Source organism: Burkholderia sp. MSMB2157WGS, assembly GCF_001532755.1.
Taxonomy (GTDB): domain Bacteria; phylum Pseudomonadota; class Gammaproteobacteria; order Burkholderiales; family Burkholderiaceae; genus Burkholderia.
Window position 1 is genome coordinate 339,099 of the sequence record NZ_LPJG01000053.1, and the last position, 57,121, is coordinate 396,219.

The following is a 57,121-nucleotide window of genomic DNA, read 5'->3' on the forward strand; positions in this document are numbered from 1 at the left end:
CGTCGCGCGGCCCGACGTTCTCGACCTCGAACGAGAATTCGAAGACACCGTCGGAAATGCTTGCCCTTTGAGCGATCCAGTCGAGCGCGCCATAGCGGAATTGGGTGTAGCTCAGGCCGAAGCCGAACGGATAACGCGAGCCGAAATGATAGGCAATCGGCGTGCCGGCGCTTTTCAGCTTGTGGTTGTACACGTAGGGCACCGCGCCCGCGCTTTTCGGAATCGACAACGGCAATCTGCCGCTGAAGTCGGCCGCGCCGGAAATCAGCTTCACGAGCGCGTCGGCGCCGCCCTGGCCCGGCGCGAACGCGACGATATGCGCGGCCACGGCGTCTTCCAGGCCGCCCAGGTTGTACGGACGCCCGCCGGTCTGCACGACGACCGTCCGCGTACCGCTCGCGACGACCGCGTCCAGCAGTGCCTGCTGGACGCCGGGCAAGTCGAGGCTGTCCGTATCCGATCCCTCGCCGACGGTTCCCGACTGAAACAGCCCGGCCAGATCGCCGACGAAGACGATCGCGACATCCGCGGATTCCGCCACCCGCACGGCCTCGGCGATCTGGTCGGTTTCGCGGCTGACGGGTGCCTGCCGGTCTTCGTCGATCGCGCGCGCCATGTCGACATCCCCCGGGAATACCGGCGTTCCCGCGCGGCGCTCGCGAAGAATCTCGCAACCCTTCGCGTAAAGCACCCGCTCGCCTCCGAAACGCTCCCTGAACGCCTGCAACGGCGTCTTCACCGGCGAACGCGCATCCTCGCCGGTCGTGATCAGATGCACCGGGAAGCTGTATCCGGCAAGCAGCGCGAGCGGATCGTCGGCCGTCGGCCCGATGATCGCCACGCGCGACGCACCGTCGGCTCCGATCGGCAACACGGCAGCGTTCTTCAACAGGACGATCGATTCGAGTGCGGCCCGATCCGCCACGGCCGCCGCATCGGCGCCGTTCACGTCGACACCGTCCGGATCCGCGTACGGATGCTCGAACAGCCCCAGACGGAATTTCTCGGTCAGCACGCGCGACACGGCCGCATCGATCACCCGCATCTCGATGTCGCCGCGCTCGATCGCCGCCTTCAGATGCAGCGCGCATTCGTGTCCCGGCAGTTCGACGTCGAGACCCGCATTGAACGCCAGCGCCGCGGCCCCCGCTTCGTCACGCGCGACGCCATGGTGCGTGAACAGCAGGTTGACGCCTGCATAGTCGGCAACGACCAACCCGTCGAATCCCCATTTTCCGCGCAGCGTTCCATCGATCAGCGTCGGATCCGCATGACACGGGATACCGTCGATGTCGTGGTAAGCCGGCATCACGGAGCCCGCATTGGTCAACTTGACCGCCATTTCGAAGGGCAGCAGGAAGACATCGTTGAATTCGCGCGGGCCGACATGGACGGGCGCGTGGTTGCGCCCGCCTTCGCTCGCCGAGTGCCCTGCGAAGTGCTTGAGCGTCGCCAGCAAGTCGCGGCGCTCGCCCTGCAGGCCGTCGACGTAACGACAGGCCAGCACGCCGACCAGATACGGATCCTCGCCGAGCGTCTCTTCGGTGCGCCCCCAGCGTGGATCGCGCGATACGTCGAGCACCGGTGCGAGCCCCTGATGGCAGCCGATCGATCGCGCCTGCCGGCCGATTTCCCGTGCCACGGCTTCGACCAGCTCCGGGTTCCACGTCGCGGCGTAGTTGAGCGGCGCTGGAAACAGGGTTGCGCCTTCGATCATCAGGCCGACGAGACACTCCTCGTGAGACATGACGGGAATACCCAGGCGCGTGTCCTCGATCATCCTGCGCTGCAGCGCGTTCAATGCGCGCACCCCTTCGCGGGCCTCGACCGAGTGCGTACCCAGCGGGCGCGTGATCTGTCCGAGGCCATGCTTCAGAAGTTCGTCGACGGTAATCCCCGTCTGGCGCTGAGCGAAGTCGGCCAGCCTCCATGCATGGTTGCCGTCCGACGACAACCTCAGCCAACCGGCATGCAACTGTGCGATTTTTTCATCCAGGTTCATGCGGGCGAGCAGATCGGCCACGCGCGCGGGAATGGGCGCGTCGGGGTTGCGGTACAGCGCCGGTTGTTCTTCGATATCGATTGACATAAGGAATCCCAAATAAATGGCTGGATGGACGAATGGGTCAGCTACCCGTTTCAGTGCCCGACGCGAGCGGCGACATACACCGCGCCCGTCCGGTCGAATTCGATCCCGGGGCGATCGACGCGCATCGGCGAAGCCGACCGGGTATGCCGTGCGATCAAGCCGATCGCAGCGCGTAATCCTGTTGCCGTGCCGCGGCGAGGCGCGGCAATGCCATGCCGTCGGCATCGAAGACATGGCAGGCATCGGGCGAAACATGAAGCGCGACGGCCCGGCCGCGCCCGATGCCGACATCGCCGGCGAGCTTCGCGATCACGCCGGCGTCACGGCCCTCGCCAACGGTCGCGTGCAGATACGTAAACTCGCCGAAACGCTCGACCAGCCCGGTCGTCGCGTTGACGGCCTGACTGCGCGCGTCGCCTGCGGCAATGACGAAGTGCTCGGGCCGAACGCCCAGCGTGACGTCGGCGCCCACCTGCACGCCGCGTGCGTCGACCGCGGCCTGAATCAGCGCTCCCCCACGCAGGCTGAGCGAAAGCCCGCCTGAATCCGCCGCGACGATACGCCCCGGCAGGAAATTCATCCGCGGCGAGCCGATGAAACCCGCAACGAACCGGCTTCTCGGGCGGTGGTAAAGATCCAGCGGCGCTCCGACCTGGGCCACGCTGCCGTGGCGTTCCATGTCGGCGCCGGCGTGCAGCAGCACGATCTTGTCCGCGAGCGCCATCGCTTCGGTCTGGTCGTGCGTGACGTAAATCGCGCTCGCCCGGTCGAACTCGCGGTGCAGGCGCGCAATCTCCGTTCGCGTCTGCACCCGCAGCGCGGCGTCGAGATTCGACAGCGGCTCGTCGAACAGGAATACGCCCGGCTCTCGCACGATTGCCCGTCCGATCGCGACGCGCTGGCGTTGCCCGCCCGACAGCGCCGCCGGCCGCCGCTCGAGGAACTTCTCCAGTTGCAGCGACGCCGCGGCCTGTCTGACCTTGCGGTCGATCGTCGCGGCGTCGATCTTCGCCTGCCGCAAGCCGAAAGCCATGTTTTCGTAGACGGTCATGTGCGGATACAGCGCATAGTTCTGGAACACCATTGCCACGCGCCGCTTCGACGGATGCAAATCGTTGACGAGCGCACCGTCGATTCGCAGTTCGCCGGCCGTGATGGTTTCCAGACCGGCGATCATCCGCAGCAGCGTCGATTTTCCGCATCCGGATGGACCTAGGAACACGCAAAACTCGTTGGCGCCGATCTCGAGATCGACATCTCGAATGATCGGGGGATTCCCGGGGTACGCCTTCTGGACATGCTTGAGACTGATGCTGGCCATGATTCGCTTGACTGAATGAGTAAGTGGATCCCGGCGTCCCGCGATGCGTGCCGGGCTGCGGTCGAGCGGTCGCTATCCCTTCAGCGATCCGGCCATCATTCCCTTGATGATCCGTTCCTGCCCGAACGCGTAGGCGACGATCAACGGAAGCGAGGTGAGCGTGACGACGGACAGCATCGCGGGAATGTTCGATGCGTACTGCCCCTGGAAATCCCACAGCGCGAGCGGCAGCGTGCGGTGTTCCGGCGTGGAGGTCAGCACGTACGCAAAGATGAACTCGTTCCAGAGGGCGATCGCGTTGTAGATGGCCACCGTCGCCAGGCCGGGCATCGACAGCGGAAAGTAGATCCGCCAGAAAATCTTGAGCGGCCCGCATCCATCGAGACAGGCGGCCTCCTCGAGTTCGCGCGGGATCTGCTTCATGAACTCGGTGAGAATGAAAATCGAGATCGGCAGGCTGAACGCGACGTACGGGCCGACGAGCGCCAGCGACGTGTCGTACAGGCCGATGTTGCGGATCATCAGATAGATCGGCACCAGCGTCGCGTGAAGCGGCACGATCATCGATGCGACGACGAGTCCGAACAACGTCTTGTTGAAGCGGAACTGCATGCGAGCGAACGCGTAGGCGGCCATCGCGCTGAGCAGCACGACGACGATCACCGACAGGCCGACCACGAACAGACTGTTGCGCAGATACATGAAGAACGCGCCATGCAGCACGTCCAGATAGTTCGACAGGTCGAGCCGGGACGGCAGCGCCCACACCGAAGCCGAATAGGTTTCTTCCTGCGACTTGAGACTGGTGACGACCACGAACAGGAACGGCAGCGTGGTCACCGCGAGCCAGATGAGCGCCAGCAGGAAGATCGCGGGATGCCGTCGGCTGGCCGCCTGCCGGGCTGAACGAGCGAACATGGTCAGACCTTCTGTGAGTAGCGCTGCGTGGCGCGCAACGCGGCCGCCGCGACCAGCGCCACGATGATGAACATCGCCGAAGCGATCGTGCTGCCGTAGCCGAGCTGGAATGAACTGAACACGCGACGGTACATGTAGGTGGCCATCAGCTCGGACGAATTCTCCGGCCCGCCGCCGGTCATCACGAAAATCAGATCGAAGTAGCGCAGCGACCCCAGTACCGCGAGGAGTGCGGCGGTCCGTACCGTGCCTTGCAGATGCGGCAGCTTGATGCGCCAGAAGATGGTCGATTCCGACGCGCCGTCGAGCCGCGCGGCCTCGCCCAGTTCCGCCGGAAAGGACGACAGCCCGGCGAGAAACAGGATCATGTAGAAAGGGATGTTCTGCCAGCAGATCACCGCGATCGTCGCAGCGAGCGAGAAGCGCGGATCGCCGAGCCAGTCCTGCGCCAGCGCGTGCAGGCCGAGCGCGTGCAACCCGGCGTTCAGCGGACCGAAGTTCGGATCGTAGACGTTCTTGAACAGCACGCCGATCGCGACGCTGGACATCAGCAGCGGCAGGAAATACAGGATCTTCAGCAGCCGCGAGCCTTTGCCGGCCTTGTCGAGCAGCACCGCGAGCAGCAGCGCGACGGGCAACTGGATCACCACGGAGAACACGGCGAGCAGCAAATTGTTGCCGAGCGCCTTCCAGAACACGTCGTCCTGAGCCAGATGCAGCCAGTTGGCGACACCGACGAAACGCGCGTCGCTACCGAGCCCGTTCCAGTCGACCAGCGACAACCGGAAACTGTCGACCAATGGATAGAGCAGGAAAACGGCCAACAGCAGGACCGACGGCGCCAGCAACAGCGCCGCGGTCAACCGGTGCGGCGACATGCGGTGCGCTTTCGCGCGCGTCGCGATCATCGCTGTATCCACCATGACCTCCTTCACGATCGGTTCCACGCCAGCCGGCCTATCGGCCCGCCTCCGCCTTTGCCGCGTCTTCCATCTGTTGGGCCGCTGCCTCGGGCGTCACCGAAAGCCCCAGCAGCGCCTGCGAAATCTCCTTGTGCCGCTCGCCGAGACGCGGCGACAGTTCCTGGTCGTACCAGAGCTGGACGTTCGGCGCCTGCGCGACCAGTTCCTGCACGCGCTTGAGCATGGGATCCGCGATGGTCAGGTTCTTCACCGGCGGGAGTCGGGCATCGGCCAGTTTCGCGCGGACCGATTCGTCATCCGTCATCGTCCTGATCAGACGGAACGCCGCGTCGCGGTCGGAACACTGCGTCGATACGCTCAGGTAACTGTCGCCGAGCGTCCCCACGACATCGCGAACATCGCCTTTGCCGCCAGGCATGCCCGGAAACGGAAAGAAGTCGAGCTTCTTGAAGAACGCGGGATTTTCCTTCTGAATGGTCGACGCTTCCCAGCTTCCCATCAGCTCCATCGCGGCCCGGCCGGCGTACAGGAGGCGGCGGGACGCCCCGATGTCGTAGTCGAGCCCGTTGTAGCCGGGCGCGAATGCGCCAGCCTTGACGAGTTGCTGAAGATATTTGCCGGCGCCGATGAAGACGGGGTCGGCAAAACTGCCGCCCTTGTCGCGCTCGACGGCGCGACGAAAAACCTCCGGGCCGCCGAGCCGGTCGACCAGATACATGTAGTACATCGACCCCGGCCACTTGTTCTTGTTGGCCAGCGCGAACGGCGCGACCCCGTGAGACGTCAGCACCTTCACGACGTTCATCAGGTCGTCCCACGTCGCGGGCGGCGCGAGGTTGTATTGCCGGAACAGATCCTTGTTGTAAAAGATCATGGCAGCCGCCGTGTTCTCCGCCGGAACACCATAAATCCTGCCGTTATAGGTGACGGCCTTCCAGGACGCAGGCAGGAAGCGATCGCGATAGGCCGGATCCTTCTGCAGATAGGGCGTGAGGTCCACGACCTGACCTGCCTTGACGTACTCTCTCAGCGGCCCGCCACCCCACGTGTCGAACACGCAGGGCGGCTGCCCGGCGCCGAACGCCACTTTCAGCTTCGCCTTGTACGAATCGTTGAGCACGTGGGAATCCTCGACCTTGTATCCGGGGTTCTGTTTCTCGAACCGGTCGGCGGCGGCGCGTACGGTCCTGGGCCCATTGCCCTCCGTCTGGTGATCCCATTCGACGATGACTTTCGTCGACTGCGCATGACCGACGCCGGCCCAGAGCGCCGAGGCTGCCAACAGAGCCGTCGCGGCGCGCGAGAACCTTCGAACCTTGATCGAAAGCATCCACGTCTCCATCGTTGTAGGTCTCGTCAACGGATAGTTAGCGTTAACGTTATCTGATGTTAGGTTTGATTCGTCGCCATCGCTATCCGGGTATACCCATCGTCGAATTCGGTATCCCGCCGCGCCCGTCGAGCCGAACGAAAATGACTCGATCGCCAGGCAGAGAGCGGCTCCGGTCGAATCCGGCGAATCGGTTCAACTCCGGATCCGCATGTGACCTGTTAGAATGAACAGTAAAAACCGGACGTTATCGCTATCATCCATTGCGGAATGCGTGTGGCCGGATGACCACCCTCCACCGCACCACCTCGCCCATGAGCAAACAGAATCCCACTCTCGCCCATGTCGCGCGTATCGCGGGCGTGTCGCAGATGACCGCCTCGCGGGCGCTCAACGACCGCCCGGGCGTTTCGCAGGAAACGCGCGAGGAAATATTGAGAGTCGCGGCGAACATCGGGTATGTCGTCAACCGCAGCGCGCAGAAGCTGTCCGGCGGACGCAACGGCATCATCGGTATCGTGACGCCCACGCTCGACAACGAATTCGTCGGCGAACTGATTATCGGTGTGGGGCGCGCGGCGCGGGTAGCGGGGTACGAGACGTTCGTGTACACGGTATTCGACGAAGACCGTCACTCGCATCAGTCCGTGCTGGGGTTGATGAAGCAGTTCACCGACGGCGTCGTCGCCATCCTGCCGCGCGATTCGATCTACTTCGACGCGCTTGCCGCCGCGAACGTCCCGGTCGTCGTCATCGACCAGCGCGGCGCGCTCGCGGGGTTTCCGTCCATCTCCGTCGACAACTATGGCGGCGCATTGCGCGCAGTCGAACATCTGGCGCAACTCGGGCATACGCGCATCGCGTTCATCGGCGGCGACGAGTCCATCGAAGGCGTGCGCGACCGGCGGCGCGGCTATCTCGATGCGATCGCCCGACTGCGTTTGGCCGACGATCCCGGCTTGATCGCGCAGGGCGATCTGTCGCAGATGAAGGCATTCGACGCGGCATCGCAATTGCTTGCACTGCCGGAACGCCCGACCGCGATCTTCGCTGCGAACGACCTGAGCGCGTTCGGCGTCATCGCGGCGGCAAGGGAAATGGGCCTGAAAGTCCCTCACGACGTCTCCGTCATCGGCTTCGACGACATTCCGATGGCCTCGCAGGTTCATCCGCCGCTCACGACGATACGCCAACCGTTCGCGCCGATGGGACGCGCCGCGGTCAATACGTTGATGGCACAGATCGACAGCAACGAATCGGTGGCCCCTCGAATCGTGCTGCCGGCCGAACTCGTCGTTCGACAATCGACCGGCCCCGCGCACGGCGCGGTCGCGACGAAAGCATCGCCCTCGCGCAATCGGTCGGCGAACTGATCGACGGACGCGACGCCCGCCCCCCGGCCACGCGCCATTCAACGCCCTGCAACGCTGCCCGTTCGCTCGCCGTGCGGCACAACGGCAGCGTACGCCGCACCCGGCTCGTCACCCACACCGAGACGCCCCGACCGCGTTCGTGCCACGCACCGTTTCACTTCCCTCATCGGCGCTCAAAATTACGATTGCAAATGCCTCTCATTTGCATTAAATTGCCGCGCAAATGTACTGTTTGGAACACCGATGTCGGCGCGAGGCCGCCCGCCGTGCCCGAACGCGAAACACACCAAAAAGGGAGGAGTATGAGCAGGAGGAACTGGGCGGCCGCACCGATGGCCATCGTCGTCGGCACTGCCGGCATGGGCGCCGCCGACGCGCAGGAAGCGGCGCTGCCGACCATCGAGGTATCCGCGCAACGCGCGACGACGCCGTTTCGCACACGCGAATCGACGAGCGCGACGCGTAGCGAGGCGGACGTGATGGAGATTCCGTTCGCGGTCAGCAGCGTCGACACGAAGCTGATCCAGACCGTGGCCGCCACGCGCGGCGACGATCTTTACGACTGGGTCGCGGGCGTCTCGCGCCAGAACAACTTCGGCGGCCTGTGGGACAACTACGCGGTGCGCGGCTTCGCCGGCGACGGCAACACGTCCGGCACCGACTATCTGGTCAACGGCTTCTCGTGGAATCGCGGGATGAGCGTGCCGCGCGACACCGTCAACCTCGAGCGCATGGAAGTGCTCAAAGGGCCGGCGTCCGCGCTGTATGGCCGCGGCGATCCGGGCGGGATCATCAGCTACACGACGAAGCAGCCGCAGTTCGCACGCGCGAACACCATCGGCGTGTCGGCCGGCAGCTACGGCGCATTGCGCCAGACGCTCGATTCGACCGGCCCCGTCACGAAATCGCTGGCGTACCGCTTCGTCGCGATGAACGAGAACAACGGCAGCTTTCGCGACACGGTGTCGAGCAAACGCTACCTGTTCTCGCCGTCGTTCACCTGGGACATCGGCGCCGACACGACGCTCCACTACGAGTTCGAGAGCGCGCGTCAGCGCGCGCCGCTCGATCGCGGCGTGCTCGCGGTGAACGGGCAACTCGGCGCGATCCCCGCGTCGCGCTTCCTCGGCGAGCCGCGCGACGGCGACTACGACGTGCGCAACACGGGCCATCAGTTCACGCTCGAACATCGCATCGGTTCCAGCTGGTCGGTCAATGCCGGCGTCGCGCAACGCACGACCGATCTGTCCGGGCGCTCGTCCGAGGCGTTCGCATTGCAACCGGACGGCCGCACGCTGTGGCGCCGCTACCGGCAAGTCGCGTTTCACTCGAACGACCTGCAAGGCCGCCTCGAAACCACCGGCTCGTTCCGCACGGGCGGCATCGGCCATACGCTCGTGATGGGCGTCGATGCGTACCGCTTCAACTACGACCAGTTCGTCACGCGCTCCACGCCGACCGCCGCCGCGCCGTATGCGATCGACATCTTCGATCCGGTCTACGGCCAGCCCGCGCCGACGCCACGCACCGCGACCAACCTGCTCGAACGCGATGACGGTCAAGGCGTCTACGCGCAGGACACGCTCGCGTTCGGGCCGCACTGGAAGGTTCTGGCCGGGCTGCGCTGGGATCGCTTCCACCAGTCGATCGACAACCGCCTGAAGAGCGTGACGACGAGCCAGTTGCAAACCTCGCTGAGCCCGCGTCTCGGCGTCGTGTATGAAATGAGCCCGGCGTTGTCGCTGTATGCGAACACCGCGTATTCGTTCCGGCCGAACAACGGTGCCGACATCAACGGCCGCGCGTTCGATCCCGAAAAGGGCCACGGCTACGAAGCCGGCGCGAAATGGGCGGGCACGCGCTGGCTCACGACCGTCTCGGCGTTCTACGTCACCAAGCGCAACGTGCTCACCGCCGATCCGGCCAATGCCGGCTTCTCGCGCGCGGCCGGCGAAGTGCGCAGCCGCGGCGTCGAATTCGAATGGAGCGGCGACCTCGGTCACGGCTTGCGCGGCATCGCCAACTTCGCGTACGTCGACGCCGAGGTCACGCGCGATACCGTGCTGGCGCCCGGCTCGCGCCTCGTCGACGTACCGCGGTTGAGCGGCAGCGCGCTGCTCATGTACGAGACGACCCTGCCGTTCGCGGACAAGGCCGGCGCCGGTGCCGGCGTGATCTACGTCGGACGCCGCGCGGGCAACACGGCCAACACGCAGGACGGCTTCGAGCTGCCGGCCTATGCGACCGTGCAACTCAACGGCTATCTTCAGGTCAACAAGCACCTGCGTGCGTCGGTCGTGCTGAACAACCTGTTCAATCGCACGACCTACGTCAGCTCGTACAACAGCCTGTGGGTCACGCCGGGCGCGCCGCGCAGCCTGTTCGCGTCGCTCGCCTACTCGTTCTGAGTCGACCGGGGCGGCTGACCGGGATCTCGCGTCAGCCGCCGACCGCGAACCGCGCGCCCAGCGCGAGCAGCAGCGCCGGCGGCATCACGCACGCCCCGACCGCGAGGAACGTACGGAAACCGACCTGCAGCCCTTCGCGCCGCATCGCCGCCAGCCACAGAATCGTCGCGAGCGAACCGGTGACCGACAGGTTCGGGCCGAGATCCACGCCGATCAGGATCGCATCGACCACCGTTCGCGGGCTGTGCGCAGCCTGGATCGTCGAGCTCGCGATCAGCCCGGCCGGCAGGTTGTTGACCCCGTTCGACACCAGCGCGACCGCGACGCCCGCCGCCGCCGCGGCGACGTGCTCGCCGCTTTGCATCAGCGCGTGCAGCAGCCCCGCCAGTACGCGCACCGCGCCGGTCCGGTCGAGCGCCTCGACGACGACGAACAACCCCGCGACGAGCGGCAGCACGCTCCACGAAATCCCGCGAACGATCGGCACGCATGCCGCACGATCCCGCATCGCCACGCACGCGACCGTGACGACACCCGCCAGCGCGGTCGGCAATCCAAGCGGACGATCCAGGACCGACACCGCCATCAGCGCGACGGCCGTTGCCGCAATGCCCGCCAGCGTGATGCGCCCGCCGCGCGTCAGCGGCTGCACCGGCAGCCCCGACTCGCAACCGCCGGAAAGCGCACGTCGCTGCACGATCCGCAGCATGACGAACGTGCACGCGATCGATGCGACGGACGGCGCCGCGAAGTGCGCGAGCCATGGGCCGAGCGACGGCATGTGCGCGCCATACAGCACCAGGTTCGCCGGATTCGAAATCGGCAGCACGAAACTCGCGGCATTCGCGACGAGCGCGCAGCTGTACAGCAGCGGCATCGGGTCGGCCTTCGCGCGGCGCGCGGCGGCAAGGACCGCGGGCGTCAGCACGACGGCGGTTGCGTCGTTCGACAGGAACGCCGTGGTGACGACGCCGACCCCGTAGATCAGCGCGAACAATCGCCGCGACGAACCCTGCGCGAGATTGACGACGTGCGTCGCGACCCAGTCGAACAGCCCCTCGCGACGGGCCGCCTCGGACAGCAGCATCATGCCCGTCAGAAAGAGGTACACGTCGCCGCCCTTCGCGACGGCGTCCAGCGCCTGCGCGACGGGCAAGAGGTTCAACACGACCAGCAGCAGCGCGCCGCTCACGGCCCAGATGGCCTCGGGCCAGCCGAACGGACGCGTGATGACGCCCGCGGTGGCGAGCGCGGAAATCAGCCAGGCAAGCGAAACAGGATTCATGGGCAAGTCGACGGAGGCACGAGGATCGAAACGGCTTTCAAGACGACGTCGCCGACGAGTCGGCGGGTTTGCCGCACACGCCGCTCAGCGAGCGCGCATGACCGAGCCGCAGCGCGAGCGAGCCCGTCGACACGGCGCCCGGCACGACGAACGCGGCCGGATAGCCGACGTGCTGCGCGAGCACGCCGCCCGGCAGCGGGCCGAGCGCCGCGCCGAGTGCCCCGAGCATGACGAGTCGAGTGGAGAACGACGGACGCTTCATCGGAACGGGCCGGCAGTCGAGGACGACAGAATAGCGTATCGCCTGTCATGCGCAGCCGCCACGTGCGACGCATCGCACCGACGGCCCGCCGGGCCGGATCGGCAACGCCTCACCGTGGAAAGCCGCGCGAAAGCCCCGGGCGCTAGACTGCCTTCGGTCCTGCGTCCCGCCCGAAACTTCCCCGTCGAGCCCCCATGCGCGCCCTTTCCGTTCGAACCTTGTCCGCCGTCCTGTTCGCCGTCGGCACACTCGTCGGCACGGCCGCCGCCAGCCATGCATGCGAAGTGCCGCCCCCCGTGCGGACGATCGACCCGCCCGGCTACTACGACGACCCCACGGGCTATGCGCGCGACGTGAAGCCGATGCGCGACTTCGTCGCGAAGCTGAACGCGGCGGCGGATCGCGGCGACTGGTCGTGCGCGTTGACGCTACTCGACGGTTGGGCGCAATCGGATGCGTTGATGGGCCCGATCTCCGGCTATCAGGGCGACTACGAGCGTTCGTGGGCCGGCACCGATTTCGCGATGGTGATCCTGCGCATGCCGCATGGGTTGCGCGAAGCGAATCGCGCGGCATTCAACGCGATCGACCCGTGGCTCGAACGCATCGCGATCGCGACCCGCAATGCCGAGGCGATCAACCATCTGCACAACAACCTCGTGTATTGGGCCGGGCTCGACCTGATCGCGATCGGCACCGTGACCGACAATGCAAGCCTGATCGATTCCGGCTTGCTGCGGGTGCGCGAAGGCATTCGCGACATCCGCCCGGACGGTTCGCTCGAGCGCGAGGTCAAGCGCGGCGACCGCGCGCTTCACTATCACACGTTCGCGCTGCTGCCGCTCGTGTTCGCGGCCGAACTCGTCCAGCAGCGCAACATCGATCTCTACCGCGAAAACGACGGTGCGATCGGCCGCCTCGCGAACCTCGTGATCGACGCGGTGGAAGATCCCGCGAGTTTCAGGAAGATCACGCCGATCAAGCAGGACCTGTTCCCGTGGACGTTCCGCGACGAACTGAGCTGGGTCGAGCCGTACTACGCACGCTTTCACGACCGACGCCTGCCGGCGATCATCGCGCCGCGCCGCCCGTTCGGCGAATGGAGGCTCGGCGGCGACGTGACGGCGGCATGGGGCGCGCCGCTGCCATGATGCGCGGCGCGGCGAGTCGCGGCGCGGCAACCCGGGTCGGCGGCGCGCATCGCGAACGCGAGCGCTTCGGCGAGCGCCTCGCAACGCTCGCGCAGCAGCGCGCGCAGTGCCCCCGCGATCACCTGCCGGTCGCGCCGATCATCCAGGCCAAACACGGACCCGGCCTCCGGCATCGCGAACGGCCCGGGCGCCGGCACGGAAACGTCCGACAAGCGCTTCGCGTTTCGCTCCATGGTCGTCCTCTTGGTCGACGCGCGGCCGACACGGCTTCGTCACCGCCGGTTCGACCGCGACACCACGTCGATCCACACCGCCAGCACGAGCACCGCGCCCTTGACGATCATCTGCCAGTACGTGTCGACGTCCAGCATCGACATCCCGTTGTCGAGGCTCGCCATCACGAGCGCGCCGATCAGCGCGCCGTAGACCGTGCCCGACCCGCCGCGCATCGACGTGCCGCCGATGAAGCACGCGGCGATCGCGTCGAGTTCGCCCATCGAGCCGGCGGACGGCGACCCGGCCGCGAGCCGCGCCGTGTTGACGAGGCCGGCAAACGCGCACATCAGCCCCATCAGCGCGAAGATCGCGAGCTTCACGCGATCGGTGTCGACGCCCGACAGCCGCGTCGCCTCCAGGTTCGAGCCCACCGCATAGATCCGCCGGCCGAACACGGTCTGCGTCGCGATCCACGAGAACACGCCGAGCAGCACGAGCAGCAGCAGCACGGGCACCGGAATACCGCCGTAACGATCGAGCGTCGCGACGAACGCGAACAGCACCGCGCCGGCGCCGACGATCTTCGCGACGTCCTGCCACAACGGGGCGACCGCGAGCCGGTAGCGCCGCCGCGTGCCGCGCTGCCGCACCACCAGCAGCGTCGCGACCGCGAACAGCAGGACCGCGAGGCCGTCCCCGGCCAGACGCGGCAGATAGCCCTGCCCGATGAACACGAAGCCGTCCGACACGGGCGCGATCGTCGAGCCGCCCGTCACGCCGAGCAGGATGCCGCGAAACGCGAGCATCCCGCCGAGCCCGACGATGAACGACGGCACGCGCCGATAGGTCGACCACCAGCCGTTGAAGAGCCCGATCAGCACGCCGAGCGCGAGCACGGCCGGAACCGTCGCCGCGACCGGCCAGTGGCGGTTGACGTCGAGGATCGCGGCGACGCCGCCGAGCAGCCCGAGCAGCGAGCCGACCGACAGGTCGATCTCGCCCGCGATGATGACGAACACCATGCCGCACGCGAGCATGCCGGTGATCGACATCTGCCGCAGCAGGTTCGACACGTTGCGCGGCGTGACGAACGCGCCGTCCGTCAACACCGAGAAGAACGCCCAGATCGCGACGACCGCGAACAGCAGCGCGAGCACCTTGTAGCGCGTAAAAACGTGGCGCAACGGCAACCGCGGCGCGCGGCCGTCCGGACGCCGCGCGTCCGCATCCGGCGTCGCCGGGGTCGAGGAAGAAAGTTCGGAATTCATGTCGCACTCGCTGCGGTGGGTTCGGCGGGCAGCCGCGCGGGCTTCAGCGCGGCGCCGAGAATCTGTTCCTGCGTGAGGCCCTGGTTGACGAAATCGCCGCGCAGCTCGCCTTCGCCGATCACCAGCACGCGATCGGCGAGGCCGAGCACCTCCGGCAGTTCCGACGACACGACGATCAGCGCGACGCCGCGCTTGGCCAGCGCGAAGACGAGCCGGTAGATCTCGGCCTTCGCGCCCACGTCGACACCGCGCGTCGGCTCGTCGAGGATCAGCACCTGCGGCTCGGTCAGCAGCATCTTCGCGAGCACCGCCTTCTGCTGATTGCCGCCCGACAGGCTCGCGATCGACAGGAACGGATGCGCGGCGCGCACCGACAGCCGCTGCATCTCGGTGCGGATCGCGTCGAGCTCGGCGGCCGCGTCGATCCGCCCGCGCGCCGCGAAGCGCTGCAGCACCGCCAGTGTGATGTTGTGGCCGACGCCGAGCTGCGGCACGATGCCGTGGCGCTTGCGGTCCTCCGGCACCATCGCGATGCCGGCGCGGATCGCGTCGGCCGGCGAGCGGATCGACAGCGGCCGGCCGTTCATCGTCACGCTCGCCGTGCACGCGCCCGGATACGCGCCGAAGATCGCCTGCATCAACTCGGTGCGGCCCGCGCCGACCAGCCCGGCCACGCCGACGATCTCGCCGCGCCGCACGCTGAACGACACGTCGTCGACGCGCTTGCGGCGCGCGTTCGTCACGTCGCGGCACGTCACGTGGCGCACGTCGAGCACGACGTCGCCGATCTCGTGCGGCTCGCGCGGATACAGGTCGCGGATCTCACGGCCGACCATCATCGCGATGATCCGGTCGGTGGTCAGCGCATTCATCGGCTCGGTCGCGACATGGCGGCCATCGCGGATCACGGTGACCGTGTCGCATACGGCCGCCACCTCGTCGAGCTTGTGCGAGATGTAGACGCAGGCGACGCCGCGGCGCTTCAGGTCGCGCACGATGTCGAGCAGGATGCGCGTCTCCGACGCGCTCAACGACGACGACGGTTCGTCGAGGATGAGCAGCTTCGCGTGCTTGTTCAGCGCCTTCGCGATCTCGATCAACTGCTGGTGGCCGCCGCCGTAGTTCATCACCGGCTGCGCGACGTTGATCGTGTCGATCCGCAATTCGTGCAGCAGCTCCTCGGCGCGCCGCACCATCGCCGCGAAGTTCATGCGCCCGCCCGGCAGCGTGATCTCGTTGCCGAGGAAGATGTTCTCGGCCACCGACAGCTCGGGCACGAGCATCAGCTCCTGGTGGATGATCGCGATGCCCGCGCGTTCGGTGTCGCGCACGCCGGACGCCACGAGCGGCGCGCCTTCCCAGCGGATTTCGCCGTCCCACGTGCCGTGCGGGTACACGCCCGACAGCACCTTCATCAGCGTCGACTTGCCCGCGCCGTTCTCGCCGCACAGCCCGACGCATTCGCCGGGCCGCACGGTCAGGTCGATGCCGTCGAGCGCCTTCACGCCGTCGAAGGCCTTGACGATGCCGCGCATCGTCAGCAAGGGTTCCGTCATTCGTTCATGCCTCGCAGTAAGCGCGGCCGCCGTCGCGGCGACCGCGCGTCGTACGCTTACTGGCTCGCCAGCTGGGCCTGGGTATAGAAGCCGTCCTTCACGACGACGTCGACGTTGCGCTTGGTCAACAGCGTCGGCTGCAGCAGCACCGTATCGACCTTCTTCTTGCCGTTGTCGTATTGCGCGTTGAACGCGGGCTTCGTGCCCTTCGCGAGATCGACCGCGAGCTTCGCGGCTTCGCTCGCGATCAGCTTCAGCGGCTTGTACACGGTCATCGTCTGCGTGCCGGCGATCACGCGCTTGACCGCGGCCAGATCCGCATCCTGCCCGGACACCGGCACCTTGCCGGCCAGATGCTGCGCGGCGAGCGCCTGGATCGCGCCGCCGGCCGTGCCGTCGTTCGACGCGACGATCGCGTCGATCTTGTTGTTGTTCGCGGTCAGTGCGTCCTCGACGATCCGCAGCGCGGTCGACGCGCTCCATTCGGGCACCCACTGCTGGCCGACGACCTTGATGTCGCCGCGGTCGATCGCGGGCTTGAGCACCTTCAGTTGCCCTTCGCGCAGCATCTTCGCGTTGTTGTCGGTCGGCGCGCCGCCCAGCAGGAAATAATTGCCCTTCGGCTTCGCGTCGAACACGCCCTGCGCCTGCAGCTCGCCGACCTTCTCGTTGTCGAACGAGATATAGGCGTCGACGTCCGCGTCGAGGATCAGGCGATCGTACGACACGACCTTGATGCCGGCCTTGCGCGCTTCGGCGACGACGTTGCCGAGCGTCTTCGAGTTGAACGGCACGATCACGATCACGTCGACGCCGCGCGAGATCAGGTTCTCGATCTGCGAAATCTGCCGCTCCTCGCTCGCATCGGCCGACTGCACCGACACCTTCGCGCCGAGCTTCGTCGCGGCCGCGACGAAATAGTCGCGATCGCGCGACCAGCGCTCGACGCGCAGGTCGTCGATACAGAAGCCGATCTCGGGCTTGTCCTTGCTCGCGTGGGCGAGCGGCGTGCCCAGCGCGAGGATCGCCAGCGCGGCGGCGCCGGCAAGCGAACTCAATACGGTACGACGCGTCACGGATTTCATGTCTCCACTCCTTGTTATGGAACCACCTCACGAACCGCGGGCGGCCGCCGGATTGCACCGCCCGCATCGAATCACGGCGACGTGCGTCAAGCGCCCGTCGCAAACACCGGTTCGAGCGCACGATACAGCGCGCGAAACGTCGGCCGCCGCACGTCGCGATACCACGCGTGCCGCGCGGAGTCGGGCTCGCGCACCGCGACGACCGGCGGTTGTGGACACACGTCGGCGAGCGCCGCATCGGGTTCGAGCGCGAGATGTGCGAGACGCGCGGCGCCGAGCGCCGGCCCCACTTCACCGCCCGCGCGCAGCGTCAGCGCACGGCCGCTCAGGTCCGCGAGCATCTGCGTCCAGTACGCGCTGCGCGAGCCGCCGCCGATCACGGTGATGTTGTCGGGCGCGAGCCCGGCCGCGTGCAGCGCGTCGATGCCGTCGAGCAGCGCGAAGCCGACGCCTTCGAGCGTCGCGTTCGCGAGATCCGCGCGCCGCGTGTCCGGCGTGAGCCCGTAGAACACACCCTTCGCGTTCACGTCGTTGTGCGGCGTGCGCTCGCCGCTCAGGTACGGCAGGAACCACGGGCGGCTCGCGCGTGCGTTCGTTTCCGCATCGTCGAGCAGCGCCGCGACGCCGTCGTAACCGGCCAGTTGCGCGGTGAAGTCGACGCAGCCGGCCGCGTTCAGCATCACGGACATCAGGTGCCACGTATCCGGCAGCGCATGGCAGAAGCTGTGCACCGCCGATTCGGGATTCGCGCGGAACCCGTCCGACACCGCGAAATACACGCCCGACGTGCCGAGCGACAGCAGCGCGTCGCCGGGCCGCACGATCCCGACGCCCACCGCGCCGGCCGCGTTGTCGCCGCCGCCGGCCACCACCGGGATCTCGCGCAGGCCGAGCGCTCGCGCGACGGCCGGCAGCAGCGTGCCGGTGATGCGATTGCCCTCGAAGACGGCCGGCATCTGTGCACGCGACAGCCCGCAGGCCGCGAGCAACGTGTCGTCGTAGTCGCGCTTCGCGACGTCGAGCCACAGCGTGCCGGCGGCGTCCGACGGATCGGTCGCGAACGCGCCGGTCAGCCGGTAGCGCAGATAATCCTTCGGCAGCAGCACGTAGGCGATGCGCGCGAACACGTCGGGCTCGTGACGGCGCACCCACAGCAGCTTGGGCGCCGTGAAGCCCGGCATCGCGATATTGCCGGCCACCGTGCGCAGCGCGGGCGCGAGCCGTTCGAGTTCCTCGCACTCGGCATCCGCGCGGCCGTCGTTCCACAAGATCGCGGGGCGCAGCACGTCGCCGTGGGCATCGAGCAGCGTCGCGCCGTGCATCTGTCCGGTCAGGCCGAGCGCATCGATGTCGTGCGGGTCGATGCCGGCCGTGCGCGCGTCCGACACGAGTGCGGCGAGCGCGCCGCATGCGGCGTCCCACCAGTCGCGCGGCGCCTGCTCGGACCAGCGCAGCTGCGGCCGGCTCACCGCGAGCGGGCGGCCCGCGCTTGCGCGCACCGCGCCGTCGCGGTCGAGCAGCACCGCCTTCACGCCCGACGTGCCGAGATCGAGTCCGATGTACATGGCGTCAGCGCAGCCCGTAGATCGCCTGGTTCACGATGTTCTCGAGCCGCTCCTGCGCGCCGCTTGCATGCCGCGGGTTGACGCCCCGCGCGAGCGCGTCGGCCGCCAGCGACTCCAGCGTATAGCCGCCCGACAGGATCTTGCGGCCGAACTCGCTGTCCCACTGCGCGTAGCGCTGCCGGCGCAGTGCGTCGAGCCGGTCGTTCTCGACCAGCACCGCCGCGCGTTCGAGCGCGAGCGCGAGCACGTCGATCGCACCGACGTGACCGTAGAACAGGTCTTCCGGATCGATGCTCTGGCGCCGCACCTTCGCGTCGAAGTTCATCCCGCCGGTCGTGAAGCCGCCGTGGCGCAGGATCTCGTAGAACGCGAGCGTCAGTTCCTCGACGCTGTTCGGGAACTGGTCGGTGTCCCAGCCGTTCTGCGGATCGCCGCGGTTCGCGTCGACGCTGCCGAACACGCCGAGCGCGAATGCGTTCGCGATCTCGTGATGGAACGAATGGCCCGCGAGCGTCGCGTGATTGGCTTCGATGTTCACGCGGATCTCGTTCTGCAGTCCGTACTGCACGAGGAAGCCGTGCACCGTCGCCACGTCGTAGTCGTACTGATGCTTGGTCGGCTCCTGCGGCTTCGGCTCGATCAGCAGCGCACCCTTGAAGCCGATCCGGTGCTTGTGCTCGACGACCATCGACAGGAAGCGGGCGAACTGGTCGCGCTCGCGCTTCAGGTCGGTATTGAGCAGCGTCTCGTAGCCTTCCCGGCCGCCCCACAGCACGTAGCTCTCGCCGCCGAGCCGATGGGTCGCGTCGAGCGCATGGCGCACCTGGGTCGCGGCCCACGCGAACACGTCGGGGTTCGGGTTCGTCGCGGCGCCGGCCGCGAAGCGCGGGTGCGAAAACAGGTTCGCGGTCCCCCATAACAGCCGCACGCCGGTTGCCTGCTGACGCTCGGCGAGATAGTCGACCATCCGCGCGAAATTGGCCGCGTATTCGCGCAGGCTGTCGCCTTCCGGCGCGACGTCGGTGTCATGAAACGTATAGAACGGCGTGCCGAGCTTCGTGAAGAACTCGAATGCGGCGTCGGCCTTCATCCGCGCGCGTTCGAGCGCGTCGCCGGGCTGCTGCCACGGCCGCTGAAACGCGCCCTGCCCGAAGATGTCGTGGCCCGGCCACACGAACGTGTGCCAGTAGCAGACCGCGATCCGCAGATGCTCGGCGAGCGTCTTGCCGAGCACGCGTCGCTCGGGGTCGTAATGGCGATAGGCGAGCGGGTTGTCCGACTGCGGGCCTTCGTAGCGAATCGCGGGAATGTGTTCGAAATACGACATGGCGTCTCCGTGCAGGTTCTTGTTGCAGCGCAACGCACGTCGGGATGACGCACGCGGCCGAATTCGTTGGCTGGATCGTGCCCGCGCGCCTGCCGGCCGGCAATTGCGAAATTGCGCAGCACGCTTGATGTTTCTTGCCAGCCGCGTTCGCGCGGCGCAGGTTCCGTCCTACAATCGCCGTACACCGCGCGCCGCCTCCATGAGCGCGCCCCGGAGACAACGGCGCCCGACGCGCTCACCCGACACCGAGATGACACGCGCCCCATCCGCCCAGACACCGCACCGCATCGCGCTGCTGTTCAACGCGAACAAGGTCTACGACCGCGAGATCATCAGCGGCATCGGCCAATATCTGCACACGACACGCGTCGTATGGGATCTCTTCCTCGAAGACGATTTCCGCTGCCGGCTCACCGGGATCGAGCGTTTCGACGGCGACGGCATCATCGCGGACTTCGACGACCCCGCCGTCGCCGACGCGCTCGCCGGTTCGCCGCTGCCGATCGTCGCGATCGGATCGTCGTACGAGGATCCGGCGCAATACCCGGAAGGCGTCCCATATATTGCGACGGACAACCCGAAGCTCGTGTCGCTCGCCTATACGCACCTGATCGGGGCGGGACTCGCGCATTTCGCGATGTACAGCCTGCCGGTCGCGCAGGAGAACCGCTGGGCGCAGCAGCGCGAACTGGCGTTCGACCGGCTCGCGCGCGCGGACGGGCTCGACGCGCCGATCTACCGCGGGCTGTCGACGAGCGCGTCGGGCTGGAATCACGCGATCGAACAACTGATCGACTGGCTGCATGCGCTGCCGAAGCCGGTCGGCGTGATCGCGGTGACCGATGCGCGCGCGCGGCACCTGCTGCAGGCGTGCCTGATCGCCGGCATCGCGGTGCCGGAACAGGTCGCGATCATCGGTATCGACAACGATCCGCTCACGCGCACGCTGACGCGCATTCCGTTGTCGTCGGTGATCCAGGGCACCGAGGAAATGGGCCGCACCGCCGCGCACCTGCTGCACCGGATGCTGCGCGGCGCGCGCTTTCCTGGGCAGCGGATTCTCGTGCCGCCGGTCGGCATCAACGTGCTCGAATCGACGCGCCACCAGCCGCTCGCGAGCCCGCACGTGATGCGTGCGCGGCATTTCATCCGCCAGTACGCGTGCCAGGGGATCAAGACCGAACAGGTCGCCGACTATGTCGGCGTATCGCGCTCGCTGCTCGAGGAGCACTTCCGGCGCGAACTGCAGCGCACCGTGCACCAGGAGATCCTGCGCCACAAGCTCGAAGCCGCGCAGGCGCTGCTCGCCGGCCGGCAGGCGTCGAGCGCCGAAGTCGCGATCCGTTGCGGGTTCACGTCGCTTCAGTACATGTACGCGGTGTTCAGGCGCGAACTCGGCTGCACGCCGCGCGAATATCAGGAACGCGCGGCCGCCACGAACTGACGCCCGCCGCCCATCCGACATCCACTCATGCACATCGATACCGATTCCTCATACCTGACGCCCGGCGTGGCCCGCGTGCATGCCGAGCCGTGGGGCGCGTTGCCCGACGGCGAGCCCGTGCGGCGCTATACGCTGCGCAACGCGCACGGGATGCGCGTCGTCGTCAGCGACCTCGGCGCGACCGTCGTGTCGTGGCTCGCGCCCGACCGCACGGGGCGCTTTGCCGATATCGTGCTCGCGCACGACACGCCGGCCGAGTACCTCGAATCCGGCGTCTATCTCGGCGCGACGATCGGCCGATGGGCGAACCGGATCGCCGGCGCGCGCTTCACGCTCGACGGCGTCGACTACCTGCTCGACCGCAACGAGAACGGCAACCTGCTGCACGGCGGCGCGAACGGATTTCATCGTGCACGGTGGGACGTGCTCGACGATAACGGCGGGCTGACGCTGCGGCTCGATTCGCCGGAAGGCGACGCGGGATTCCCGGGCAACGTGAGCGTGCGGGTTCGTTACACACTCGACGACGACGGCACGCTGACGATCGACTATACGGGCTGGACCGATGCGCCGACGCCGCTGAACCTGACGAATCACAGCTACTTCAACCTGAACGGGCGCGCGGGCAGCGACGTGCGCGGCCATCTGCTGCACATCGACGCCGACGCGTTCCTCGAAGTGGACGATGCGCTGATCCCGATCGGGACGGCCGACGTGACGGGCACGGCGTTCGATTTCCGGCAAAGCGCGCCGCTCGGCGCGCGCCTCGACTGGCCGCATGCGCAACTGGCGCGCGCACGCGGCTTCGATCACTGCTTCGTCGTGGGCAACGGAGCACGCGAGGTCCGGCCGGTCGCACGCGTCTACGATCCGGAGAGCGGCCGCGAGTTGACCGTGTCGACCGATCAGCGCGGCCTGCAGCTCTATACGGGCAACTATCTCGACGACGTGCGCGTGAGCGGCGGCACGCGGTGCGCCCGACACGCGGCACTGTGCGTCGAGGCGGGCGGCTTTCCGGATCAGGTCAACATGGACGGCTTGCGCGACGAAGCGATCGTGCGTCCGGGCGACGTCTATCGGCAAACCACCCGGTATCGGGTGGGGGTTCAGGCATAGGTCGCGCACGGGACGCGCGAGCCGCGTCGTCGCGCGTCAGGCGGCGTCGACGTCGCGCCGGGCGACTGCCGCGCCGGCGACGGCGATCGGCGCGCCGGGTTTCACGCTCGCCGGCAGCGCGCTGCCGGCGTCCGACCGCCGACGCTCAATTCCACGCATGCCGCGCCGGGCGCGCGCCGTTCAGGTAGTAGTTGCCGACGAGGTGATATTTCCAGCGCACCGGATCGTGCAGCGTATGCGTGCGCGCGTTGCGCCAATGCCGGTCGAGGTTGTGCTCGGCGAGCGTCGACTGCGTACCGGCCAGCTCGAACAGCTTCTCGCCCGCGAGCAGCGCGACCTCGGTCGTCAGCACCTTCGCTTCGCCGACCGCGACGGACGCCCGCGCGACATCGTCTTCGGTCACGTCTCCCTTTGCCGCGATCTCGTCGAGCGTGCGCGCCGCGCGTTCGAGCAACGCGTCGGCCGCATGCAGCTGGATATGCAGGCCACCGATTTCGCGAATCGTCAACGGATCGTCCACCGCCCGCTCGACGCCGCTGTCGACCCACGGCCGCGTGCGGGTCCGCACGAACGCGAGCGTATCGTCGATGGCCGCCTTCGCGATACCCGCGTCGATCGCCGCCTGGATGATCTGCGACAGCGGACCGTTGAGCGTCGGCACGTCCGACACGCGCTGCGCGGGCAGCACGTGCGATGCCGGGATGCGCACCGCGTCGAGCACGACCGTGCCGCTCGCGGTCGTGCGCTGCCCGAATCCCGACCAGTCGTCGATCACGGTCAGCCCCGGCGTCGGTTGCGGCACGTACGCAAGCCATGCCTGGCGCGCGTCGTCGAGCCCGAGCACCGGCACGTAATGCGCGAACAGCGCGCCGGTCGAATAGAACTTCGTACCGTCGACGACGTAGTCGTCGCCGTCGCGGCGCACGCGCGTCTTCAGGTCGAGCACGTGCTTCGTGCCCTTCTCCGAAAACCCGTTGCCGAACCGCTTGCCGCTCAGCACTTCGGCGAAGAAATGACGCTTCTGCGCGTCGGTGCCGACGAGCGCGATCACGTCGACCAGCCCGAAATGGTTCTGCGGAAGCTGCCCGAGCGACGCATCGGCCGCGGCGACGATCTTGATCACCTCGGTGAGCGTCACATGCGATACGCCCGCGCCGCCGTATGCCTTCGGCACCGTGATCGCCCACAGCCCCGACTGCGAAAACCATTCGATTTCCTCGCGCGGCAGGCGGCGCTCGCGATCGCGCTCGGCGGCCCCTTGCGCGAGGCGTTGTGCCAGCGCGTGCGCGACCGCAAGCGCTTGCGCATCGTCGGCGATCACGTTCGCCGCCTGCGCCGGCGCGTCGGCCGGCCGCTCCTGAATCGTCGCGCTCGTGTCTGACATCGGTCTCTCCTGTCGAATGGCGAAAGCATTCAATCTAGCAGCGCCACGTGCACCGGAAAACCGAGCGATTCTCGAAACGATATTCCTTTGGAGAACAAACGACGTCGAGCCCGACGCAGGCGAACCGATGTTTCGGCGTCGCAACGGACGCGAGAACGTCGATGCGCCATCACCCGGTCGCGGTCGCAGCCCCGGTAATACGCAGCGACGATAACGATCCGAGAATCCGTTATTGGAACGCTCGCGTCGCGCTTCCTATACTGGGCTCCCGGCGCACACGGCCCGTCTTTCGAGGAATACCGCATGACTTCGTCGCACGCAGCCTCCGACCTTTCCACCGGTACCGACTACGATGCGCTCGCGAGCCGGTTCCGGCCGATCTTCGCGCGCATCGCCGCCGGCACCGCCGAGCGCGAACGCCGCCGCGAACTGCCGCACGAGGCGATCGGCTGGCTGAAATCGGCCGGCTTCGGCGCGATACGGCTGCCGGCGAGCGCCGGCGGTGCCGGCGCGTCGCTGCCGCAGTTGTTCCGGCTGCTGACGGAGCTGGCCGCCGCCGATTCCAATTTGCCGCAGGCATTGCGCGGGCACTTCGCGTTCGTCGAGGACTGGCTGAACGCGCCGGACGGCCCGCAACGCACGACCTGGCTCGACCGCTTCGCGAGCGGCCAGCTCGTCGGCAACGCATGGTCGGAAGCCGGCGACGTCCCGCTCGGCCAGACCGTCACGAAGGTGTCGGAGCGGCACGGCCGGCTCGTGCTGAACGGCCGCAAGTTCTACAGCACCGGCAGCCTGTTCGCCGACTGGATCGACGTGTTCGCGCAACGCGCGCACGACGGCAGCGACGTGATCGTCGCCGTGTCGACCGCGCAGCCGGGCGTGATCCGCGAGGACGACTGGGACGGCTTCGGCCAGACCACCACCGGCAGCGGCACGACGCGTTTCGAGGATGCGGCGGTCGACGCGGAGAACGTGATCGATTTCGCACGCCGCTTCAAGTACCAGACCGCGTTCTACCAGCTGTTTCACGTCGCGACGCTGGCCGGCATCGGCCGCGCGATCGTGCGCGACGCGGGCGAGCTCGTGCGCAACCGCACGCGCGTGTACAGCCACGGCAATGCGCAGCGCGCAGGCGACGATGCCCAGCTGCAACAGGTGATCGGCGAGATCGCGTCATGGGCGTACGCGGCCGACGCGCTCGCGCTGCGTGCCGCGCAACCGCTTCAGCAGGCGTACGAAGCGCGCTTCGGCGGCGACGAAGCGGCCGAGCAGGCCGCGAACGTCGCGGCCGAAATCGAATCCGCGCAGAGCCAGCTCGTCGTGTCCGAACTCGTGCTGCGCGCGGCGACGCGCCTGTTCGACGCGCTCGGCGCATCCGCGACCCGCAGCACGACCGCGCTCGATCGCCACTGGCGCAACGCGCGCACGGTGTCGTCGCACAATCCGCTCGTCTACAAGGCGCGCATCGTCGGCGACTGGATCATCAACGGCCGCACGCCGCCGTTCGTCTGGCGTGTGGGCAGCGGTGCGAGCGCCCATGCGGACGCCGGCGCGCGAGCGGAAGCGGAAACGGGAGCGGCTCAATGAGCAAGACGATCCGCTTCAACGCGTTCGAGATGAACTGCGTGGGCCACCAGTCGCCCGGCCTGTGGGCGCATCCGCGCGACCGCTCGTGGCAATACAAGGATCTCGACTACTGGACCGACCTGGCCCGCGTGCTCGAGCGCGGGATCTTCGACGCGATCTTCATCGCGGACGTGATCGGCTACTACGACGTGTACAAGGGCAGCAACTATCACGCGCTGCACCAGGCCGCGCAGATCCCCGTCAACGATCCGCTGCAACTGGCCGCGCCGATCGCGATGGCGACCGAGCATCTCGGCATCGGCATCACCGCGTCGACGACGTTCGAGCACCCGTACACGTTCGCGCGCCGGCTGTCGACCGCCGACCATCACACGAAGGGCCGGCTCGCATGGAACATCGTCACGTCGTACCTGGAGAGCGGCGCGAAGAACGTCGGCGATCGCGGGTTGCGCACGCACGACGACCGCTATGCGGTCGCGGCCGAGTACGTCGAGGTGCTGTACAAGCTGTTCGAAGGCAGCTGGGAGGACGGCGCGGTGGTGCGCGATCGTGCCGGCCGCGTGTTCACGCATCCCGAGAAAGTGCACGAGATCGGCCACAAGGGCCGCTTCTTCGACGTGCCCGGCTATCACCTGTGCGAGCCGTCGCCGCAGCGCACGCCGGTGCTGTTCCAGGCCGGCGCGTCGGGCCCCGGTAAGGCGTTCGCCGCGCAGCACGCCGAATGCGTGTTCGTCGCCGCGCCCACCCGCGATCAGCTCGCGCGCTACGTGGCCGACGTGCGCGCGCAGGCCGCCGCCGCCGGACGCGACCCGGCGAAGGTGCTGATCTACAACCTCGTCACGGTGATCGTCGACGAGACCGACGAGCGGGCGCAGGCCAAGTTCGACGAGTATCGGCGCTACGTGTCGTATGACGGCTCGCTGGTGTTCATGTCGGGCTGGACCGGCATCGACTTCGGCCAGTACGCGCCGACCGATCCCGTCAGGCGCGTCGAAACGAATGCGATCGTGTCGGCGGTCGAGCACCTGTCGGGCGGCGACACCGCGTGGACGATCGAGGCGTTGGCCGCCTGGGGCGGCATCGGCGGGATGGGCCCGGTGTTCGTCGGGTCGGCGGCGACCGTCGCGGACATCCTGCAGGAATGGGTGGCCGCGACCGACGTCGACGGCTTCAATCTCGCGTATGCGGTCGCGCATGAAACCTTCGAGGATGTCGTACGCCACCTCGTGCCCGAACTTCAGCGCCGCGGCGTGTATCCGACCGCGTATGCGCCGGGCACGCTGCGCGAAAAACTCTTCGGCGGCTCGGCGCGACTGCCCGACGCGCATCCGGCCGCGCGGTATCGCGATATCGAACAGGTCAAGCGCGAAGCCGAGCGGGAAACGGTCGACGCGTAACGGCAAGATGTCGATGCCGGTCCGTCCGCATCACGCGGCGACCGGCTCCAGCACAAACGGCTTCGTGCAGTCCGACGAAGCCGTTCGTGTTTGGCGGGGAACGCGAGCGTCCCCGCTGGCGCCTACGCGACGCTTTCGTCGTCGATGTCGTGCGCCGTCGGTTCGTACCGCACGATCAGCAGAAACGCGATCGGCGTGACCGCACTGACCGCGACGACCCAGAACATGTCGGTGCCGAGCCGGGCCTGGAGAATCGGCAGCACGAACAGCGCGAGCGCCTGACCGATGCCGCACAGCGACCGCCCGAAGCCGACGCCGGTGCCGCGAATCGCGGCCGGATACGACAGCGTCGGATAGATCATCATCTGCGCGCCCGGCCCGAATCCTTCCGCGAACAGCCACGTGCCGAGCATCAGCAGCACGACGCCCACCGCCAGCGCGCCGTGCGGATGCCCTGCGAGCGCCAGCGCGACGAGCGCGACCGTTTGCAACGCGAACCCCGCGATCGCGACATGACGCGACGGATAGCGATACGCGAGACGCATGCCGAGCAAGCCGCCGGTGAACGCGAACAGCACGTTCAACGCCAGCGATGCGGCGATCGTCTCGAACACGCCCGCCCCCAGAAATTGCGACAGGATCGACGGCAGGAAGAACGCGATCGCGGTGTATTCGAACGGGATGCACAGGTTCATCACGCTGGCGACGATCGTGCGCCCCAGATACGGCCGCTGAAACAGCACGCGAAGCCGCACGGGCGGCGGGCTCGGCTCGCGTCGCGCGTCGTTTGCTTCGTGCGCGTGAATGCCGTACGACTCGCGCAGGATGCGCGCGGCATTGGCCAGATCGCCCTGATTCGCGGCCCACAGCGGCGATTCGTTCATGAAGCGGTTTCGGAACAGGATGATGACGAGCGCCGGCACCGCGCCGAAGATCAGCGACGCGCGCCACAGCCATCCCGCATGCTCGGCCGGCAGCAGGAAATACAGGCCGAAAATCAGCAGGAAGCACACCGACGACGCGACGTACCACATCGGGCACCATGCGGCGAGCCGGGACGCCTTGTTGCCGCGGCCGTTGAACTTCGAGAATTCCGCGAGGAACGCCATCGCGACGGGCAGGTCGATGCCGACGCCGAGCCCCATCACGAAACGCGCGGCGATCAGCACCCAGACGTTCGGCGCGAGCCCGGCCGCGATCGCCGCGACCACGAAGAACAGCATGTCGGCCATGAATACCTGATAGCGGCCGATCCGGTCGGTCAGCCAGCCGCCGATCAGGCTGCCGAAGATCGTGCCGATCATGATCGCCGACCCGACCAGCCCGGTCAGCGCGGGCGTCAGCCCGAATTCGCGCGCCACGTCGTCGATGCCGTACGACAGCGTCGTCAGGTCGTACGCGTCGAGAAACACGCCGCCGAGCGCCAGCAGCACGATCATCCGCGCATGGCTGACCGAACTGTCCACGGTGTTGATGAGGCGCGCGACGTCGCTGGCCGAGCGGATGGGGGAAGAAACCGGCGTGACGGGGCTCAGATCGATCGAACTCATCGGATTCCTTAGTTTGATGCCGAGTGCACGGCAAGGTCGTCGTGAAGCCGGGAACCGGGAAGGTGCCTGCGCGACCCGCGCGGCGTCGAGCGAATGTGGCCGTGCGATCGCCGGGTTCCGGCAGCGGAAATTCTGTTCCTCCGCTCCGGCAATCCCAAGCGATATAAAGCGATAAATTAATCGGCGTGCGTCATAAAGTTGCGCGAAGCGCGCTTATCAGCAACGTGCATGTTCAATCGCGGATTTCTTCGTTAACGGATCGCCTGCGCTTCGTTACATTAGGGTCTGTTTACATATGGAACGCACATGCGAATGCCCGAAATCGCTCGTAGGGCAAGGAGTGAGGAGCGCCGTTTGGCCGCGCCAAACAAGCGACGAACGACGCCGCCATACGGGCGATTTCGGGCATTCCCGTGACATGATCTTTAATTTGGGGTTGCCACGAGAACGGCCGCTCGCCGTGTTGCGCTCCTTGCGAATACGTCAGTATTCGCGGCGTCGCGCGCCTCGCGAGCGGCCGTTCTCGTGGCAACGCATGCGCGTTCCATATGTAAACAGACCCTAGCCCTCTTCCCAGCCTGTTCGCGGCGCATTGCCGCTCTTCCGGAGAATCCCCGATGAAGCCGTTCTGGTCCCGCGTGTGGCAATCCGCGGCCCTCGTCGTTGCCGCGCTTGCCGGCCTCGCGTCGATGCACGCGCACGCGGCGACGCCCGCCGAAATCCGCGTCGACTATGCGTATTACTCGCCCGAGAGTCTCGTGGTTCGCCACTTCGGCTGGCTCGACGACGAATTCAAGGCCGACGGCACGGCGATTCGCTGGGTGCTGAGCCTCGGCAGCAATCGCGCGCTCGAATACCTGAACAGCGGCGCGGTCGATTTCGGCTCGGCCGCGGGGCTGGCGTCGGTGCTCGCACGAGCGAACGGCAACCCGATCCACACCGTCTACGTGTTCTCGCGCCCCGAATGGACGGCGCTCGTGGTGCGCAAGGATTCGCCGATCCGCTCGCTCGCCGATCTGAAGGGCAAGAAGATCGCCGCGACGCGCGGCACCGATCCGTTCCTGTTCACGCTGCGCGCGCTGCACACGGTCGGCCTGACGCGCGACGACGTCGAGATCGTCAACCTGCAGCATCCCGACGGCCGCACCGCGCTCGCGAACGGACAGGTCGACGCATGGGCCGGGCTCGATCCGCACATGGCCGCCGCCCAGCTCGACGACGGCGCGCGCCTGCTGTACCGCAATGTCGCGTTCAACACGTACGGGTTCCTGAATGTTCGCGATGCGTTCGCCAGCCAGTATCCGCAGGCGGTGACGCGCGTGCTGAAGGTCTACGACCGCGCGCGCCAGTGGATCGTCGCGCATCCGGCCGAGACCGCACAGATCGTCGCCGACCAATCGAAGGTGTCGCTGCCGGTCGCGAAACTGCAACTCCAGCGCAACGACTTCGGCGGCCCGGTGCCGGGCGACACGCAGCGCGCGGCGCTGAAGGCCGCGGCGCCGGTGCTGACGGCCGAGCAGTTGACCAAGCCGGGCGTCGATCCCGCGAAGATCGTCGATGCGCTGATCGATCCGTCGTTCGCGCGCCCGATCGTCGCCGCGTCGCATTGAGCGTGCCTCCGATGACGGACACCGCCGCGCGCGGCGATGCGCTCGCGTCGCACCCACCCGCTTCGCCGCCCCGCACGGGCCGCCGCGACCCGCTGCGCGCATGGCGTATCGCGGGCCTCGCGCTGCCGTTCGTCGCGCTCGTGCTGCTGGAGTTCGTGGTGCGGCGCGGCTGGCTGCCGGATCATCTCGTGCCGGCGCCGAGCGAGATTCTCGATACGCTCGCGCGGATGGGCGCCACGCGGCTCGCCCGTCACGTCGGTGCGAGCACGCTGCGCGTCGCGGCCGGGTTTGCGGCCGGCGCCGGGCTCGCGCTCGTCGTCGGCGCGGCGATGGGCCTGAGCCGCCGGATCGATGCGCTGTTCGAACCGACGTTCCAGGCGCTGCGAGCGATTCCGTCGCTCGCATGGGTGCCGGTGCTGCTGCTGTGGCTCGGCATCGACGAGGCGCCGAAGATCACGCTGATCGCGATCGGCGCGTTCTTTCCGGTTCACCTTGCGGTGGTCGCCGGTATGCGCGACGTGGACCGCAAGCTCGTCGAGCTCGGCGCGGTGTACCGGCTCGGCCCGCTCGCGCTGTTCCGTCGGATCCTGCTGCCGGCCGCGCTGCCGCAGATCGTCACCGGCCTGCGGACCGGCCTCAGTCTCGCGTGGATGTTCATGGTCGCCGCGGAGCTGATCGCGGCCACGCGCGGCCTCGGCTTCCTGTTGAGCGACGGCCGCGAAACGGGGCGCCCCGATCTCGTGTTCGGCGCGATCCTGCTGCTCGCGCTGCTCGGCAAGCTGACCGACGGCGCGATGCGCCGCATCGAGTCGCGCTGGCTCGGCTGGCGCGATGCGTTCGGCGGTGCGGCGCGCGAGGGCGGGCAATGAGTGCCTACCCTTCCGTGCGCCCGACCGCCGGCGTCGCCACGCCGCTGCTCGACCTGCGGATCGCCCGCAAGCTGTACGGCGATCGCACGATCCTGGCCGACGTCGCGTTGCAGGTCGCGCGCGGCGAGATCGTCTGCGTGGTCGGCCCGAGCGGTTGCGGCAAGAGCACGCTGTTGCGGATCGTCGCGGGCCTGGACCGGGATTTCCGCGGCAGCGTGACGCTCGACGGCAGCGCGCTGGCCGGGCCGTCCGCGCGCGTCGGCGTGATCTTTCAGGAGCCGCGGCTGCTGCCGTGGCTGTCGATCGCGGACAACGTCGGCTTCGCGTCCGGTGCACGGGGCGGACGCGACCCGAGCGTCGCGCGATTGCTCGACGAAGTCGGCCTGGCCGGCGTCGCGCGGCAACTGCCGGCGACGTTGTCGGGCGGGATGGCGCAGCGCGCCGCGATCGCGCGCGGGCTGTTCGGCGAGCCGGATCTGCTGCTGCTCGACGAACCGTTCAGCGCGGTCGACGCGATCACCCGGATGCGCTTGCAGACGCTGCTGCTCGATGTCGTCCAGCGGCACCGGATGGCCGCGATCGTCGTCACGCACGATCTCGACGAAGCGCTGTATCTCGGCGATCGCGTGCTGATGCTCGCGCCGAACCCGGGCCGCATCGACGACGAAATCCACGTCGACGTCGCACGGCCGCGCGACAGGCGCGATCCGTCGCTGGCCGCGCAGCGCGCGCGGCTGCTCGATGCGTTCCAGCGCTTTCACGATCGCGCGGCGGGCGACACGGCCGGCATGCCGGTCGCGCCGGCCTGACGTCGCCGGCCCGCGCGACACCCGGCTTCACGGCGAAGACGCCGACCGGACGAACGCGGCCAGATCGCGATTGAACCGCTCGGCTTCCTCGATGAACGGCGCGTGCCCCGATTCCGCGTACACCTTGCTGACCACGTGCGGGTTCAGCTCGGCCGCGCGGGCCAGCGTCGCGTGCGTATCGACCAGCGCGTCGCGGCCGCCGTAGACGAAGAGCAGCGGCACGTGCGCGTTGCCGAGCCCCGCGGCGGCGAACACCGACATCGTCGGGATGGCCTTTTGCATGTCCCACGACGCCATCGCGGCGTTGGCGAGCAAGCGCTCGAACGTGGCGGCGTTCGGCCGACGGTTGAAGCACAGACCGACGAACGTGCGCTCGCCGTCGAGATGCGTTTTCAGATCCGCCGCATTCATGTCTCGGTACACGTCGGGATGATCGACGATCTGACCCGGTGTGAGCTCGACCACGCCGTCGACGTACACCGCGCCCGCGATCGCGCGATCGCCGTATTTGGCGAGGTAGTTCGAGATCACCACGCCGCCGAGCGACCAGCCGACCACGACCGGCTTGCGCGCATGCGCGCCTTCGATGACCGCGGCGAGATCGTCGCCCCAGCGGGTGCCGTCGCGATACGGCTGCGCGCCGGACGGCTTGTCCGACAGCCCGTGGCCGCGCAGATCGTACGTGATGATCCGGAATCGGCGCAGTTCGGGGCTGTCGACCTGCGCGTCCCAGTTCAGGCGGCTGCCGAGCAGGCCGTGAATCAGGATGACCGGTACGCCGTCGGGGTCGCCGCTTTCCTGAACGGCCAGCTTCACGCCGTCCGTCGACGTGACGGTATAGCTCAGCGGCGCGGCAGCCGCGTCGTGCGCCAACGCGAACGGCGTCAGCCACCCGATCGCGACAAGCAACCAGCGGATCAGCACTCGGGTATTCACGATTGTTCCTCCAGGCATGAACGGACGCCCAGTCTCAACCCTCACACTGATGTGAGAGTCAAGCGAATCGTGTTAGCCTGCCTCTCATGAAAAATCCGTCTGCTCCGCCCCCGCTGACCATCGGCAAACTCGCGCAGCTCACCGGCGCGAGCGTGCGCTCGATCCGGCACTACGACGCGCACGGCCTGCTCGCGTCGGTGCGCGCGGCCAACGGCTATCGCCTGTTCCCCGAAAAAGCGGTGACGCAGGTCAAACAGATTCAGCGCATGATCGCGACCGGTTTCACCCTCGACGACATCCGCGGCTTTCCGGACTGCATGCTGCTGATCGACGGCGCGCGTTCGTGCGATCAGATCGGCGACGTCCAGCGCGAACGCCTCGAAGCGATCGACCGCCAGATCGCCGATCTCGAAAAGCGACGCGCGCGGCTCGTCAAGATGTTGCGGGAGGGCGCGGTGCCGCCGCTCGATTGATCGATGCGCGGCGGGTTCGTCGACGGCCCGCCTTTTCCGCCACGGATACCGGTCCGCCCGCGCGCTTCGGGCACAATACGCACGCTCACCTTTTTGTCCGTGGTCACACACATGCGCGTCATCGTCGTCGGAACGAGCGGATCCGGGAAATCCACCTTCGCCAGCGCGCTGGCCGCCGCCGCGGCCTGCCCCTGCATCGAACTCGACCGGCTCTACTGGGGCCCCGGCTGGACCGCCGTGCCGCCCGCGCAGTTCGAGCGGGAGGTGCGGGCGGCGACGGCCGGCGACCGATGGGTCGCCGACGGCAACTACAGCGCGGTGCGCGACGTGCTGTGGTCGCGCGCCACGCACGTCGTCTGGCTCAACTTCGGGCGATGGACGGTGTTTTCCCGCGTGCTCCGGCGCACGATCGGCCGCGGGCTCATGCGCACCGAGCTGTTTCACGGCAACCGGGAATCGCTGCGGATGGCGTTCTGCTCGCGAGACTCGGTGCTGCTGTGGTCGTACACGACATTCGCGAAAAACCGCGTCAAGTTCGCCGGCTTGCGCGACGACCCGAAATACGCGCATCTGCAATGGACGGAGATCACCCAGCCGTCGCGTACCCGCGCGGCCATCGAGACCCTCGCCCGCGTCGGCCGTTGCGATTGAGCGCGGCACGAACCGCGTCGCGTCAATCGTCGAAGGTGCCCCGATATTCCGGCGCGGCATCCGCGCGCGTGTTCAGTTCGAACATCACGCCGCCCGGCGCGCGGCAAAAGAAGCGCGAGCCGCGCCCGTTGTTGAAGACGCCGGTCTCCATCGCGACGCCCTCCTCCTTGAAGCGCGCGAACAGCGCCTGGACGGCATCGAGGCTCGGCAGTTCGAAGCCGACGTGGAAATTTGTCGGCCACGCGGGCACACCGTCGCCGGCGTGATCGATCACGACGTCGAAGCCCGGGCGTTTGAGGATCCACGATTTGTCCCAGCTTCCCGCGATCGTGAAGCCGAGATATCGCTCGAAGAAGCGGGCCGTCGCCAGCGTGTCGGCGGAAGGGAAGCTCAGGTGGTTGAGTTTCATCGTGGGTGTCGTTTCGGTCATGGTCGCGCTCTCTGATGCGGTGACGGGCGCAGGCCCCATGCCGTGCCGCCCGAGGACTTCAGAATACGAGCGCGGGCTCGCATCCCACAACTCGCATTGGACGCTCCGCCGCACGGGCGCGAAACCCTTGCGGCGCCGAGCGCGGCGGGATGACGACGATCACGGCGGAAGGCGCCACTCGCATTTGCGACGGGTACCGTCGATGCGGAATACCCGAGCGGCCGGCGACGCGAAACGACGACGGCCCGGGATTCGCGAACGAACCCCGGGCCGCCGATTGGCCGTGGGTACCGGGCTTCGCATGCGTTGCCCGGCACCCACGCATCGCTCAACGCTACGCAAGCTGCATCAGAACTGATAACCCGCGCCGACCACCGCGCCGAAGTCCGACCGCGCGTTGCCCGTCACCGATGCCTTGACGACCCAGCGGTTGTTCTCCGTCACGTACGAGTAGCCGGCTGCGAAGCCCTGCTGGCCGTGATAGTTCGACGTCGCCGCCGACACCATCGAGCGCCCCGCGCCGGTCGGCTGCGGCAAGCCGGCCACCGCCATCGCCGACGCGACGCCGCCGTACATGTCCTTCTTCAGGTCGTTGAACGAGTTGTACACCTGCCCGATGCGCTGGTCGGTATACCCCTTCGCCTGCGTCGACGCCGTCGCGAGGTTGTCGTTCAGCTGCTGCACGTTCACCGCGTCGGTCGGCGCCGTGCCGGCCGCGACGTTCGTGATCTGGCGCTCGCTGCCCTTCGCGCCGACCGAGAACGAGTTGTCGCGATCGGCGACGGAGCCCTGGCCGACCGCCACCGCGTTCTTGCCGGTCGCGGTCGCCGTCGACCCGATCGCCCCCGCATCGGCGCGCGCGATCCATGTCGTGTTCGCATCGGTCGCGGCCGCCCGGATCTTGTCGTTGGCCGCCACGTTCTTCAGCGCGTTGTTGAACTGACCCATGTTGACCGCGTCGTTGTCGTTCACGCCCGCCGCGACACCGGTCAGCACGCGGTCGCCCGCCGTACCGGAGAAGTTCACGCTCGCGCCGCCCGAATCCTTGCCGACCGTGATCGCGCCGTTCGGGTCCTGCTGCTGCACGAGGCCGGCCTTGCCGTTCGCGATGTTGGTCACGCTGCCTTGCAGGTTCGAAATGTCGGTGGTGTTCTTCGCCACCTGCTGGTTGGTTGCGTAGAGCTGCGAACCGTTCACCGCGTCGGTGCTGGTCGCGCCGAGCGTGCCGGCCTGCACGTTGGTGATGCGCGTGCCGCCCGCACCGCCGAGCGTGATCGTGCTCTTGGACCCATCGTCGTACTGCACCGCGAGCGCGCCGAGCTGGTTCAGGCTCGACTGCACGTCCTTCAACTGCTTCACGTTCACCGCGTCGGTATCGCTGGTGCCCGCCGCGACGTTCTTCAGCACGACCGCCGACGTTGCGTCGCCGCCGACGAGCGACACCGAATTCAGCCGGTTGCCGCTCGCGTCGACGTCGTACTTGACGACGTTCTTCACGGCTTCGCCGGCCTGGTTCGACACCTGCGTGATCTGCTGTTCGAGCGCGGTCTTCACGCCCGACAACTGGCCGCCGTTCACCGCATCCGTGCTGCCCGCGGCGAGGTTGCCGTCGGCCACGTTCGTCAGCTTCGTCGGCGCACCGCCGCGCGCGGCGTTGAACGCGCCGAGCGTCGGGTCGAATTGCAGCGCGTCCTGCTGCAGCCCGGCAATCGCGGCGGTGTTGCCCGCGATGTTCGTTTCGGCATTGCCGATGCGCGTTTCGTGATTCGCGAGCGTCGTCGTGTTGCTGCCGACGCGGCCGTCGAGGTTCGTCAATGCGTCGCCGACGTTGTCGAACGCGCTGCCGCCGATCTTGTAGTTCGGTGCGCCGATCGAGCCGTCCGGGTTCGCGGTCGCGCCGCCGCCGAGCGCGGCCGCGGCGCCGTCGGTCGCGCGGCGCAGTTGCGCGCCGTTCACCGCATCGGTGCTGCCTGCCGCCACGTTGCCTTCCGCGACGTTGGTCACACGCACCGGGCTGCCGCCGTTGCCCGCGCCGAGCGATACCTGCCGCTTGCTCGGATCGTCGTATTTGACCGCGAGCGCATCGAGCTGGCTCGTCCCGTCGTGAATCGCCGCGTTCAGCTGATCGACGTTGACCGCGTCCGTTCCGCTCTTGCCGGCCGCGACGTTGCTGATGAGCTGCGGGCCGTGGCCGCCGTGGCTCGCATCGTACGCGCCGAGGGCCGGGTTCCATTGCAGCGCGTCCTGCTGAAGCGCCGCGATATTGCCGGTATTCGTCGTCACCTGGTTGCCGACGGTCGCGATCGACTGGTTGAGCGTGTCGGTCACCTTGCCGAGCTGGCCCACGTTCACCGCATCGCCTGCCGCCACGCCGTCCGCGACGTTGTGCAGGCCGACCGGCGCCGCGGCGCCCTGGCCGCCGAGCGTGACGCCGCCGTGCGCATCGTCGTCGTACTGCACCGCGTTCTTCGTCGCGGTGCCGATCTGGCTGGTAATCGACGTGCTCAGGTTGCCGAGCGTCGTGCTGAGGTTGTTCGTCACGCTCGTGCTGAGCGATGCGAGGCCGCCCGTCAACTGGCCGACGTTGACGGCGTCGTGGACGTCCTTGCCGTCCGCGACGTTGTGCAGCGTCGTGCCGTTCGGGCCGGCGAACGTCACCGAGTCGAAGCCGCTCGCGCCGTCGTACTTGACGTTGCGCGTATCGGCCGCTTGCAGGTTGACGATGTTCGACGCCGCGGTGCTCAGCGACCCGTTGATGCCGGTCACGCTGTTCTGCAGGTTCGCGATGTTCGAAGCCGCCGTCGAAACGGACGTCTGCAGCGGCGCGAGGCTGCCCTTCAACTGGCCGACGTTGACGGCGTCGGTATCGGCGACGCCGGCGGCCACGCCGCCGATCGTCGTGCCGGTGGCGCCGTCGAGCGCGATCGCCGCATGCGAGTCGTCGGTGTATTTCACGACGTTTTGCGTCGCGGTGACGATGCTCGTGCTGAGGCTGTTGCCGACGCTGGTCACGCGCTGGTCGACGTTCGAGATCGAGGTCGACAGCGCATTGCCGACCGATGTCACGCGTGCGTCGACGTTGCCGATGGCCGTGCTCAGCGTGCCGTTGACGTTCTTCAACTGCTGGACGTTGACGGCGTCCGTATCGGCCGCGCCCGCCGCGACGTTCTTGAGCTGGCGCTCGCTGCCGAGCGCGCCGAACGAGACCGCGCCGCCGACCGGCGCGGCCGTGCCGCCGAACACGGGCGTGCCGCCGTTGTTCGCGCCGACACTGCCCGAGCCGATCGCGACCTGGTTGTTGTCGTTCGTCTGCGCGCCTGCACCGATCGCCACGGACTGCGTGCCGGCCGCACGCGTCTGCGTGGCCGCATCGTACGATGCGCCGGCCGATACGCCGTCGCTCGACGTCGGGTTCGCACCGCCGATCGCGACCGAGCGGTCGCCGCTGGCGAGCGCCGAATGGCCGAGCGCGATCGAGCTCGTGCCGTGCGCATCCGCGACGTTGCCGAGCGCCATCGAGAAATCGCCGACCGCCGCCGACTGGCGGCCGATCGCCAGCGCCGTGTTGCCCTGCGCGACCGCCACCGTGCCGATCGCGGTGGACGAGTTCGCCAGCGCCTGCGAGCCGACCCCGATCGCGATCGCGCCGCCGCTGCTGCTGCCGCCCTTGCTGCTCGCATTCGACTGGTCGCCGATCGCGATACCGCTGGCGCCTGCTTTCGCATTGGTGCCCTGCGTCACGTTCGTGGTACTGACTGCGACGTAGTTGCCGTTCTTCGTTGCCACGCACAGCGGGTTGGTGCCGTCGATGCACTGGCCGTTCAGCGCGTTGTCCGGGTTGCCGCGGTCGACGAAATTGTCCGCGTGCGCGGCGCCGGCGATCAGCACACCCGCACCCGTGAACATCGCGGCGGCGAGCGCCGAAATCTGCTTCCTCTTCATGGTCTTCTGCTCCGTTGTGTAGCGTCTGGTTTGAATACGGACTACTTACTTTTATTGACAGCTTCGACTTCGATTGCGACTTCGGTTCGGAAGCGGATTCCGACGCCGGGCAAGCCGTGTCGACACGACACGCATCGAGCACCCGTTTCGACCGGGCGTCCGAAAGCCCGGGGCATGCCGTCGGCCTGACGTCCCGCTCCGTTAATTCGACAATTGCATTAGGAATACGTATTGATTCTCATGGACGAGTCTTTCCCCGGCCGAATCCGGAGATTCAACCCGTCGCCATGTACTTCCCCGATTTGTCGCCGCGCCGATCGCGACCCACACTGCTTCTTTTATTTCATCCCGGCAACCCGGGTTTCACTCCGCGCAGCGAGCATGTGCCTGGACAGTCATCAATTGATGCGCCGGCCCCGGATCAGGCAACGTCCGTCACCGCTTGCGGCGCTTTCGCTGCCCTGCCACCCGTTACTCAAAGTTCGGACGAATTATGAGACACGGAATTAAATTATTAAAGGCGACATTCTTTATAGATTGTAAAATTCCAAATATTCAATGGCTTACGTAAAATCAACCCATTCCGCAAACGATTTCGCGCCAGCACCTTCATTCAAGATCTTTTGCCGAGCGGATAAATACTTTGCCAAAGCGGATTCCAATAATTCTTTTCCCTAAAACGCGATCCGAAAACCAGCCGGCCGCACGGCTTCTCACTCGATATACGCGTAAACCACGAGCAATGATGCACGCCGACGTTTCACGCTCCTGTCGCAAACCGCCATTTTCGATAATCACGAAGATGGAATGGTGAGAATGGATCCATCATGTCTGGCCGGATTCCCAATATGCTCCTACAATTCCGCTCGCATCGATTCCGGCAGTCGCGATCGTCGTCCACGCGAGCACGGCGAACCGTCGCGTCCTGCCGATTCGGCGATCAAGACGACGAACGCCGCACGATGCGTCGAGCGGTTGCCGGCCGCGCGGTTCCGCGTCGTCCGGAATCGATGCGAGCGTGCGATGCGCCGGGATGCATCGCCACGCAGCGGCGTCCCACGTTTCCCGCTCACCGGGCAGGCCACCCGCGGAAAACGCAGCCAACCGCCTTTTCACAACAGGTGCACGATGCCTTCATCGATCTCCGCATTGCGCGACGCGCATATCCTGATCGTCGACGATCAACCCGACCAGCTCCGTTTGCTGACCGACATGCTGCGCAGCACGGGATGCCGGATCAGCGTCGCATTCGACGGCGCGCAAGCGTGCCAGCGCGCGCAGGCGCTGATGCCCGACCTGATCCTGATGGACGTGCGCATGCCGCGCATGGACGGCTTCACCGCGTGCCGCCTGCTGGCCGCCGATCCGCTGACGGGCGCGATCCCGATCATCTTCCTGACCGTGGCCGGCGCGTTGCACGAACGGCTCGAGGGGCTGGAGATCGGCGGCGTCGACTATGTGGTGAAGCCGTTCGAGCCGGCGGAGGTGATCGCGCGGATTCGCGTGCAGCTCTCGCGAGCGAAACGCGAACGGTCCGCCGGGACGGAGCCGGCGGAAAGCCCGTTCGCGGGCGGCAACGACGACGACATCATCGTGCGCGCGGCCATCCGCCACCTGTCGCGCACGCTGAACGATCCGCCGACGGTGGAGGAACTGGCGCGTGCGGTCGGCACGCACGAAAAGCGCTTGTCGCGCGCGTTTCGCGACAATCTCGGCCGGACGGTGTTCGAATATCTGCGCTACGAGCGGCTGCGGATCGCGCAGGATCTGCTGGACTCCACGTCGCTCAGCATCGCCAGTATCGCGAAGGAAATCGGCTTTTCCACGCCGGCCAATTTCGCCACCGCCTTCCGCGAACGTTTCGGCATCACGCCGACCGAATGGCGACGCCAGGGCCATGCCGGCGCGCGCACCGCGAGCCGGGAACCGCAACGCCGCGCGTAGGCCGGATGCGACGCGCTCGCGCTCACCAGTTGTATTTCGCGCTCGCCAGCACGGTCCGCTCGTTGCCGAACACGCACACGGCGTACGACTGACAGCCGCTGACGTAGCGCCGGTCGAACAGGTTCGCGACGTTCACCGCGAAACGCCAGCGCGGCAGCTCGTAATGGATCGCGAGGTCGTAAAGCGTCGCGCTCGGCACCGTCAGCGAATTGTCCGGCGCGCCGGCCGATGCGCTCTGGTAGCGCACGCCGCCGCCGATGCCGAAGCCCGCCAGCGCGCCCGTGCGCCAGGTCCAGTCGGCCCACATCGACGCCATCTGCCGCGGCAGCGGGACGGACACCGGCCAGTGGTTCAGCGACGCGTCGTTCGCCTGCACGTTCTTGACGTCCTGATAGAGATACGACGCGACGATCGACAGCTCGCGCGTCACCTGGCCGACCGCGCTCAGCTCGATGCCTTGCGAGCGCACCTTGCCGGTCTGCACCGACGTCGTCGCGGTCGGGTCGAGCGCGACCGGCGTCGGCGTCACGACGTTGGTCTGGTCGATCCGATACACGGCCGCATTCAGCATCAGGTTCCGGCCGGCCGGCTGCCAGCGCAGCCCGGCCTCCGTCTGCGTGCCGCGGGTCGGCTTCGGCAGGCCGCCGCCGTACATCCGCACGCCGATGACCGGATCGAACGACGTCGAATAGCTGACGTACGGCGACAACCCGGCGTCGCCGCGATAGGTGAGCCCGACCCGCCCGGAGAACGCACTGACGTCCTGCTGCGCATGCGTGCCGGCGGCCCGGTCGTCGAACCGCGCATTCACGACGTCCTCGCGGCCGCCGAGCGTCAGCGTCCAGCGACGCCAACGGATCTGGTCCTGCGCATACACGCCGACCGCGTTCATCGCGGTGTACTGATCGACGTGGCCGAGCGACGTCGGGCCGGAGAAGATCGCGGCCGTCACGGGCCGATAGACGGGGTGATACAGGTCGAGCGACGGGGCGAGCGCAAGCAGCACGCTGTTGGTCGTCGTCTGCCGGTCGAACTGCAGGCCGAACAGCAGCGTATGTTCGAGCGGCCCCGTGTCGACGCGCGCCTGCGCACGATTGTCGATGTCGAGCCGGCTGTAGTTGAGCTGGAACAGCCCCGCGAAACGCATCATGTTCGTCGTGCTGCGCGGCGCGAAGCCGTTGCCGAACACCGTCGCATCGTCGAGCGACAGGTGCGACCAGCGCACGTCCTGATGCAGCGTCCAGATCGCGTTCACGCGGTGTTCCAGCGCGTAGCCGAGCGACCATTGCTTCTTGCGGTAGTCGTTGAACGACGGGTCGCCCATGTAGATGTCCTGCGACAGGCGGCCGTTCGGGTTCGGCAGCACCGTGCCCGACGCGGGCAGGAAGTTCGACGAGATGTCGCCGCTGTCCTGCAGGTACGTCGCGGCAAACGTCAGCGACGTGTCGGCGTTCGGCCGCCACCGGAACGACGGCGCGAGCGCGACGCGCCGGTCGCCGTTCGGGCCGGTCACCGCGTTGCCGTCGCGCGCGACGCCGACGAAGCGGTACGCAGCCTTGCCGTCAGGGTCGAGGCTGTCGCCGACATCGAGCATGGCCTGCTTGCGCGCATCGTTGCCGAGCTGCACGCCAGCTTCGCGCACGCGCGCACCGTCGGCGCGCTTCGTCTGCGCGTCGACGATCGCGCCCGGCTCGCCCGCACCGTACAGCACCGACGTCGGCCCGCGCAGCACCGCGATCGAATCGATCGTGTACGGATCGACGCGCCAGTTCGCGATCACGGCCGTGTTCGGCGCCGGCAGGCCGTCGACGTACAGCGTCGGCGTGAAGCCGCGCAGCGCCGCATACCAGTCGGTGCGGCTGTCGGAGCCGAACGTCGCGAAGCCGGGCACGTAGCGCAACGCCTGGTTCAGGTCGGCCGCGCCGGTCATCTCGATCTGTTGCGCGGTGACGATGTCGATCGTTTGCGGAATCTCGATGATCGGCGTGTCGGTCTTGGTGCCGGTGGCGGTGCGCCGCCCGACGAGCCCGACGGCCGAAGCATCGGCCGGCCCTCGCACGTCGATGGCCGGCAGCACGGCCGCCGCCCCCGGCGCCGATGCCTGCGCGTGCGCACCGCCCGCGGCGGCCGCGCACCACGCTGCGCCTGCCGCGATCGCCATCGCGCGCCGCCCCGTCCCTGTCTCCGTCCACATCGTCTCGATACTCCGTCGTGCTGGGTTGGCCCGTTCGGCCGGATCGACGAACCGTGTATTGCCCGGTCCGTCCGGTGGTGTCGTGATTGCCGTGCCCGGCGAACGCAGTGAAGCGGGGATCGGTGCGCACCGACCGATTGCGCCGTTCGCGAGCGCAGCGATCATACCGGCCGAACGTGGCGCGGTCTTTAAAAAAAGAATTGGACCGACGGCGGCGGCACGCATCTTGCGCGTCGCCCGAACCGCATCAGGGACCCGGCGCAGCCGGGCATCGACGTGACACGCACATCCGGCAGGATTCACATCGGCATTTCAGGCTGGCGCTACCCGGGCTGGCGGGGGACGTTCTACCCTGCCGACCTGAAGCAGGCCGGCGAGCTGCGGTATGCAGCGGGCCAGATGCAGACGATCGAGATCAACGGCACGCACTACAGCCTGCAAGCGCCGGACAGCTGGCGGCGCTGGTATGCCGAAACGCCGCCGGGGTTCGTGTTCAGCGTCAAGGGTTCGCGCTACCTCACGCACATCCTGCGTTTTCGCGACGAGACCGCCACGGTCGCGTGCGCGAATTTTTTCGCCCAGGGGCTGTTCGCGCTGAAGGAGAAGCTCGGGCCGCTGCTGTGGCAATTCCCGCCGTCGCTGCGTTTCGACCCGGCGCACATGGAGCGCTTCCTGAGCCTGCTGCCGCACGATACGGAAGCCGCGCTCGCCCTCGCCCGCCGGCACGATTCGCACGTCCGGGCGCCATATCTGGAGATCGACCGCAAGCGAGCGTTGCGTCACGCGGTGGAAGTGCGGCACGACAGCTTCGTGGATCCGGCGTTCGTGAAACTGCTGCGCCGCCACAAGGTCGCGCTCGTCGTGTCGGATTCGACCGAGGCGTGGCCTCAGTTCGAGGATCTGAGCGCGCGGTTCGTGTACATGCGGCTGCACGGCACCGAAACGAAGTATTCGGGCGAATACGCCGACGCGGCGCTCGAGCGATGGGCACGCCGGATCGACACGTGGAGCCGGGGCGCGCAGCCCGACGATGCGCGTCTTGCCGCACCGGCGCTGCACCCGCCACGCGCGGCGACGCGCGACGTGTACTGCTATTTCGACAACGACACGAAAACGCAAGCGCCGTTCGACGCCAGGCGGCTGATGGCGCGGCTCGGGCTGCACGCGCATGACACGGCGGCCGAATGAAGCGGCCGGCAAACTGCACGCCGAACATGCCGCCGGAAACCGCGAGGCCGGGCGCGAAAGATGCTCCGGTGCTGCCGGATCGCACGTCCTCGTCGCGCGCACCGCGCGCCCGGTAAATTTTTCACGACCGGCAACCGGCGCCATGGGCCAACACTGCAAGGAGAAAAAGCGATGACCCTGCTCATCTACCTGGTCGGATGGATCATTTTCATCGGCGGCGTCGTCTGGGGTTTGATGACGCTGCACGTCGCCCAGCACATCATCGAGATCGTGGCCGTCATCCTGTTCGGCATCGCGGTCATCACCGGCGCGACGCGCGCCCGGAATCGCGACCGCTCGTAGCAGGGCGCCGGCGCGTGCCCGCCCCGCACGGTCGGACGGCATCGTCCGGATTCCTCACGTACGTCGCTGGCCGTTTCGTACGCACGGCGGGACGCCGGGAAGGCAGGCGCCTCCGCGCCTCACCAGATAGTAGGCAACGCATGCGTCCTTTGCGTCGGCGGCAGCGGTTGCGCTACGCTCGATTCGGCCTCACGTAGAGGCCGAAATTTAAGCGCTTAAACTTTTGATGCCGGCGATCCCGCACCCGACGGGATCCCTCACCTGGAGGATGACGATGAACAGACGATCGATGCTGAGCTGGAGCGTTTCGACCGCGGCACTTGCCTGTCTCGACCTGGCCGGCCCGCTGCCGGCCTTCGCACAGGCCGTCACGCGTGCCGCAGGCAGCGCCCCGTTCGCGATGGGCGCCGACGTGTCGACGCTACCGGAACTCGAGGCGCACGGCGCGCAGTACTTCGACCGCGGGCACCCGCGCGACTGCCTGAAGATCCTGCACGCGCACGGCGTCGATTCGATCCGCATCAAGGTATGGAACGATCCGGGCAATCCGGACTTCTTCCCCGCGAACCAGAGCGCCCCGGCCGGCTACAACAACGCGGCTCATGTCGTTGCGCTCGCCAGGCGCGCGGCCGCGCTCGGAATGCGCATCCTGATCGATTTCCACTACAGCGACTGGTGGGCCGACCCCGGCAAGCAATACCCGCCGCATGCGTGGGCCGGCAAGAATCTCGCCGAGACGTGCGCGCTGCTGTCGGCTTATACGACCGACGTGCTGCGCCAGTTGCAGCGCGCCGGCGTGCGGCCCGAGTGGGTGCAGATCGGCAACGAGATCACGGGCGGCATGCTGTGGCCGCTCGGCCGCTACGACCAGTGGGACAACCTCGCTCAATTGCTGAAGGCGGGCCGCGATGCGGTGAAGGCCGTCGACCCGCGCATCAAGGTGATGCTGCACATCGACAGCGGCGGCGACAACGCGAAAAGCCGCTGGTGGTTCGACAGCGCGACGCAACGCGGTGTCGCATTCGACGTGATCGGCCTGTCGTATTACCCGCAGTGGCAAGGCGCGCTCGACGACCTGCGCAACAACGCGAACGATCTCGCGGTGCGCTACGACAAGGAACTGATCGTCGTCGAGACCGCGTATCCGTGGACCACCAGCGACGGCGACTCCGAGCCGAACGCGATGACGAACACGGGCTCGACCGCGTTCCCGCCGTCGCCGGCCGGGCAGGCGCAATTCCTCGCGGCGGTCGTCGATATCGTGAAGGGGGTGCCGGGCCGTCGCGGCGCCGGCGTGTTCTGGTGGGAGCCGGAGTGGATTCCGACGCCGGGCGTCGGCTGGAAGGTCGGCGCGGGCGATCAGTGGGACAACAACACGCTGTTCGACTTCCACGGCCACGCGCTGTCGTCGCTCGACGCATATCGCCAGCGCTGACGCGGCACGGCCGCCGGCATCACCGCACCGGCGTATCGCGCGTCAGTGCGGTGCATCGACACGGCGGCGCGCAGGCGCCGCCGTGTCGCTTGTGCCGCTCGTGCCGCTTGCGCCACCGGCCCGGCCGCGCTCGCCGCGCGCATCCCGGGCGAGCAGCGCGAACGCGACGAGCGCGAGCCCGCAACAGCCCGCGAACGTCGCGCGATAGCCGAACAGGTCGACGCACGCGCCCGACAGCACGCCCGACGCAATCGAGCCGACGCGCGCGGTGCTGAAGAACATCGCGGTGGCGGTGCCGGGGCGCGTGGGCATCAGGTCGCATACGCGCGTCATCCCGAGGCACGACGTGATCGCGACCACGCATGCGCTCAGCAACTGCAGCGGCAGGATCGCATCGACCCGCGACACCGCCGCGAGCCCGACGAAATACGCCGCATGCACGAGCGCACACGCCGTCAGCCAGCGCGCCTTGTCGAGCCGCGTCGACCGGATGCCGAGCCACAGCATCATCGGAATCTCGAGCAATGCGGCCAGGCCGAGCGCCGCCGATACGTTCGTCGGCGTGCCGCCGAGTCCGCGCACGATGTAGAGCGGCAGCACGATCATCGTCGCGTTCGCCGCGAGCCCCATCAGCGTGAGCGCGACGAGAGTCCGCAGCACGCGCGCGCGCGGCGCGACGACGGCCGCCGTCGCGTCGTCCGGCGCTGCCGCGGTGCGATCGACTGCGCGCGCATGCGTCGCCGCGGGCCGCCGCACGGGCTCCGGAATCCGCGCGACGATCGCCGCGCATGCGACGAAGCCGGCGGAAGCGGCGAGAAAGAGTCCGGCGAAACCCGTCTGCGCGAGGATCAGCGCGCCGAGCGCAGGACCGAATACCCATGCGATCGATAGCATCGTGCGCAGCGCGGCCGACGCGAGTTCGCGCTGCGCGTCGTCGGCGACGGGCAGCACCGCGCGCGCGAACGAGAAGATCTGCGACAGCGACACGGCGCCCGCGCCGAGCAGGATCGTGCCGGCGGCGATCACCGGTCCGTGCGCCCGCAACATGCACAGCAGCGCGAAGCCCAGCGCGGCCGCCGCGAGCGACACGACGAGCAGCGGCCGGTGCCGGTCGCGGCGATCCGACCAACGCCCGGCCCACGTGCTCGCGACGACCCCGCTCGCCGCGATCAGCGTCATGAACACGCCCGCGAGCAGCGGCGACATCCCCGCCGCTTCCACGCCGAACAGCGACAGGTACGGCGCGGTGAACGACATCGCGACGCCGAGCAGCAGCGCCGCCGCGGACAGCGGCACGAAATGCGCGATCCCCGCCAGGCGCGCGAAATGCAACCGCAGCGACCGCAACGACTGCATCGCGTCAGTCCGGCTCGACCCACGCGGCAACGTCCACCGCGCCAAGTTCCCGACCGCCGAGGACGAAGCGCGCACCGTCCGGCACGGGCAGCGTGCACGGCGCGTCGCCGTAGTTGAACGCGAACGTTACGCGCCCGCGTCGACGCAACCGCACGCCGTCCGGCAGCGCGCGCATCGAAAGGCCGGCATCGCGTGCGCAGCGGGCAACGATCGCGCGCAACAGCGTCCGGTCGAAACAGGCCGTCGCCATCGTGACGCCACCGCGCCGCACGAGCACCGGCACACCGTCGTCGCATGCGGCGAGCACGTCGATGCCGGCCGTCGATTCCATGTCGATGTGATCGCGCCATTTCAGCGCATGGCCGTCGACACCGTCGAGCGACACCCGCGGCGCGAGCGACGGCCGCAGCGATTCGACCTGGCCGATCCGCACCGGCAGCACGTCGCGCAGCCTGCCCGGTGCGAGACCCGGCGCGATCGCGAACTCCGCGGTGCGCGAGCCCGTGCGCGGCCCGAACAGCCAGTGCGCGCGTCCGCTCGCGGCCTGCTCGACGATGCGCTCCGTCACGACCGGCAGCGTCGGCGCGACGACGAACGCATAACGCGACACGTCGGCATCGGCCGCAACGATGTCGACGTCGAGACCCAGCTCGCGCAACGCGCGATACCAGTCGAACGCGTGCTGCTGATAGTCGAAATCGGCGCCGTGCGGCTGGATCCGGATCATCCAGTCGGCCTCGTAGTCGAACAGCAGCGCGACGCGCGCCGTCTCGCGCTCGCCGACGACGAGCGCAGGATCCAGTGCGGCGATCTCGCGTGCGACGCGCGCCACTTCATGACCGCCCGGCGACAACCGGTCGTCCGGTGCGTTGAGCCCCGAGTGCAGTTGCTCCTGCGCGTGCGGATACTGCCGCCAGCGGAAATACGACACGAGTTCCGCGCCGTGCGCGAACGCTTCCCACGTCCACATCCGCACCGCGCCCGCGTGCGGCACCGGGTTGTACGGCCCCCAGTTGACGGGCCCCGCCTGTTGCTCCATCACCCACATCCGGCCGTTGCCGACGCCGCGATACAGGTCGTGCGAGAACGCCGACACGTCCGGATGCCCGGTGCGGGCCCAGCGTCGCTTGTCGGCTTCGTCGAGCGGCAACACTTCGGTACGCGGCACCGGATAGCTGTCCCACGCGGCGACGTCGAGCCCGCCTCGCGCGAACGCGTAGTGGTCGAACTCGGCGAAAAAGCCCATGAAGTTGTGCAATACGTCGCGGCCCGGCGCGTGCGGACGGATCGCGTCGACCTGCGCGGCATGGAACCGCGCGACCGCGTCCGACTGATAGCGCCGGAAGTCGAGCAGATGCGCGGGATTCGCGTCGGTCGGCGTATGGCGCGGCAGTTCGATCTCGTCGAAGCCGCGATACTCCATGCTCCAGAACACGTTGCCCCACGCGCGGTTCAGCGCGCCGATATCGCCGTAACGCGCGGCGAGCCACGCGCGAAAGCCTTCGAGCGCCGCCCGCGTATAGCTGGGCAGCGTGTTGTGGCAGCCGAGTTCGTTGTCGGTCTGCCACGCGATCACCGCCGGATGTGCGCCGTAGCGCCGCGCCATCGCGTCGGCGATGCGCACGCAGTGCTCGCGATACACGGGGCTCGCGATGTCGTAATGGCGACGCGAGCCGAACTGCCACACCGCGCCGTCCGCGCCCACCGGCAGAATCTCCGGGTGGCGATCGATGAGCCACTTCGGCGGCGCGGCGGTCGGCGTGCCGAGCACGATCTTCAGCTGCCGGCGCGCGAGCGTGTCGATCGCGTCGTCGAGCCACGCCCAGTCGTAGCGGCCCGGCTCCGGCTCCATCCGGCTCCACGCGAATTCGGCGATCCGCACGCGGGTCAGGCCCAGTTCGGCCATGCGCCGCGCATCGCGATCCCATTGTTCGCGCGGCCAGTGTTCGGGGTAGTAACAAACGCCGAGATGCATCGTGGATTCCTTGCTGAAGAAAGAGGATGGGACGGATCAGCCCTTGGTCGCGCCGAACGTGAGCCCCGCGACGAAGTGCTTCTGCATCGCGAAGAACATCGCGACCGACGGCAGCGCGGCGAGCACCGAGCCGGCCGACACGATGTTCCAGGCCGTCGTCCACTGCCCTTTGAGCGCGGCGACGCCGACGGTGATCGGCGCCGCGTCGTCGCCTTGCGTGAGGCACAGCGCCCAGAAGTAGTCGTTCCACACGAACGTGAACACGAGGATCGCGAGCGCCGCGAGCGCGGGCCGCACGAGCGGCAACACGACGCGCCAGTAGATCGCCCACTCGGACGCGCCTTCGACGCGCGCGGCCTCGATCAGCTCGAACGGCAGCTCGCGGATGAAGTTGCGCAGGAACAGCGTGCAGAAGCCGGTCTGAAACGCCGTATGGAACAGCACGAGCGCCCACACGGTGTTGTAGAGCCCGACGCCGAGCATGATCTGGCGCACCGGAATCATCAGAATCTGGATCGGCACGAAGTTGCCGGCGACGAACAGCCCGAGCAGCACGAGATTGCCGCGGAAGCGGTAGTTCGCGAGCGCGTGTCCGGCGAGCGACGCGAGCAGGATCGACGCGGCGACCGACGGCACCGTGATCAGGATGCTGTTCGCGAAGTAATGCAGCATCGGCGTCTGCGTGAGCGCGGCGCCGTAGTTGTCGACCAGCGCGAACTGCTTCGGCCAGTCCCAGTAACGACCGGCCGCGATCTCGTCGGTCGAGCGGATCGACGTGACGAGCACCGCGAGCAGCGGCACGAGCCACAGCACGAGCGCGCACGGCAGCGACAGCCGGTACAGCAGACGGGCGGGACGTCCCCAGCGGGACACGGGCATCGGATACATGTTGGTCATCCTTACGACTCGACGCGCACCAGCTTGCGAAGCTGCCACACGATATAGACGAGCATGATCGCGAACAGCACGACCGCAATCGCGGCCGAATAGCCTTCGCGGTAATACTTGATCGCCTGATCGACCATGAAATACGCGAGCACGGTCGAGCTGTCGAACGGGCCGCCGCCCGTCATCACCGAGATCAGGTCGAAGCTGCGCAGCGCGCCGATCACGGTCAGCACGACCGCCATGAACGTCGCGGGCCGCAATTGCGGCAGGATCACGTGCCACAGCAGCGTGAAGCCGCGCGCGCCTTCCATCCGCGCCGCTTCGACGATCTCGCCGTTGATGCCGGTCAGCCCGGTCAGGTAGAGAATCATGCAGAACGGAATCTGCGGCCACAGCGCCGCGGCGATCACGCCGTAGGTCGCATAGCGCGGATCGCCGAGCACCGGGATCCCGTGCCCGACGATCAGCTTCAGCAGCCCGAACGTCGGATCGTAGAACCACGAGAACACGAGCCCGACCACGACGCCCGGCAGCACGAACGGCGCGAAGAACAGCGACTTCACGAGCCGGATGCCGAACACGTTCTGGTTCAGGTACAGCGCGAGCGCGAGGCCGAGCGGCGGCGCGGCGAGAAACAGCACGAGCCACAGCACGTTGTTCTTCAGCGCGACGTAGAACGTGTCGGACTGCAGCAGCTCGCGATAGTTGTCGAGCCCGGCGAACGTCATCGGCGTCATCCCGTCCCAGTGATGGAAGCTCAGCCAGATGCTGCTGACGATCGGGTACAGCACGAACACGGTGAAGAGCGCGAAACCCGGCAGCACGAACCACCGGGCCGCACGGTTGCGCCGCCGCGCGAGCGACGCGCGCGCATGCCGCCGCGGGCCGGCATCGCGGCGCGCGGCGCTTTCTGACAGGCTGGTTGACATGAGGTGACCTTCGACGAAACGAACTTAAAGGTGGCGACGAAGCGCCGGACCGGCCGCGCCGGCCCGGCCGCGCGGCGCATTACTTGCGGTAGATGCGCTTGCGGGTCTGCTCGAGGCGCTGCAGGATCGCATCGAGCTGCGTCGGATCGGACAGGAACTGCTGCATCGCCTTCATCCCCTCGTCGGCCATTTCCTTCGTCATGTCGCGGTCGTAGAACTGCGCGATTCCGCCCGGCGTCGTCGCGAGCGTGCGGAAGCCGATCTTCGAGATCGGATCCTGCGGCTCCGGCGCCTTGTTGTTCGACGGCAGTTGCCCCATCCCCTTCGCGAACTCGCCGCTCACCGCCGGTTGCCCCATGAACGCGAGGAAGCGGCGCGCATCGGCCTTGTTGTGCGCCTTCGCGGGGACGATCAGCACGTTGACCGGGCCGTCCTCCGCCAGCGGCACCGATGCGTCGATCGCCGGGAAGCGGAAGAAGCCGATCGGGTTGCGCGTCGCGCTCAGCAGTCCTGCCGAATACCAGGTGCCCATCAGCGTCATCGCGGCCTGGCCGTTGACGATCAGCGGGCTCAGCGAATCGACGTCGTAGGACAGCGCGTTGTCGATGAAATACTTGTCGTCGATCAGCTTCTTCCATGCCGCGTACACCGCGCGCACGCGCGGGTCGGTATAGGCGACGTCGCCGGCCATCAGCTTCTGGTGGAACGCATAGCCGTTGATCCGCAGGTCGAGGTAGTCGAACCACGCGGCGAGCGTCCACGCATCGCGCGCAGCCACCGCGATCGGCGCGATGCCGGCCGCCTTCAGCTTGCGGCATGCGTCGAGAAACTGCGGCCAGTCGGCCGGCTCGCCGTGAATCCCCGCCTTCTCGAACAGATCCTTGCGGTAGAACAACCCGTACGCGTCATAGCCGAGCGGCAAACTGTAGAGCTTGCCGCCGTAGGTCGACGACTGCTTGACGGACGCATACGTGTCGTTCCAGCCGTTCTTCTGCCAATCCGCGCTCAGGTCCTCGATCAGCCCGCGCTTCGCGAAATACGCGAGCCGTTCGCCGTTGTTCCAGCTCAGCACGTCGGGCGGATCGGTCGCGAGCCACCCGGACATCTGCACCTTGTACGCCTCCTCGCCGACGTAGCTGACCTTCAGGTCGATATCCGGATTCGCCTTGTGGAACTGGTCGAACGCTGCCTGCCACGTCGCGCGCTGGTTGCCGCGCGCGGCGACGTTCACTTTCAGCGTGCCCGCGTCGGCCATGCCCGCGGCGCACGCCGCGGCAGTCGTCAGGGCAAGCAGCAGTCGGCTCGCACGAAGTCTCATCGTTGTCTCCTGGTATTGGTGTGTCGAATGCCGCGTCGCACGCGGCGGCTCGGCATTGCGCCGTTACGCGAACGCCGCTTCGGCGTGAAGGGCCGGCAATGCGATGCCGGCTTCGTCGAAAAGGTGACAGCTCGACGGCGGCATGCGGAACGCATGGCGCTCGCCGCGCCGCAACGCGGCCTGCCCGGGCAGTTTCGCGAGTAGCGGCACGCCGTCGGGCTGGTCGAGATGCACGTACGCGGCTTCGCCGAGTTGCTCGACGAGCGCGACGTCGCGGACGATCGACGGCCAGCCGGCCTCGCCGGACGCCGCGACCGTCAGGTGCTCGGGACGGATCCCGAGTGTCACGCGCGCGCCGCGGCCGACGTGGCGCGGCAGCGGGCGATCGCGCAGCGTCAGCGTTTCGCCGGAGCCTTCCAGCGTCAGCCGACAGCCGTGCGCATCGCCCGCGTCGACGATCGCCGGCAGAAAGTTCATCCGCGGCGAGCCGATGAAGCCCGCGACGAAGCGGTTGGCCGGCCGGTGATACAGCTCGAGCGGTGCACCGGCCTGCGCGATGCTGCCGAAGCGCGCGACGTCGTCGCCCGCGTGCAGCAGCACGATCCGGTCGGCCAGCGTCATCGCCTCGATCTGGTCGTGCGTGACGTAGACCGAACTCGATTGCGTGAAGCGCGCGTGCAACCGCGCGATTTCGACACGCGTCTGGCCGCGCAGCGTCGCGTCGAGGTTCGACAGCGGCTCGTCGAACAGGAACACGCGCGGCTCGCGCACGATCGCGCGGCCGATCGCGACGCGCTGCCGCTGCCCGCCCGACAACGCCTTCGGCTTGCGATCGAGCAGCGCTTCGAGCTGCAGCACGCGCGCGGCCTCGATCACGCGGCGGCGGATCTCGTCCTTCGGCGTGCCGGCGATTCGCAGTCCGAAACCGATGTTGTCGAACACGGTCATGTGCGGAAACAGCGCATAGCTCTGGAACACCATCGCGACGCCGCGCTCCGCGGGCGGCGTGTCGTTCATCCGTGCGCCGCCGATCCGCAGCTCGCCCTCCGTCACGTCCTCGAGCCCGGCGATCATCCGCAACAGCGTGGATTTTCCGCAGCCCGACGGACCGAGAAACACGCAGAATTCGTGCGACGCGATCTCGAGGTTCACGTCGCGCAGCACCGGCGCATGGTCGCCGTAGCGCTTCGAGACATCCTTCAATGAAATGGCGGTCATCGCGCTCTCCTTTCGCCGGTCACACGCATCGGACCGAAAAATTTAAACGCTTAAATTTCTGTGGCGCGATTCGCCCGGTTCGCCGTACCATGTCGTCTCCTTCCTCTGATGTGTCGAGAAATTAGCGTATCGGCCGTCCCTGTGCAACTTGTGGGACGCACTCCCAGAATATGAGCAGACACTTCCCCGCCTTGCTGTCCTCGCGCGGCGCTGCCCGGCCGGCCGGAGCCCGCGCATGGTGACGCTCGCGCAAGTCGCGCGGCGCGCGAACGTCACCGCGGCGACCGTCTCGAACGTGCTGCGCAATCCGCAGAAGGTGAAGCCGGCGACCGTCGAGCGCGTGATGGCCGCGATCCGCGAACTCGGGTATCGGCCGAACCTGACCGCGCGCGCGCTCGCGGAGGGCCGCACGTCGACGCTCGCGCTGATGCTGTCGAACATCACGAACCCGTTCTATCCGGAGTTCGTGCTGGCCGCCGAACGCGAGGCGCGCAAGCGCGGCCATTACCTGCTCGTGTCCAATACCGACGACGATCCGGCGATCACGCGCAACTACCTCGAGCGGATCGCGGGGACGCTCGCGGCCGGTGCGATCGTGATGAACACCGATCTCGCCGAAGCGGAACTCGCCGACATCGCCCGTCACGGCGCATCGATCGTGCTGTGCATGTGGGAACACGTGCATGCGTCGCGCACGCTGCCGTGCGTGACCGTCGATTTCGCGGCGGCGGGCGCGCTGGCGGCCGCGCATCTGTCCGGTCTGCGGCATCGCACGTTCGGCGCGCTCGTGGGCAAGGGTTCGGGCGGGCCGCAGTCGGTGCGGCTGCGCGGTTTCGCCGACGAACTCGCGGCGCGCGGCCATCCGGCACATGCGCTGACGACCGTGTCGGCGCACGACTCGATCGAAGGCGGCTACGAAGCCGCCGCCGCGCTGCTGCGGGAGCAGCCGGGCCTTACCGCGCTGTTCGCGACCAACGACCTGATGGCGATCGGCGCGATGCAGGCCGCCGCCGATCTCGGCCTGCGCGTGCCGGCCGATCTGTCGGTGGTCGGCATGACCGATATCCAGCTCGCCCACCAGTTCCGCCCCGCGCTCACGACCGTACGGTTCCCGACCGCGCAGATCGCCGCGCGGGCGATCGCGCTGACGCTCGACATGATCGACGGGATCGAGCCGGGCACGGCCGTGCATACGATCGGCGCACCCGAGCTGGTCGTGCGCGAATCGACCGGGGTGGCGCCGGACTGACGGTTCGGTGTCCATACGTTTGCGGCTGCGGCGTGCGGCGTATGCGTCGGGAATGAACGAAGTGGCGTCGGTCCCGCGGTTGCCGTTTTCTCGTTCGACGAAGGCGGAAACGGACATCGCTCCCGTCGACGCGCGGCGAACCGATGCAGACGGGAAGAGGTCGGGAAGCCCGAGATGGAGGCATCCGACGCAACGGCTCCCCGAAACGCAAAATGGCGCGTCACCGAGCCAACGCCGCGCGAGTCGGCACGATTCGTCGTCCCGCCGGCGTTGTGGATGACGCGCCTGAGGTGTGAAGATGCGCGACCGCCCGGAGCATGCAGCGGCCGCGATATCGACGTCGCCTACTTCTTGATCACCGGAACGGTGAGCGAAGTGACGAGCGACGTCACGGGTGCCAGCAAACCACCCGACGAACTGCCTCCGCCTTGCGCGGAATTGCCGTTCAGCGAAACCGCCAGCGCGGGGACGACGCCGGCCACCGACCCGACGGCCGAACCGACCGATTGCACCGCCGCGTTGGCGATCGTCGCGCCGCCGGAGATGAGCGCCCCCGCGGCGTTCGTGACACCACCGACCGCACCGGCTGCCGTACCGCCATTGAGCGCGACACTCAGTGCCGGAAGGGTCCCGGCGACCGCGCCGGCGGTGCCGGTCACGGTGTGCGCGAGCGAACCCGCCAGGCCTGTGGTGACCGTCGCGAGCGAGCCCGCCGCACCGGTTGCGCCGGAGAGCGCACCGGATCCGGAGCCGACGACGTTGCCAGCGCCGCTTGTGGCGGATCCGATCAGCGACGTGACGGTCGATGCGATCGGTGCGATCGCCGCGGTGCCGCTGCCGGCGAGGCCGGTTACCGCGCCGGACGCTGCGCCGATCGCACCGGTGGCTGCGCCGACCGGCAACGAGCCGCCGAGATTGCCGACGATGCTCGTGATCGGCGTGATCAGCGCGCCGCCGTTGCCCGCGACACCGGTGACGGCGTTGACGACGCCCGTGCCCGCGTTGGCGACCGTGCCCACGAGGCCGCCGAGACCGCCGGCCGCGCCGCCGGCACCGCCCACTGCGCCGGCCAGCGTTCCGACTGCACCGGTGGCCGTGTTGCCGACCGTGCCCACGACGCCGCCGAGACCACCGGCCGCGCCGCCGACACCGCCCACTGCGCCAGCCAATGTTCCGACTGCACCGGTGGCCGTGTTGCCGACCGCGCCCACGACGCCGCCAAGACCACCGGCCGCACCGCCGACACCGCCCACTGCGCCAGCCAATGTTCCGGCCGCACCGGTTGCCGAGTTGGCTACCGTGCCTACGATGCCGCCGAGACTGCCGAGGCCTCCGGTCGCACCGCCGCCGACACTACCCGCTGCGCCGGCCAGCGTTCCGACTGCACCGGTGGCCGTGTTGCCCACCGTGCCCACGATGCCACCGAGACTGCCGGTCGCACCGCCGATACCATCTGCTGCGCCGGCCAACGTCCCGACTGCACCAGTTGCCGAGTTGGCCACCGTGCCGACGATGCCGCCAAGACCGCTGGTCGCGCCGCCAGCACCGCCCACTGCGCCGGCCAGGGTTCCGACTGCACCGGTGGCCGTGTTGCCCACCGTGCCCACGATGCCACCGAGACTGCCGAGGCCTCCGGTCGCGCCTCCACCGACACCGCCCACTGCGCCGGCCAACGTCCCGACAGCGCCTGTTGCCGAGTTGCCGACCGCGCCCACGACGCCGCCGAGACCGCCCGCGGCGCCGGCCAGCGTTCCGGCTGCGCCTGTTGCCGAGTTGGCTACCGTGCCGACGATGCCGCCGAGACCGCCGGCCGCGCCGCCGGCACCGCCCACTGCGCCGGCCAGCGTTCCGACTGCACCGGTGGCCGTGTTACCGACCGTGCCCACGATGCCACCGAGACCGCCGGTCGCACCGCCAGCACCACCTAGCGCGCCAGTCAACGTTCCGACTGCACCAGTGGCCGTGTTCGCTACCGTGCCGACGACGCCACCGAGACCACCGGTCCCGCCACCGACACCGCCCAAAGCACCAGTCAGCGTTCCAACTGCACCCGTCGCCGTGTTCGCGACCGTGCCGACAACGCCACCGAGACCACCGGTCCCACCGCCGACACCACCCAGCGCACCAGTCAGCGTTCCGACTGCACCCGTCGCCGTGTTCGCTACCGTGCCGACGACGCCACCGAGACCACCGGTCCCACCGCCGACACCACCCAGCGCACCAGTCAGCGTTCCGACTGCACCCGTCGCCGTGTTCGCTACCGTGCCGACGACGCCACCGAGACCACCGGTCCCACCGCCGACACCACCCAGCGCACCAGTCAGCGTTCCGACTGCACCCGTCGCCGTGTTCGCTACCGTGCCGACAACGCCACCGAGGCCACCGGTCCCACCGCCAACACCGCCCAAAGCGCCAGTCAGTGTTCCGACTGCACCCGTGGCCGTGTTCGCTACCGTTCCAACGACACCGCCAAGGCCGCCGGTCCCGCCACCACCGATGCCACCCAGTGCGCCGGTTACCGTACCGACCACACCGCCAAGACCGCCAGCCGGATCGCCAACTCCACCCAAGGCACCCGTCACCGTGCCGACTGCGCCGCTTGCCGCGTTGCCCACCGTTCCGACAACGCCACCGAGACCACCAGTCCCACCACCGCCGACACCACCCAGCGCGCCGGTCAGCGTTCCGACTGCACCCGTCGCCGTGTTCGCGACCGTTCCAACGACACCGCCGAGGCCGCCGGTCCCGCCACCACCGATGCCACCCAATGCGCCGGTTACCGTACCGACCACACCGCCAAGACCGCCGGC

Annotated in this window: 41 protein-coding genes and 1 pseudogene (1 of these 42 running past the window's edge); 17 read left to right on the top strand and 25 right to left on the bottom strand. The window is 67.9% G+C overall.

Annotated features, from left to right (window positions below; all coding sequences use genetic code 11):
- From WT53_RS31100 to WT53_RS31120, 5 genes are all read right to left on the bottom strand, one after another.
- Nucleotides 1–2,323 carry the 5' portion of a glycoside hydrolase family 3 N-terminal domain-containing protein gene (locus WT53_RS31100; RefSeq protein ID WP_230624956.1) on the bottom strand. The gene continues 332 nt to the left of window position 1, outside the view, so the window shows 2,323 of its 2,655 coding nt (coding positions 1–2,323); the start codon lies at nt 2,321–2,323; its stop codon lies beyond the left edge, outside the window.
- Nucleotides 2,244–3,410, bottom strand: coding sequence for an ABC transporter ATP-binding protein (locus WT53_RS31105; RefSeq protein WP_034209090.1), 1,167 nt, complete (start codon nt 3,408–3,410; stop codon nt 2,244–2,246). Before WT53_RS31105 ends, WT53_RS31100 begins: the two co-directional genes overlap by 80 nt.
- A gap of 72 nt (nt 3,411–3,482) precedes the next feature.
- Nucleotides 3,483–4,328 (bottom strand): carbohydrate ABC transporter permease, encoded by an 846-nt coding sequence (locus WT53_RS31110; protein ID WP_052100404.1) that lies wholly within the window; start codon nt 4,326–4,328, stop codon nt 3,483–3,485.
- Between the two features lie 2 nt (nt 4,329–4,330).
- Complete coding sequence (locus WT53_RS31115; RefSeq protein WP_230624955.1) at nt 4,331–5,251, bottom strand: carbohydrate ABC transporter permease; 921 nt, start codon at nt 5,249–5,251, stop codon at nt 4,331–4,333.
- Nucleotides 5,252–5,285: 34 nt separating this feature from the next.
- Nucleotides 5,286–6,581, bottom strand: coding sequence for an extracellular solute-binding protein (locus WT53_RS31120; RefSeq protein ID WP_052100440.1), 1,296 nt, complete (start codon nt 6,579–6,581; stop codon nt 5,286–5,288).
- Between the two features lie 314 nt (nt 6,582–6,895).
- On the opposite strand from WT53_RS31120, the gene WT53_RS31125 reads away from it, so the two are divergent.
- Together WT53_RS31125 and WT53_RS31130 are read left to right on the top strand one after the other, a co-directional pair.
- On the top strand, nt 6,896–7,954 hold the full coding sequence (locus WT53_RS31125) for a LacI family DNA-binding transcriptional regulator (RefSeq protein WP_034209088.1): 1,059 nt from the start codon (nt 6,896–6,898) through the stop codon (nt 7,952–7,954).
- A gap of 302 nt (nt 7,955–8,256) precedes the next feature.
- Nucleotides 8,257–10,362, top strand: coding sequence for a TonB-dependent siderophore receptor (locus tag WT53_RS31130; RefSeq protein WP_034209087.1), 2,106 nt, complete (start codon nt 8,257–8,259; stop codon nt 10,360–10,362).
- Between the two features lie 31 nt (nt 10,363–10,393).
- Here WT53_RS31130 and WT53_RS31135 read toward each other — a convergent pair whose 3' ends face one another.
- Nucleotides 10,394–11,647, bottom strand: a complete 1,254-nt coding sequence (locus tag WT53_RS31135) for an arsenic transporter (protein ID WP_034209086.1) — start codon at nt 11,645–11,647, stop codon at nt 10,394–10,396.
- A gap of 37 nt (nt 11,648–11,684) precedes the next feature.
- Nucleotides 11,685–11,864, bottom strand: a pseudogene (locus WT53_RS31140) (MFS transporter); the annotation flags it as partial.
- Between the two features lie 239 nt (nt 11,865–12,103).
- Here WT53_RS31140 and WT53_RS31145 point away from each other — a divergent pair.
- Nucleotides 12,104–13,060: a mannuronate-specific alginate lyase gene (locus WT53_RS31145; protein ID WP_034209084.1), complete on the top strand. Its 957-nt coding sequence runs from the start codon at nt 12,104–12,106 to the stop codon at nt 13,058–13,060.
- A 272-nt stretch (nt 13,061–13,332) separates the two neighbouring features.
- Here WT53_RS31145 and WT53_RS31150 read toward each other — a convergent pair whose 3' ends face one another.
- From WT53_RS31150 to xylA, 5 genes are all read right to left on the bottom strand, one after another.
- Nucleotides 13,333–14,544, bottom strand: a complete 1,212-nt coding sequence (locus WT53_RS31150) for a sugar ABC transporter permease (RefSeq protein ID WP_034209082.1) — start codon at nt 14,542–14,544, stop codon at nt 13,333–13,335.
- The gene (xylG, locus tag WT53_RS31155; RefSeq protein WP_034209081.1) at nt 14,541–16,100 is read right to left on the bottom strand and encodes a D-xylose ABC transporter ATP-binding protein; all 1,560 of its coding nucleotides are present in this window, start codon (nt 16,098–16,100) and stop codon (nt 14,541–14,543) included. Before xylG ends, WT53_RS31150 begins: the two co-directional genes overlap by 4 nt.
- A 56-nt stretch (nt 16,101–16,156) precedes the next feature.
- On the bottom strand, nt 16,157–17,185 hold the full coding sequence (gene xylF / locus WT53_RS31160) for a D-xylose ABC transporter substrate-binding protein (protein ID WP_027786572.1): 1,029 nt from the start codon (nt 17,183–17,185) through the stop codon (nt 16,157–16,159).
- Between the two features lie 86 nt (nt 17,186–17,271).
- Nucleotides 17,272–18,750, bottom strand: a complete 1,479-nt coding sequence (gene xylB / locus WT53_RS31165; RefSeq protein WP_034209080.1) for a xylulokinase — start codon at nt 18,748–18,750, stop codon at nt 17,272–17,274.
- A gap of 4 nt (nt 18,751–18,754) precedes the next feature.
- A complete protein-coding gene (gene xylA / locus WT53_RS31170) occupies nt 18,755–20,077 on the bottom strand; it encodes a xylose isomerase (protein WP_060262685.1) in 1,323 nt (440 codons plus the stop codon).
- 250 nt (nt 20,078–20,327) lie between these two features.
- Between xylA and WT53_RS31175 the strand changes: the two genes are divergently transcribed.
- Both WT53_RS31175 and WT53_RS31180 read left to right on the top strand, forming a co-directional pair.
- On the top strand, nt 20,328–21,521 hold the full coding sequence (locus WT53_RS31175; RefSeq protein ID WP_034209079.1) for a DNA-binding transcriptional regulator: 1,194 nt from the start codon (nt 20,328–20,330) through the stop codon (nt 21,519–21,521).
- A 27-nt stretch (nt 21,522–21,548) separates the two neighbouring features.
- Entirely contained in the window at nt 21,549–22,637 is a 1,089-nt protein-coding gene (locus WT53_RS31180) for an aldose epimerase family protein (protein WP_034209078.1), read from the top strand.
- A gap of 145 nt (nt 22,638–22,782) precedes the next feature.
- Here WT53_RS31180 and WT53_RS31185 read toward each other — a convergent pair whose 3' ends face one another.
- Nucleotides 22,783–24,021, bottom strand: a complete 1,239-nt coding sequence (locus tag WT53_RS31185; RefSeq protein WP_034209077.1) for an SfnB family sulfur acquisition oxidoreductase — start codon at nt 24,019–24,021, stop codon at nt 22,783–22,785.
- A 303-nt stretch (nt 24,022–24,324) separates the two neighbouring features.
- Here WT53_RS31185 and WT53_RS31190 point away from each other — a divergent pair, with 303 nt between their 5' ends.
- Together WT53_RS31190 and WT53_RS31195 are read left to right on the top strand one after the other, a co-directional pair.
- Nucleotides 24,325–25,608: an acyl-CoA dehydrogenase family protein gene (locus WT53_RS31190; protein WP_034209076.1), complete on the top strand. Its 1,284-nt coding sequence runs from the start codon at nt 24,325–24,327 to the stop codon at nt 25,606–25,608.
- Nucleotides 25,605–27,005, top strand: a complete 1,401-nt coding sequence (locus tag WT53_RS31195; protein WP_034209075.1) for an LLM class flavin-dependent oxidoreductase — start codon at nt 25,605–25,607, stop codon at nt 27,003–27,005. Before WT53_RS31190 ends, WT53_RS31195 begins: the two co-directional genes overlap by 4 nt.
- Nucleotides 27,006–27,127: 122 nt before the next feature.
- Here WT53_RS31195 and WT53_RS31200 read toward each other — a convergent pair whose 3' ends face one another.
- Nucleotides 27,128–28,555, bottom strand: a complete 1,428-nt coding sequence (locus WT53_RS31200; RefSeq protein WP_059781750.1) for an MFS transporter — start codon at nt 28,553–28,555, stop codon at nt 27,128–27,130.
- 617 nt (nt 28,556–29,172) lie between these two features.
- Between WT53_RS31200 and WT53_RS31205 the strand changes: the two genes are divergently transcribed.
- From WT53_RS31205 to WT53_RS31215, 3 genes are read left to right on the top strand one after another with little or no spacing between them, the layout of a single operon-like run.
- Nucleotides 29,173–30,165, top strand: a complete 993-nt coding sequence (locus tag WT53_RS31205) for an aliphatic sulfonate ABC transporter substrate-binding protein (RefSeq protein ID WP_034209073.1) — start codon at nt 29,173–29,175, stop codon at nt 30,163–30,165.
- An 11-nt stretch (nt 30,166–30,176) separates the two neighbouring features.
- Entirely contained in the window at nt 30,177–31,034 is an 858-nt protein-coding gene (locus WT53_RS31210; RefSeq protein WP_034209072.1) for an ABC transporter permease, read from the top strand.
- A complete protein-coding gene (locus tag WT53_RS31215; protein WP_060262666.1) occupies nt 31,031–31,843 on the top strand; it encodes an ABC transporter ATP-binding protein in 813 nt (270 codons plus the stop codon). Before WT53_RS31210 ends, WT53_RS31215 begins: the two co-directional genes overlap by 4 nt.
- 27 nt (nt 31,844–31,870) lie before the next feature.
- On the opposite strand, the gene WT53_RS31220 is transcribed toward WT53_RS31215, so the two are convergent.
- A complete protein-coding gene (locus WT53_RS31220) occupies nt 31,871–32,779 on the bottom strand; it encodes an alpha/beta fold hydrolase (protein ID WP_034209070.1) in 909 nt (302 codons plus the stop codon).
- Nucleotides 32,780–32,865: 86 nt separating this feature from the next.
- On the opposite strand from WT53_RS31220, the gene WT53_RS31225 reads away from it, so the two are divergent.
- Nucleotides 32,866–33,252, top strand: a complete 387-nt coding sequence (locus WT53_RS31225) for a MerR family transcriptional regulator (RefSeq protein ID WP_034209069.1) — start codon at nt 32,866–32,868, stop codon at nt 33,250–33,252.
- Nucleotides 33,253–33,363: 111 nt separating this feature from the next.
- Nucleotides 33,364–33,903: a toxin gene (locus WT53_RS31230; RefSeq protein WP_034209068.1), complete on the top strand. Its 540-nt coding sequence runs from the start codon at nt 33,364–33,366 to the stop codon at nt 33,901–33,903.
- A gap of 22 nt (nt 33,904–33,925) precedes the next feature.
- On the opposite strand, the gene WT53_RS31235 is transcribed toward WT53_RS31230, so the two are convergent.
- The gene (locus tag WT53_RS31235; RefSeq protein ID WP_179949064.1) at nt 33,926–34,333 is read right to left on the bottom strand and encodes a VOC family protein; all 408 of its coding nucleotides are present in this window, start codon (nt 34,331–34,333) and stop codon (nt 33,926–33,928) included.
- A gap of 348 nt (nt 34,334–34,681) precedes the next feature.
- Complete coding sequence (locus WT53_RS31240) at nt 34,682–38,275, bottom strand: YadA family autotransporter adhesin (RefSeq protein ID WP_034209066.1); 3,594 nt, start codon at nt 38,273–38,275, stop codon at nt 34,682–34,684.
- Between the two features lie 1,128 nt (nt 38,276–39,403).
- Here WT53_RS31240 and WT53_RS31245 point away from each other — a divergent pair.
- Nucleotides 39,404–40,219, top strand: coding sequence for a response regulator (locus WT53_RS31245; RefSeq protein ID WP_034209065.1), 816 nt, complete (start codon nt 39,404–39,406; stop codon nt 40,217–40,219).
- Nucleotides 40,220–40,241: 22 nt separating this feature from the next.
- Here the strand turns inward: WT53_RS31245 and WT53_RS31250 are convergent, their stop codons facing one another.
- Entirely contained in the window at nt 40,242–42,413 is a 2,172-nt protein-coding gene (locus WT53_RS31250) for a TonB-dependent siderophore receptor (RefSeq protein WP_034209064.1), read from the bottom strand.
- A 276-nt stretch (nt 42,414–42,689) separates the two neighbouring features.
- Here WT53_RS31250 and WT53_RS31255 point away from each other — a divergent pair, with 276 nt between their 5' ends.
- From WT53_RS31255 to WT53_RS31260, 3 genes are all read left to right on the top strand, one after another.
- Nucleotides 42,690–43,601 carry a DUF72 domain-containing protein gene (locus WT53_RS31255; protein WP_034209063.1) on the top strand — a complete coding sequence of 304 codons (912 nt, stop codon included), beginning with the start codon at nt 42,690–42,692 and terminating at the stop codon, nt 43,599–43,601.
- Between the two features lie 171 nt (nt 43,602–43,772).
- Entirely contained in the window at nt 43,773–43,943 is a 171-nt protein-coding gene (locus tag WT53_RS33950) for a hypothetical protein (RefSeq protein ID WP_179949065.1), read from the top strand.
- 274 nt (nt 43,944–44,217) lie between these two features.
- Nucleotides 44,218–45,378: an arabinogalactan endo-1,4-beta-galactosidase gene (locus WT53_RS31260; protein ID WP_034209474.1), complete on the top strand. Its 1,161-nt coding sequence runs from the start codon at nt 44,218–44,220 to the stop codon at nt 45,376–45,378.
- Nucleotides 45,379–45,420: 42 nt separating this feature from the next.
- On the opposite strand, the gene WT53_RS31265 is transcribed toward WT53_RS31260, so the two are convergent.
- The 6 genes from WT53_RS31265 to WT53_RS31290 all read right to left on the bottom strand — a co-directional run bounded on the left by WT53_RS31265 (nt 45,421) and on the right by WT53_RS31290 (nt 53,062).
- Nucleotides 45,421–46,734 carry a sugar efflux transporter gene (locus WT53_RS31265; RefSeq protein WP_034209062.1) on the bottom strand — a complete coding sequence of 438 codons (1,314 nt, stop codon included), beginning with the start codon at nt 46,732–46,734 and terminating at the stop codon, nt 45,421–45,423.
- A gap of 4 nt (nt 46,735–46,738) precedes the next feature.
- Nucleotides 46,739–48,709 (bottom strand): beta-galactosidase, encoded by a 1,971-nt coding sequence (locus WT53_RS31270; protein WP_034209061.1) that lies wholly within the window; start codon nt 48,707–48,709, stop codon nt 46,739–46,741.
- Nucleotides 48,710–48,745: 36 nt separating this feature from the next.
- Complete coding sequence (locus tag WT53_RS31275; RefSeq protein ID WP_034209473.1) at nt 48,746–49,597, bottom strand: carbohydrate ABC transporter permease; 852 nt, start codon at nt 49,595–49,597, stop codon at nt 48,746–48,748.
- Nucleotides 49,598–49,608: 11 nt separating this feature from the next.
- Nucleotides 49,609–50,526 (bottom strand): carbohydrate ABC transporter permease, encoded by a 918-nt coding sequence (locus tag WT53_RS31280; RefSeq protein WP_060262668.1) that lies wholly within the window; start codon nt 50,524–50,526, stop codon nt 49,609–49,611.
- A gap of 79 nt (nt 50,527–50,605) precedes the next feature.
- Nucleotides 50,606–51,844: an ABC transporter substrate-binding protein gene (locus tag WT53_RS31285; RefSeq protein WP_034209059.1), complete on the bottom strand. Its 1,239-nt coding sequence runs from the start codon at nt 51,842–51,844 to the stop codon at nt 50,606–50,608.
- A 63-nt stretch (nt 51,845–51,907) separates the two neighbouring features.
- On the bottom strand, nt 51,908–53,062 hold the full coding sequence (locus tag WT53_RS31290) for an ABC transporter ATP-binding protein (RefSeq protein WP_060262670.1): 1,155 nt from the start codon (nt 53,060–53,062) through the stop codon (nt 51,908–51,910).
- 235 nt (nt 53,063–53,297) lie between these two features.
- Between WT53_RS31290 and WT53_RS31295 the strand changes: the two genes are divergently transcribed.
- Nucleotides 53,298–54,311: a LacI family DNA-binding transcriptional regulator gene (locus WT53_RS31295; protein ID WP_060262672.1), complete on the top strand. Its 1,014-nt coding sequence runs from the start codon at nt 53,298–53,300 to the stop codon at nt 54,309–54,311.
- Nucleotides 54,312–54,655: 344 nt separating this feature from the next.
- Here the strand turns inward: WT53_RS31295 and WT53_RS33955 are convergent.
- The coding region (locus WT53_RS33955) for a beta strand repeat-containing protein (RefSeq protein ID WP_373558461.1) at nt 54,656–57,121 on the bottom strand (2,466 nt) is incomplete at its 5' end.

Bases quoted from the DNA above. Each gene is read 5' to 3' on its own strand.
- WT53_RS31105 (WP_034209090.1), bottom strand. From the start codon at position 3,410: ATGGCCAGCATCAGTCTCAAGCATGTCCAGAAGGCGTACCCCGGGAAT.
- WT53_RS31110 (WP_052100404.1), bottom strand. From the start codon at position 4,328: ATGTTCGCTCGTTCAGCCCGGCAGGCGGCCAGCCGACGGCATCCCGCG.
- WT53_RS31115 (WP_230624955.1), bottom strand. From the start codon at position 5,251: ATGGTGGATACAGCGATGATCGCGACGCGCGCGAAAGCGCACCGCATG.
- WT53_RS31120 (WP_052100440.1), bottom strand. From the start codon at position 6,581: ATGCTTTCGATCAAGGTTCGAAGGTTCTCGCGCGCCGCGACGGCTCTG.
- WT53_RS31125 (WP_034209088.1), top strand. From the start codon at position 6,896: ATGAGCAAACAGAATCCCACTCTCGCCCATGTCGCGCGTATCGCGGGC.
- WT53_RS31130 (WP_034209087.1), top strand. From the start codon at position 8,257: ATGAGCAGGAGGAACTGGGCGGCCGCACCGATGGCCATCGTCGTCGGC.
- WT53_RS31135 (WP_034209086.1), bottom strand. From the start codon at position 11,647: ATGAATCCTGTTTCGCTTGCCTGGCTGATTTCCGCGCTCGCCACCGCG.
- WT53_RS31145 (WP_034209084.1), top strand. From the start codon at position 12,104: ATGCGCGCCCTTTCCGTTCGAACCTTGTCCGCCGTCCTGTTCGCCGTC.
- WT53_RS31150 (WP_034209082.1), bottom strand. From the start codon at position 14,544: ATGAATTCCGAACTTTCTTCCTCGACCCCGGCGACGCCGGATGCGGAC.
- xylG (WP_034209081.1), bottom strand. From the start codon at position 16,100: ATGACGGAACCCTTGCTGACGATGCGCGGCATCGTCAAGGCCTTCGAC.
- xylF (WP_027786572.1), bottom strand. From the start codon at position 17,185: ATGAAATCCGTGACGCGTCGTACCGTATTGAGTTCGCTTGCCGGCGCC.
- xylB (WP_034209080.1), bottom strand. From the start codon at position 18,750: ATGTACATCGGACTCGATCTCGGCACGTCGGGCGTGAAGGCGGTGCTG.
- xylA (WP_060262685.1), bottom strand. From the start codon at position 20,077: ATGTCGTATTTCGAACACATTCCCGCGATTCGCTACGAAGGCCCGCAG.
- WT53_RS31175 (WP_034209079.1), top strand. From the start codon at position 20,328: ATGACACGCGCCCCATCCGCCCAGACACCGCACCGCATCGCGCTGCTG.
- WT53_RS31180 (WP_034209078.1), top strand. From the start codon at position 21,549: ATGCACATCGATACCGATTCCTCATACCTGACGCCCGGCGTGGCCCGC.
- WT53_RS31185 (WP_034209077.1), bottom strand. From the start codon at position 24,021: ATGTCAGACACGAGCGCGACGATTCAGGAGCGGCCGGCCGACGCGCCG.
- WT53_RS31190 (WP_034209076.1), top strand. From the start codon at position 24,325: ATGACTTCGTCGCACGCAGCCTCCGACCTTTCCACCGGTACCGACTAC.
- WT53_RS31195 (WP_034209075.1), top strand. From the start codon at position 25,605: ATGAGCAAGACGATCCGCTTCAACGCGTTCGAGATGAACTGCGTGGGC.
- WT53_RS31200 (WP_059781750.1), bottom strand. From the start codon at position 28,555: ATGAGTTCGATCGATCTGAGCCCCGTCACGCCGGTTTCTTCCCCCATC.
- WT53_RS31205 (WP_034209073.1), top strand. From the start codon at position 29,173: ATGAAGCCGTTCTGGTCCCGCGTGTGGCAATCCGCGGCCCTCGTCGTT.
- WT53_RS31210 (WP_034209072.1), top strand. From the start codon at position 30,177: ATGACGGACACCGCCGCGCGCGGCGATGCGCTCGCGTCGCACCCACCC.
- WT53_RS31215 (WP_060262666.1), top strand. From the start codon at position 31,031: ATGAGTGCCTACCCTTCCGTGCGCCCGACCGCCGGCGTCGCCACGCCG.
- WT53_RS31225 (WP_034209069.1), top strand. From the start codon at position 32,866: ATGAAAAATCCGTCTGCTCCGCCCCCGCTGACCATCGGCAAACTCGCG.
- WT53_RS31230 (WP_034209068.1), top strand. From the start codon at position 33,364: ATGCGCGTCATCGTCGTCGGAACGAGCGGATCCGGGAAATCCACCTTC.
- WT53_RS31235 (WP_179949064.1), bottom strand. From the start codon at position 34,333: ATGACCGAAACGACACCCACGATGAAACTCAACCACCTGAGCTTCCCT.
- WT53_RS31240 (WP_034209066.1), bottom strand. From the start codon at position 38,275: ATGAAGAGGAAGCAGATTTCGGCGCTCGCCGCCGCGATGTTCACGGGT.
- WT53_RS31245 (WP_034209065.1), top strand. From the start codon at position 39,404: ATGCCTTCATCGATCTCCGCATTGCGCGACGCGCATATCCTGATCGTC.
- WT53_RS31250 (WP_034209064.1), bottom strand. From the start codon at position 42,413: ATGTGGACGGAGACAGGGACGGGGCGGCGCGCGATGGCGATCGCGGCA.
- WT53_RS33950 (WP_179949065.1), top strand. From the start codon at position 43,773: ATGACCCTGCTCATCTACCTGGTCGGATGGATCATTTTCATCGGCGGC.
- WT53_RS31260 (WP_034209474.1), top strand. From the start codon at position 44,218: ATGAACAGACGATCGATGCTGAGCTGGAGCGTTTCGACCGCGGCACTT.
- WT53_RS31265 (WP_034209062.1), bottom strand. From the start codon at position 46,734: ATGCAGTCGTTGCGGTCGCTGCGGTTGCATTTCGCGCGCCTGGCGGGG.
- WT53_RS31270 (WP_034209061.1), bottom strand. From the start codon at position 48,709: ATGCATCTCGGCGTTTGTTACTACCCCGAACACTGGCCGCGCGAACAA.
- WT53_RS31275 (WP_034209473.1), bottom strand. From the start codon at position 49,597: ATGTATCCGATGCCCGTGTCCCGCTGGGGACGTCCCGCCCGTCTGCTG.
- WT53_RS31280 (WP_060262668.1), bottom strand. From the start codon at position 50,526: ATGTCAACCAGCCTGTCAGAAAGCGCCGCGCGCCGCGATGCCGGCCCG.
- WT53_RS31285 (WP_034209059.1), bottom strand. From the start codon at position 51,844: ATGAGACTTCGTGCGAGCCGACTGCTGCTTGCCCTGACGACTGCCGCG.
- WT53_RS31290 (WP_060262670.1), bottom strand. From the start codon at position 53,062: ATGACCGCCATTTCATTGAAGGATGTCTCGAAGCGCTACGGCGACCAT.
- WT53_RS31295 (WP_060262672.1), top strand. From the start codon at position 53,298: ATGGTGACGCTCGCGCAAGTCGCGCGGCGCGCGAACGTCACCGCGGCG.